Here is a 56,560-nt window from a genome sequence, read left to right as displayed (position 1 = left end):
GACGAGCTCCGGGCCGATCTGCTCGATGACGGCGAGAACGGCCTTCTCCACGCCCTTGCCCTGGTAACGGTTGGGGTCACCGTCGCGGAGCTCGAGGGCCTCGAACGCACCGGTGGAGGCACCGGACGGGACGGCAGCACGGCCGGTGCTGCCGTCGTCGAGGCCGACCTCGACCTCGACCGTGGGGTTGCCTCGGGAGTCCAGGATTTCCCGGGCTACGACGACGTCGATGGACGGCACGAGCATCTCCTTCTGGGATGTGACGCTGGTTGTGACGCATGCGGCAAGGACTCGTACGCCTTGCGACACGAGCCTAACCGGCTCGGGGGCTCCGGCCAGCCGGGCGCCCGCCCCCTGGGACGAAAAAGGACCCAAGGGCATGCATCTGTGGGCGAAAGACCTCTTACCTACTCACGAGTAGGGTGCGGGGCAGAGGAAACCCCGGCCCGGAGCGCACGGGGGAAGGGCACTCCGGACCGGGGTGGTCACTCACCGCGGGAGGGTCGGCAGGCTCACTTGAGGTGGAGCTGCTGGCCCGGGTAGATCAGGTCGGCGTCCTCGACGACGTCCTTGTTCAGCTCGAAGAGCCTGGCCCAGCCGCCCTTGACGCCGTGCGCCTGGGCGATCTTGCTGAGGGTGTCGCCGGCGACGACCTTGTACTCGCCGTCACCCTTCTTGACCTTCTTGCCGGTCGGCGTGGTGACGGTCTTCTTGGCGTCGGCCTTCCTCGGAGCGGTCTGCTTGGGGGCGGACTGCTTCGGGGCCTGGCGCTGCTCGCTGCGGGTCGTCGGCTGCTCGGTGGAGCGCTGCGGAGCGGTGGTGGTGCTCTCGGCGGAACCGCCGGTGTACGTGGCGCCGGAGAGGCCCACGCCACAGCTCGGCCAGGCACCCTTGCCCTGGCCCGCGAGGACCTTCTCGGCGATGGCGATCTGCTGCGACTTGGAGGCCTGGTCGGCGGTGGAGGCGTAGGCGGTGCCGCCGTACGCGGCCCAGGTGGAGGCCGAGAACTGCAGGCCGCCGTAGTAGCCGTTGCCGGTGTTGATGGACCAGTTGCCGCCGGACTCGCACTGGGCGACGGCGTCCCACTCGGAGGCCGTGGCGGCCGAGGCGGTGCCGGCGGCCATCAGCGGGGCCGCGACGGCGACGCCGGCGGCACCGGCGAGCGCGATGGCGCGGGTGGCCTTGGAGGAACGGCGGTGTTTGCCCTTGCCGGAAAGCAGCATGGAAGTTCTCCTCACCGACGCCTGCGAGGTGAGCTGTCGGGTTCGGGCGAGTGAGTTGCCCGGCCGCGTGTCCTAGCACGCGGCTTCACCCCAAGCCGGTCGTCGGCCGTCTGTCTCAACGGCCGGGGCCGGCACTTACCTTGGGTCCCCCGCTCCTGCCTTCGGCGCTTGCGCGACGACTGTTCCCTCCGTCCGGCGGCAGGATTCGGCGTACCGGTCGGCGGGGCCCGCGGTGGCGAGCGGTCACGACCGTAGACACACACCCGGGAGAAGTTCAAAGGGCATCAACCCGGGAAAATCGCCCCTACTTGCACCCCGTCAGGAGGTGTTTACGCAGGTGAGGGGCGACGCCGGCAAACTTTGCGGTCGCGACACGCCAGTTCGAGAAGAGAGACCCATGTCTCACTTACGCAGAACGGACATTAAGCCGCGAACTACCCCTTGCCCACGAGCTCGTCGAGCTCCAACTCAAGGCTCTGACCAGGAATGATGAGGTCGGGGTCGGATCCGACCGTCTGCTTGTTGGCGTCGTAGAGGGCGGCCCAGCCGCCGTCGAGGCCGTTCTCCTGCGCAATGCCCGACAGGCTGTCACCCGGCTTGACGGTGTATTCGTCCGCCTTGTCCGTCTTGTCGGCATCTACCGAACCCTCGGCGCTCTCACCGGCCTTGTCGGCCGCGGTCGGATCCGGGGCCGCGTGACGTCCGGATTCAGGCGTGGTGTCCGTCATGCCCGGTTCTTCTGTCGCGGCGTCACCCCGGTGCTTGCCGGTGCCGGGAGCGGTGGTCGCGTCCGGCGTTCCCGAGGTACCCGGCGTAACCGACGGGTCGGACGTTCCCGGCGTTACGGGCGTACCGGGCGTCGCGGGAGTCGCGGGCGTGGTGCCGGTCGAGGGAGTGCCGGACGCCGGGCTCGTCGGGGTGGCGGGCGTCGCCGGAGCGGTGGTCGAGGCCGAGGGCTCCGGAGTGGTCCCGGCGGAGCCGGCGGGCAGGCCGTCGGTGCGGTTCGACTCGGGGCGGGGGCCCGTGGACTCCTCGACGGGCGTGCCGGGACCCGGGTCGACGCCGGGCGCCTTGCCGTCGTTGGTCAGTCCGGCGATCGGGGCGCAGGTGGCCCACTGGTTGTCGCCGGCCGCGAGCGCCTTGTCCGCGACGGCGATCTGCTGGGCGCGGCTCGCGAGGTCCGCGCTCGGCGCGTAGGCGAGGCCGCCGTGGCGCTCCCAGCTCTCCTGGGTGAACTGGAGCCCGCCGTAGAGCCCGTTGCCGAAGTTGGCGCTCCAGGCCCCGCCCGACTCGCACTCGGCGACGCGGTCCCACGTGGCGGCGTCGGCGGCGGATGCGGAACCCGTGGCGAGCAGCGGCAACGCCAGGGCCGAGCCGGTCACACCCGCGGCGACGACGATGGCGGGGGCCTGGCGGGGTCTGCGGTGTCGTCCGTTTCCGGAGCGCATGCGGAATGCCCTTTCGCGTGACAGCTGAGACTGCGGGTGAAAGTAGCGGCATTCGAACGTGAGTCACAAGCTGATGCAGCGCAGATCACGTAAACATCACAGTATTGACGAGATGTCAGTCAGCGGGCGGGGGAGAATTCGACCGGAAGCGTGCGAAGTCCGCGCATGATGAGCCCGCCGCGCCAGCGCAGTTCCGCCGGATCGGCGCCAAGTCGCAGATCGGGCAGGCGGGTCAGGAGCGTCGCGAGCGCGGTCTGCCCCTCCAGGCGCGCCAACGGCGCTCCCAGGCAGTAGTGGATGCCGTGCCCGTACCCGAGGTGCTGGTTGTCCCGCCGCGCGAGGTCCAGGGTGTCCGGCCCGTCGAACCGCGCCGGATCCCGGTCCGCCGCGGCGAGCACCACGAGCACCGGATCGCCGGCCGGGATCTCCTGCCCGCCGACGGTCAGCGCCTCGGTCGCGAAGCGCCAGGTCGCGAGCTCCACCGGCCCGTCGTACCGCAGCAGCTCCTCGACGCCGGTCTCCAGGAGCCCGGTCTCCCCGGCCGCCAGCGAGTCCTGGAGCCGGGCCCGCTCCCCGGGGTTGCGCAGCAGCGCGTACACCCCGTTGCCGATGAGGTTGACGGTGGTCTCGAACCCGGCGAAGAGGAGGATGAACGCCATGGCGGCGGCCTCGTTCTCGGTGAGGTGCTCGCCGTGGTCGGAGGCGCGGATCAGCCCGGAGATCAGGTCGTCGCCGGGCTCTTCCCGCTTCTTGTGGATGAGCTCGGCGAGATAGCCCCGCATCTTCTTCACCGAGCGCGCCACGCCGCCGCGCGGCCCGCCGCCGTGCCGGATCATCATCCCGGCCCAGTCCCGGAAGTCGTCCTGGTCCTCGCGCGGCACGCCGAGCAGGTCGCAGATCGCGTAGATGGGCAGCGGGAAGGCGAACTCGTGGATGAGGTCCGCGCTCCCCCGCGCGGCGAAGCCGTCGATGAGGTGGTCCGTCAGCTCCTGCACGCGCGGCGCGAACTCCGCCACCCGGCGCGGCGTGAAGGCCTTCGAGACCAGCCGCCGCAGCCGGGTGTGGTCCGGCGGGTCGATGTTGAGCAGATGCGTCATCAGCTCGGCCTTGCGCTCGCCGGGAATGCCCGTCTTGCCCTTGGCGTGCGCGGGCTCGTCGTGATGCGCCGGGTTCTTCGAGAGCCGCTGGTCGGCCAGCGCCTGCCGGGCGTCCCCGTACCGCGTCACCAGCCACGCCTCGACCCCGCTGGGCAGGGTGGCCTTGTGCACGGGCGCGTGCTCGCGCAGCCAGGCGTAGGCCGGGTACGGGTCGGTGGCGAACTCCCAGGTGAAGAGCTCGGGGGCGGGCGGTACGGAGGGGGTGCCGGGGGTGCTGCTCACCTTCCGACCGTACAAGGCGACCGGGCGGACCCGCTCAGCGGTAGGCGGCGAGGAAGACGCGGACGCCCTCGGTGGCGTAGCGCTCCAGCTCGGTGTCGTCGTGCTGGGCGCTGCCGTGGAACATCGCCTTGTTCACCGGGATCCACAGCAGCAGACCGGCGAAGTGGTGGGCGGCGAGGAGCGGGTCGCCGATCCTGAGCAGCCCCGCGTCGGCGAGCCGCCGGAAGGTGTCCGCGAGGTTGGCGAGGACCCGCTCGAAGCCCCGCTCGTACCAGGTGGCGCCGAGCTCGGGGAACTGGTCGGCGTTGGCGATGATCAGCCGCCGCAGCTGGAGCACGTGGGTCTGGGTGAGGGTGACCGTGAACCGCCGGGCCAGCCGGAGCAGGCCGTCCTCCAGGCCCGCCGCGTCGACGGGGATGTCCGCCACGGCGTCGATCATGCCGTCGATGCCGTCGGTGGTGGCCAGGACGATCTCGGCGAACAGCTTCTCCTTGTCGGCGAAGTGCTTGTAGACCGTCTGCTTCGACACCGCCGCCAGCCGGGCGATGTCGTCCATGCTCGTCCCCGCGTATCCCTTGGACAGGAACACCTCGGTCGCGGCTTCCAGGATCGACTGGTGCTTGCGCGCCGATCGGGCGTCCATCCCCGGCTCCCCTCTGTTTTCTTTCGTCGTCGTCCCCGCACCCGAAAGAGTACTGGACTGACCAGTACTCGTGTGGGTACTGTACTGTCCAGTTCCCAAGATCTCCGGGGGAAGGGATCCTCTATGTCCATCAGCACGCCTTTCGCGACCGTCACCTCCGCCGACGGCACCTCCATCGCCTACGAGCGCCGGGGCACCGGGCCCGCCGTCGTCCTCGTCGGCGGCGCCTTCATGACCCGCGGCGACTCCGCCGAGCTCGCGGAGCTGCTCGCCGAACGCTTCACCGTCATCACCTACGACCGCCGGGGCCGCGGCGACAGCGGCGACAGCGGGCCGTACGAGGTGGGGCGCGAGGTGGAGGACCTGGACGCGCTGATCCAGGGACCGGCCGGCGGCTCGGCCATGGTCTTCGGCATGTCCTCCGGCGCCGTCCTCGCCCTGGAGGCCACCGCCCGGGGCAGCGCCGTCTCCCGACTCGCCCTCTACGAGCCGCCGTTCGTCACCGACGACAGCCGCCCGCCGCTGCCCGCCGACTACGTCGAGCACCTGACGGAGCTGGTGGCGAAGGAGGCGTACGGGGACGCCGTCGCCCACTTCATGACGGCGGCGGTCGGACTCCCCGACGAGGTCGTCGCGGGCATGCGACAGGCCCCGTTCTGGGCGGCCATGGAGGCCGTCGCCCGCACCCTCCCCTACGACGGGCGGATCATGGGCGACACCATGTCCGGCCGGCCGCTGCCGGTCGAGCGCTGGGCCTCGGTGACCGTCCCCGTCCTCGTCGGCAGCGGCGACGCGGGAGCGCCCCACATGCTGACCGGCGCGCGGGAGCTCGCCGCCTCGGCCGGCAACTACACCCTGCGGGTCTTCCCCGGCGAGGAGCACGCGATAGCCCCGCAGGTCCTGGCCCCGGCCCTCGCCGACTTCTTCACCGCGTCGACGACGGCCGGCGAGGAGCACGCCGATCGGTGAAGGTGACACATGTGAGGTACCGCCGGCATACCGCGTCCGCAGGTGAAGTGCGAAGACTGCCCGCGCGGTGACGGTGCGTGGCTTAGATTCACCGCGTGGATGCCCATTTGCTCAGAAGTACGTTCGCGGTCGTCGAGAGACGGGCGGAGCACGCCGTCACCTTCTTCTACTCGCACCTCTTCTGGCACAACCCGGGCGTCCGCGAGCTGTTCCCGCAGGACCTGGCGCCGCAGCGGGACCGGCTGTTCGCCGCGCTGACCCATGTCGTGACGCACCTGGAGGACCCGGGTCTGGCGGGATACCTCGGGCAGCTGGGCCGCGACCACCGCAAGTTCCTGGCCACTCCCGCGCTCTACAGCGCGGTCGGCGCCAGCCTCCTCGCCGCCTTCGCGCACACCGCCGGCGCCGCCTGGACCGTCGACGCGGAGAAGGCGTGGACCGAGGCCTACGGGTTCGTCGCCGACCTGATGAAGGCCGGGGCCGACGAGTCCGTCGCGGACGGCGAACCCGCCTGGTGGGACGCCGACGTCGTGGGCCACGAGCGGTACGGGGCCGACCTCACGCTGCTCACCCTGCGGCCCCGCCGCCCCTACCCGTACGCCGCCGGGCAGTACGTGAGCGTCAGCACGCTCCACGTGCCGCGGGTCTGGCGCACCTACTCGCTCGCCAACGCGCCCCGCCCCGACGGCACGCTCGACCTGCACGTCAGCCGGATCCGGGGCGGGCTGATGAGCACCGCCCTCACCGAGCAGCTGCGGGTCGGCGAGACCCTGCGTCTGTCCGCGCCGGGCGGCGCGCTGACCGCCCGGACCCCGCCCGGCAAACCCCGCACCTACATAGCGGGCGGCACCGGATGGGCGCCGGTGCGGGCGCTGCTCGAAGAGGCGGCGGAGGACGAACCACGCCTGGAGGGACGGCTGTTCATGGTCGCCCGCGCCAAGGAGTACCTGTACGGGCGGGCCGACGTGGACCGTCTCACCGAGCGGATCCCCGGGCTCCACGTCACCTACATCACCGCCGCTCCCGGCCGGCCCCGCGACCAGGCCACCGACCGGCTCGTCCAGGCGCTGCGCGCCGCCGTGCACTGGCCCGCCCACGACGTCTACCTCGCCGGCCCGCCCGGTCTGCTCACCGAGGTCGCCGAGGAACTGACCGACCTCGGCACCGACCCGGACCGGATCTTCCACGACCGGCTGCCGGCCGTGGGCCGCTTCTCCACCCGCCCGGCCACCCGGGCCGAGTGGCTGCTCGAACCGCCCCAGCTCCACTGGCACAACCCCGAGGCCCGCGCCCCGCGCGAGCCGTACGCCTGACCGACTGTCCGCCGTGCGGCAGAGAGGGCGGCGTGTCCGGCCCTGATCCGCCGGACAAGCCCTACGCCCGGTCCACGCCCTCCGCCGCGCGGATGGCGTCGCGGTAGAGACGGCCCGCCGCGCGCAGGGCGGCTTCCGGGTCGACGCCCGCGGCCTCGGCGCGTACCGCGAGGGCGAGGAGTTCGTAGCCGATGCCCTCGCCGGCGGGCGGGGGGACGTCGAGGCCGGCCGTGCGGACGCGGCCCGCGAGCTTCGCCGCGAGGGCGAGGCCCGGCTGGCCGAGCGGCACGCCGTCGGTCACCGACTCCCGCTGCTTCTCCGCGGCCTTGGTGCGCTGCCAGTGCTCCTTGACGTCCTCCGGGGTCTCGGCGGTCGCGTCCCCGAAGACGTGCGGGTGGCGGTGGATCAGCTTCTCGACGATCGTCGCGGCCACGTCGTCGACCGAGAACGGCTCCTCCGCGGCCTCCTGCGCGATCCGGGCGTGGAAGACCACCTGGAGCAGCACGTCGCCGAGCTCCTCGCGCAGCGCCTCCCGGTCGCCGTCCTCGATGGCCTCGACCAGCTCGTAGGCCTCCTCGATGCCGTACTTCGCGAGGTCCTCGTGGGTCTGCCGCGAGGACCACGGGCACTCGCGGCGGATCCGGTCCATGACCTGCACGAGGTCGAGCAGCCGGGCGCCCGGAAGGTCGTACGAGCCGGGCAGCAGCTCCAGGTCCGGCATCGCGAAACGGCCGGACCCGGCCATCCGCGCGAGCCCGTCGGTGAGCGCCGCGTCGCCCTCGCCCGACGGCAGCACGACGACCGTGCGGCCTCCGGCGCACGCCTCGACCAGCTCCTGCGCGGAGGGCCGCAGCACCTCGACGGCGACCGCGGCCTCCCGCAGGTACGGCAGCTGCGGGTGGTCCGCGTCCGGGCACAGCACCCGGTCCGCCGTGCGCAGCGCCTGCCAGGCGGGCCAGGAGAGCAGTCCGGGCGCCACGCGGTGGCTGGCGGTGAGCAGGACGATGCGGCCGGTGCCGGAGGGCTCGGCGCTGCCGGAGGTGCCGGAGGCTTCGGAGTCGGAGGTGTCAGCGTTCACCTCTCGAACCTACCTCGGCTCAGGCACCGGCCTCCGGGGCGGTCTGGCTGATCTGCCGCACCCACGGCGCCGTGTACGTGGCCAGCTGGATCTTCTCGTCGTCCCAGCTGCCGTAGCGCGGGTTCACGTCGATCCTGAGCGCCTTGGAAGCCTGGCTGAAGGCCTCCGTGAGCTTCTTCTGGCCCTCGGGGGTGTTGCTGACGCCCAGCTTCGCGGCGATCTTGTTCATCAGGACGGCCCGGCGGGCCACGTCGTCGACCTGGTCGGGCGCCACGCCCCGCTGCTGGAGCAGGGCGGCGCGCAGCTGCTGCTCGCCGCCGCTCTGGCGGACGAACTCGCCGCGCGCCTGCTGGATCTCGCCGCGGCTCACGGTGATCCCGTGGTCCTCGGCGACCTTCGCGGCCACCCGGTCGAAGATCATGTCGTGCAGCTTCTGGCGGCTGAGGTCGCCGGTCTCCCGGATCAGCTGGGCCGCGTTCGGCGAGGCCTGCTGGGCCGACCGCACGTCCTCGACCTGGGCCTGGAGGCTGGAGACCTCGATCCGCTGCCCGCCGACGACGGCCGCCGCGCCCGGGTGGGCGTCACTGCCGCAGGCGGTGAGCAGCGGGGCCGCGGCGAGCAGGGCGGCGGCGGAGACGGAGAGCGCAGTGCGGCGGTGCAAAGGAGCCTCCCGGCGTGGGTCGTGCGTCAGTGGGACGACCGTGCGGTGATCGATGTTAGGCAGTCGCCGTGGCCCGGGCCACTACTTGGCGGCGACTGTTTCGGTCAACGACTCACGTGTTCGGGTGGTGTCGGGTCCCAGCATGATCGTCCGGGAGAGCAGAAACGTCACGGGGATCGCGGCCGCCGCGGCGATCAGCGGCGCGTAACGGCTGTCGACGCCCAGGAGGTCCACCAGGACGTAGACGCCGACGGTCGTGATGACGAAGTTCGCCGCGTTGGTGAGCGGGAAGAGCAGGAACTTCCGCCAGGTCGGGCGGGTGCGGTAGGTGAAGTAGGAGGTGAGGAAGAAGGAGCCGACCATGGAGAGCGCGAAGGCGAGGACGTGCGCGGCCAGGTACGGCAGCCACAGCCCGAGCAGGAGGTAGAGCCCGTAGTACGTACCGGTGTTGACCACGCCGACGAGGGCGAAGCGCAGCACCTGCCAGGCGGTCGTCATCGACGGATGAGCTCCTCGTCGCGGGGTCCGGGCGCGGTCGCGGCCGCGGGTCCGGCCGCGGACGCGGGTGCGGGAACCCGCGTGTTCGTCGCCTTCACCAGGTAGTGCGGGCGCCGCTTCACCTCGTAGTAGATACGGCCGACGTACTCGCCCACCAGTCCCAGCATCACCATCTGGACGCCGGCGAGCGCGGTGACCGTCACGAGCAGGGTGACGTAGCCGGGCGTCTCCACGCCGTTCACCAGGGCGACGCCGACGATCCAGGCGGCGTACGCGAATGCCACGGCGACCAGGACCATGCCGAGATAGACGGCGGCCCTGAGCGGCTTGTTGTTGAACGAGAGAAGGCCGTCGAGGCCGTAGTTGAGCAGTTTTCCGAACGTCCATTTCGAACGGCCCTGCTCACGGACCGCATTCTCGTACTCGAAGGTCGTCGTCCGGAATCCGACCCAGGCGAACAGGCCCTTGGAGAAACGGTTGTATTCGGTCAGCTCGAGAATCGAGTCGACCGTGCGGCGGGAAAGCAGCCGGAAGTCGCCGACGCCGTCGACCAGCTCGACGTCCACCAGGCGGTTGATCGCCCAGTAGTAGGCGCGGGCGGTCAGGGTGCGGGTGACCCGGTCGCCGGTGCGGGTGCGCCGGGCGATGACCTGGTCGTATCCCTCGGCGTGCAGCGTGAGCATGCGGTGCACCAGCTCCGGCGGGTGCTGGAGGTCGGCGTCCATGATGACGACGGCGTCGCCGGCCGCGTGCCGGAGACCGGCCAGCATGGCGGCCTCCTTGCCGAAGTTGCGGCTGAAGGAGACGTAGCGCGCCCGCGGATCGCCGGCGGCGATCTCCTCCAGGAGGGGCAGCGTTCGGTCACGGCTTCCGTCGTCCACGTAAACGATCTCGAATTCTCCGTCGAAACGGGAGAGTTCGGCCGTCACCTGGTCGTGGAAGCGACCGATGATCTCTTCTTCGTTGAAGCACGGGACCACGATCGAGAGCAGCACGCACGACACGACAACGGGTCCGGATGTCGCCGCCGGATTCCACCGGTGACGCCGAGGCGACCATTGAATGAACTGCCCGGCCGCGCGGACGGTTTCGCGCATTCGGGATGCGATATTCGGGAGACGATGAAGATCCCGAAACCGCGTGTCCCCGGGTGGGCCGCCGGGCGTACCGCCGCACGGGCCGCCGGCCGGGCTCCCCTGCTGGCGGCGCTGCTCACCGTCCTCGCCATGTGCGCGGGTGACGCCGTGGCGAGCACCTTCCCGTTCGGGCCGCACCGGCGCAGCGTCAACGACCTGGGCAACCAGTTCCTGCCGTTCCACGCCCGCCTGTGGGACCTGCTGCACGGCCGGGCCGACGGCGGGCTGCTCCTGAACTGGCAGTCCGGCTGGGGCACCAGCTTCCTGCCCGACCTCGGCACCTACCTGACCAGCCCCTTCGCCCCGCTGGTCGCGCTCGCGCCGCGCGCGGACCTCGCCTACGCGCTCTACGCGGTCACCGTCCTGAAGGCCGCGGCCGCGGCGGCCGCGATGGCGTTCACGCTGCCGCGGATGCGGCCGGCCGCCGATCCGCGCATGTGGTGGGGCGCGGGGCTGCTCGGCGCCGCGTACGGGCTGTGCGGCTGGGCGCTCCTGGAGGCCGTCTACAACCCCATGTGGATGGACGGCCTGATCGCCTTCCCGCTGCTCTGCCTGGTGGGCGTGTGGGTACGGGAGGGACGGCGCCCGCTGCTCGGGCCGCTGGTGGTCGCGCTCTGCTGGACCGCGAACTTCTACACCGCCTACATGGCGACCCTCGGCGCGGCCCTGGTGCTGGTCGTCACGGCGCCCCGGTGGCGCGTGGTCCTGCGGGGCGCGGTGACCGTGCTCCTGGGCGTGGGTCTCGCCGCGCCGGTGCTGGCGCCGGTGTTCCTCGGGACGCGGTACGCCTACCCGGGCGTCGTCCGCGACTTCGTGCCGGCGGACGGGGCGGACCTGGCGGCCCGGCTGATGCCCGCCACGTACGGCTTCTCGACGCCGGCGCTCTTCGTGTTCACGGCGGTGCCGGTGCTCGCCGCGTCGCTGCTGTTCCGACGGATGTGGCGGTGGCCGGCGGTGGTCGCCGGGGTCGCGCTGTCGCTGCAGTGGGGCCCGACGCACCTGGTGTGGCACGTCTTCGCGACGCCGAACGGCAGCCCGTACCGCCAGACTTTCGTCCTGACGGGCGTGCTGGTCCTGGCGGCGTGGGCCGCGCTCGCCGACGGACCGCCGGACCGGCGGTCGCTGCTCGGCGGCGTGGCCGTCGTGGGCGTGCCCGCCCTCGCTGCCCTCGGCAGCGACCAGGTGACGCCCTGGGGCCTCGGCCTGTTCGCGGCGGGCCTCGCCGTCGTCCTCGTACGGCACCGGCGGCTCGCGCTTCCGCTGCTCGCCGCGGCCCTCGTGGCGCAGGCCTCGGCGACGACGGCGTGGGGCGACAAGGAACGGCTCGCGCGGCTCGACGACTACCCGGCGTGGAGCGCGGCCGACTCCCGGCGGGCCGCCGCGCTCGCCGGGGCCGACGGCTGGCCCGCGTACCGCACCGACTCCGGCCGCCCGCAGACCACCGGCAACGAGCCGATGATGCTGGGCGGCCAGGGCGGCTCCTACTACAGCAGCCTCACGCCCGACGTCCTCACCCGCACGATGGCCGCGCTCGGCGTCGGCTGGACCTCCCGCGGCCGCAACCTGCAGAGCCTGGACAACCCGGTGACCGACGCGCTGTTCGCGGTCGGCGCGCGGCTGCGGGACGGCGAGGCGGTCCGCACCGGCCCGGCACTGCCGCTGGTGACGGTACGGCCGCCGGGACCGGCCCCGGTGTACGGCGCCTCGCCCTTCCGCAACCAGGAACTCCTGCTGGGCGCCCGGGTGTACGAGCCGCCGGCGGCGGACGGCGCCTGCCGGGTCGGCACCGAGGTGTTCTTCTGGTCGCCCGACGTCACGGGCACGGCACGCCTGGGCGACCGCACGGTCAGACTCCGCGGACAGCTCCTGAAGTGGCGGGCGTCTCTGGTGTCGCTGGGCATCCAGAAGGTCCCGGGCCTGCGCGCCGAGGTCCCGCCGAAGGGCGAGCTGGCCTGCCTCGACCACGCCCGCCTGCGCGCCGCCGTCAGCGCCCTGCGGGCCACCGCCCCGACCGCCGTCGACGTCACCGACACCGGCTTCCGCGCCACCCTCCGCCCCGGCACGGCCGGCACGGTCGTCCTCTCCGCCCCGAGGATCCCCGGCTGGCGCTGCGACGGGCGGACGGCGGACTCGTACGGCGGCCTGGTCGCCGTACCGGTGACACCGGACCGGCGCGAGGTGACGTGCGCCTTCCGCCCGCCGGGCCTGCGCCTGGGCCTGGCGACGGCGGTCGCGTCACTGCTCGCGCTGACAGGGTGGGTGCTGCTGGCCCGGCGGCTCCGACGGCCGTCCGGTGAGCCGGACGACTCGAACAGCCGTGTGGCGCAGGTCACATCCGGCCGTGTCACAGTCCCTCCGGCCGTCTCGTCATAGGGGTGTAGCGACGATGACAACGGCACACAAGGAGCCCCTCATGGAACCCCGCCTCAACCCCTTCGCCAGCGCGGTCTCCGGCAAGCTCGTCAAGCACCTCGCGGCGGCCGGCAACGCCCTGAACGAGACCGGCCTTCCGGTGTCGACGCAGGAGCTGGTGAAGATCCGCGCCAGCCAGATCAACGGCTGCGCCTTCTGCCTCGACATGCACACCAAGGAGGCGGAGGCGGCCGGCGAGACCACGCAGCGGCTGATCATGGTCGGCGCCTGGCGCGAGGCCAAGGTGTTCACCGAGGCCGAGCGCGCCGCCCTCGAACTGGCCGAGCTCGGCACCCGCATCGCCGACGGCAGCGGCATCCCGGACGACGTCTGGCAGAACGCGGCGAAGTACTACGACGAGGACCAGCTGCTCGCCCTCGTCGGACTCATCGCCATCATCAACGCGTTCAACCGCATGAACGTCATGCTCCAGATGCCCGGCGGCGACTACAAGGTCGGCCAGTTCGGCTGACCGGCGCCCCCGCCCCGTACCCCCTCGTGCCCCATCCCGCGCTCCTCCCCGTGCTCCCCCGCCAGTTGAGGGCGGAGGAGCACGTTCGCGTCCGCCTCCCCGCTGCCGTCGTAGCGCAGCCACGCCCGGCGCCGCCGGTCCGCCAGGCCGTCACACTCCGCACACCCCGGTACGGGCACGGGCGGCGCCGGCAGCTCCACGTCCAGGAACGCCACGGCCGCGGCCCGCGCCCGCTCGTTCACCGCGCGCACGCCCGCGCTGAGGCGTTCGTCCTGCGTCGCGGGCCGGAGGTGGGCGGGATCGGCCTGCCATTCCCGCCCGCCGCCGAGGGGGCGGAGCATCGCGTGGGGCCCGGTGTGGCCCCGGAACTCCCCTACTACACCAGCGACTTCGTCGTACACCAAAGCGCCACATTCCATGACAACAGCTCCCGTAACTGGATTACCCCCGTGATCGGCATGTCGAGGATGGACCCGGGGCAGGTTGGGGAGGCCGGTTTCGCGGCCGTAGTTCCAGTTGCCGCTCCAGTAATTCCACAAATTCCGGGGAGGATCGCGCGATGCCGCCGAGGAAGGTGATCACGGGCCGCAGTCAGGAGCCGCGCAAGCGCTTTTCGGAGGAGCTGCGCAGACTGCGGTTGGACCGCCGGCTGACGTTCAAGGCGCTGGGAACGGCCTTGGGCTGGGACCCCACGCTGTTCTCCAAGATGGAGAAGGGCAAGACGCTGGGCGGCCCTGAGGTCGTGAAGGCGCTGGACACGTTCTACGAGATGCCGGAACTACTGCTGGCGTTGTGGGAAGTTGCGGTCGGCGCTGAGAGGCAGTCTCGGTCGGAGTACCGCCAGTACTTCGACATGGAGGGGGAGGCGGTCAGCATCTGGGACTACTCGGTCTGCCTGCTGCCAGGCCTGCTCCAGACAGAGGCCTACGCAAGCACCCTGCTGGCGAAGGGCACTCTTGAGGGCGATGAACTCGCCCGCCAGATCAAGCATCGCCTAGCCCGGAAGGAGCTCCTGACAGGAGTGAACGCCATCACCTTCCGCGCGATCATGTTGGAGACCGTCCTGCGCACACCCTTGTCGAATCGGGCCGACTGGCAGGAGCAGCTGGAGCATCTCCTCACGATGGGCGATCGCCGGAATGTCACCCTCCAGGTGCTGCCGCACTCCACCGGGTTGCACGCGCTGAACAGCACCGACGTGACATTCCTGCGGCTTGCGAACGGCCGTGTGGCGGCCTGGCTGGAAAACGGCTTCTCGGGCAGCCAGATCGACGCATCGGCCGACGTGGACCTCTTGCAGCTCCGTTACGACCAGGTGCGTGATCTGGCTCTTTCCCCCACAGATTCACGGAAGTTCATCATGCGGATGTTGGAGGAAGCAGCGTGCGATCCGTCGGTCTGAGCCCCGTCACGTGGCGCAAGAGCTCCTACAGCAACAACGAAGCCGGCGCCTGCCTGGAGGTCGCCGACAACCTCCCCCTCGTCCCCGTCCGTGACAGCAAGGACCCCGCCGGCCCCGCCCTCGTCTTCCCGGCCGCCGCCTGGTCCGTCTTCGTCGCCGGGGTGAAGGGCGCGGCGTAGCATCGAAGAGAGAGACAGCGGTCCTCCCGCGGAGGAGGTGGCAGCTCCATGCCTGAGATCGCTGGGATCGGGCACGTCACGCTGACCGTGAGCGACGTGAAGCGCAGTGCCGAGTTCTACAACCGCCTGCTCGATACGCAGACGGTCCTCGACATCGAGGACGAGTTCGGCCCGTTCGTGGCCGTCGCCTCCCCCGTCATGGTCATCGGGTTCCGTACGCACGAGGCGACGAACCCGTCGGACGCCTTCGATCCGACCCGGGTCGGCCTCGACCACCTGGCCTTCCACGTGGCGGACAGGGCGGTGATCGAAGCGTGGGAGTCCCGGCTGGACGAGCAGGAGATCGCGCACTCGGACGTCTTCGAGGACCCCGCCGGGGGAATTCATCTCAACTTCAAGGATCCGGACACCATCGCCCTGGAGTTCTACCTTCCGGCGCCGCAGGGCTAGGGGTGCTTCGAGATGGAAAATTTCAACCTTCTGGAGCCGTACAAGATCGCCGACGAGACGTTCGTGATCCCCTGGGCCCTCGAGGCACCGCCGGTCGGTCACTTCCCGATGAACTCGATGGTGATACGGGGAGCCGAGCCGGTCCTGGTGGACACCGGTGCGCCCGCGGTGCGCTCCCAGTGGCTGGAGGCGGCCTGGTCGGTCGTGGATCCTCTGGACGTGCGGTGGATCTTCCTCACCCACGACGACCGCGACCACGCCGGCAACCTGCTTGCGGTCCTGGCCGAGTGCCCGAACGCGACCCTGCTGACGACGTGGTTCTCCATCGGCCGTATGGCCGAGGAGTGGGAGACGCCCGTCAACCGGTGCCGCTTCATGACGGACGGCGACACGATCGACGCGGGCGACCGCACCTTGGTCGCCAAGCGACCGCCGCTGTTCGACAACCCCACGACCCGCGCCCTCTTCGACCGGAAGACCGGCGTCCTGTGGTCCGTGGACACCTTCGCCACGAACGTGCCGGCCCCCATGCCCGAGACGGCGGCGCTGTCGCCGGACGAGTTCCGCGACGGCCAGCTGTTCGGCGGGCGCCTGGTCTCCCCGTGGGTCGCCCTGCTGGACGCGGAGAAGTTCGGGGCGGTCGTCAGCGGCTTCCAGGACATGGACGCCCAGGTCGTCGCCGGCTGCCACTGCCCGGTCCTCCGCGGGCCCCACATCCCCGAGGCCTACGACCTCCTCCGCCGGCTCCCCGAGGTCCCGCCGTGGACGGAGTTCACCCAGGACGACCTGGACCAGTGGATGGCGGCCGCCGAGAGCTCGGTTCCGCCGGAGCAGCCGCGGCCGTCGGGGACGTGAGCGGCGCCGCCGCGGGCGCGCGGCGTGCGCGTGTGACGCGGGTACGCGGAAGGGGCCGGTCCCGACGGTGTCCCGACGGGCCGGCCCCTTCTGCGTACGGCTGCTTACTTGGCCGCGACGTCTTCGAGGCAGAGGACGAACTTGTCCGAGCCGAGCTGCTGGGCGAGCGCCGAGTACTTGGTCTGGTCGCACTTGTTCAGGTCGAACGTGTCCTCGTGCACGGCGGCGACCTTGTACAGGTCGGCCTTGCCCGAGTCGCAGCCCTGGGTCTCGACCTCGGGGGCGTTCTCCGGGCCGGTCACGATCACGCACTCGCCGACCTTGGCGTGCACCGGGGCGTCACCGGTCAGGTACGGGACACCGAACTTCCAGGCGACGGCGACGATCACCAGGACGACGAAACCGCCGACCTTCTTCAGCAGGCCGCCGCCCTTCTTCTGCGGGGCGGGCTCGGGCGCGGGCTGCCCGGGCGCGGCGGCGAACGGGTCGGACGGCGGAGGCGTGGTCATGAAGGATCCTTGGAAGGCGTGGACATGATCGAACGCGCACGTTACACCGCGCAAAATGACCAAATCGGACCAATGCTTTCCGTTAGCGAATCCGGTACGGAGTCGTGATGCTGCCGACCCGTCAGAAGCCGCGCCCCATCTGCTGCTGACGCTCCAACACCCGCCGCAAATCGGTCGCAAGCGGGTGATAGGGGCCGTGGGCGCGCTCCACGTCGTACAGGAGCGCACCCAACTGGGACGCCGCGCCCGCGTGGTCGCCCGTCGCGAGCAGCAACAGCCCGATCCGGTGCCGGATGTCGAAGGCCCGGGCGTCCTGCTCGTGGTACGGCAGGAGCGCGCGGAACTCCGCGAGCGCGGCGGCCGGGTCGCCCAGCTGCTCCAGGCACAGGGCCGCGTCGTAGCGGTACTGGAGGGTCTGCGGGTCCGCCGGGCCGGCCTCCGCCGCGCGGTCCTCGGCGAGCCGGCGCAGCTCCGGCAGGGCACGGCGGTACTGGCCGTCGTCCATCAGCGTCGACGCGTACTGCTTGCGCAGGATCCGCACCACCGGCGACCGCTCGCCGTGCTCCGCGGCGGCGGCCGGGAGGATCCCGCCGAGGATGTCCACGGCCTGGGTGAGGGAGCCCTCGCCGAGCAGCCGCTTCACCTCGTCCACGGCCGCGGCCACGTCCGGCCGCGCGGCCGCCGGGGCCACCGGAGGCGGCGGCGCCGCCGCGACCCGGGCCGAACGGTCGGGCCAGGGCGCGTGCGGGCGGCGGAACGGACGGGTCGGGTCGAGCGGCCCCGACGGCCCGGCGCCGCGCGCGGGCAGCAGTGGCAGCAGCTCCTCGTACACCTCCTGCGCCCCGGACGGCCGCGCCTGCGGGTCCTTCGCGAGGAGGCGCAGGACGAGCGCTTCGAGGGCCTCGGGCACCTCGGGGCGCAGCCGGCGGACCGGCACCGGCGCCTCGTGGAGGTGCCGGTGCAGCACGCCGAGGGCGGTGGAGCCGGCGAAGGGCACGTTGCCGCTGAGGAGTTCGTGGAGGAGCACGCCCAGGGCGTACAGGTCGGTGTACGGGCCGACGACGCCGCCCATGGCCTGCTCGGGCGCCATGTAGGCGGGGCTGCCGATGGGCGAGCCGGTGTGGGTGAGGCGGGTGGTGTCGGAGTCGAGGACGGACGCCACGCCCAGGTCGAGCACGGTGACCGTGCCGTCCGGGCGGACCATCACGTTCCGCGGCTTGAGGTCGCGGTGCACGATGGGCACCGCGTGCACGGCCTCCAGGACCGCGCACAACTGGGCGGCGACGGACACCGCCCACGGCCACGGATAGGGATCGTGCTCGGCGAGGTGGTCGGCGAGGTCGGCGCCTTCCACGTACTGCATGACCAGATACAGGTCGTCGCCGTCGCTGCCCGCGTCGTGCACGGTGACGAGTCCGGGGTGGTCGACCTGGGCGGTGACCCGGCACTCGCGCACGAAGCGGCGCCGCAGCTCGTCGGCGGCCGTCGCGGGGCCGCTGATGGCGGCGGGGCTGAGCAGCTTCACGGCGACCCGGCGGTCGAGGCGGCCGTCGTACGCCGTCCAGACCTGGCCCATGCCGCCCTGGCCGATCAGGGTGGCCAGCTCGTACCGCCCGCCGACGACCCGCCCGTTCACTTCCGCTCGTCCTTGCGGAGCAGGTCGCTCAGCTCGTCGAGCTCGGCGCGCACCTGGTGGATGCGCGGGCTCGGCGGGGTGAGGGGCTGCGGCTGGGGCTGGGGCTGCCGGACGGGCTGGGGCGGGGCCACGGGCGGGGCGGCCGCGGACCGAGGCTGGGGGTGGGGCTGGGGCTGGGGATAGCCGTAGGCCTGGTGGTGCTGCGGCACGGTCGCCGCGTACGGGTTGTACGGCGGCGGGACCGGCGCCGGCCCGTACGCGCGGGGGCGCGTGTGGTCGTGCTGGATGTCGACGACCAGGTAGTACGCCGCGAACGCGATCGCGCTCAGCAGCACCATCCCGATGACCAGGTCGCCCCGCAGCGACGTGTCGTTCTCGTCGTTCGGCAGCAGGACGAAGGTGGCGATGATCACCGCCACCGACACCCCGAGCAGGACCCAGTCCACCACCCGGCGGGTCAGGAGGCCGATCCGCAGTGCCGTCACCCACGTCAGCATGCCGAGGCTGAGGAGCGGCAGCACGGCGAACAGCACCCGCAGCACGATGACCGACGCCGGAACGCGCTGCTGCGGCGACGCGGGCGGCGCCGGATAGCCCTGGCCGTACATTCCTGCTCCTGGTCATCTGATCAGCCGACTGTCGGAGACGAGCGTATACACCGACTCCGGCATCGGCTCCAGGGTTGTACGGAACGGACGACCAGGGTCCGGTCAGGGCGCGACCGTGCCGTCCGCGAGCCCGTCGTACATGCCCTGCACCAGTTGCTCGCCGAGCCGGCCCGCGAGCCGCAGCGCCTCCTCGAACTCCGCCAGTGCCCTGAACCGGTCTCCGTAGCGCCGCTGTTCGCGCAGCGGCAGCCGGGGCAGCTGGAGGCGGCGGACGTCGAGCCGGGTCGCGGTCGAGGCGTACGAGCTTGCCTGGCGGCTGTTGGCTGTGGCGCGCAGGAAGCCGGCCAGGAACCACGGGTCGAGGGCGGCCGGGTCGGGGCGCAGCAGGTGGACGTTGCGGCCGAGGGCGGCGCCCGCGGTGGCGGCGTCGACGACCCGGGCGACCGAGCCGCCGCCGAGCACCGGCACGACGACGTCGCCCGCGGCGAGCAGCACGGGCTCCTCGGCGGGTCCCTCGGGCGGGGCCTCGGGGAGGGTGCCGGAGGGCGCGTGGCCGGCCAGGACGTCGGTGTCCGTGAGGACCCGGACGGGCGCCTGGGCGGCGGGCCCGGCGGGTGCCGTGCCCGTGCCTCCGGCACGCAGGGTCAGGGCGCCCGCGCGGGCGAGCTCGCCGACCGTCGTCGCCGTCATGCGGACGCCGGGCGCCGCACCGGGCTCGGCGGCGGGAGGCGGCGTCAGCTCGCGGGTGCGGCGCAGGGTCTCCGTCAGCCGCTCGCGCACCCCGGCCAGCTGCGCCGCGCCCTCGGCGGCGGCGGGCGGCGGCAGATGACGGGCGGGCGCCAGGTCGACGTCGTCGTCGAGGAGTTCGACGACCGCCACGGAGCGGCTTTCGCCGGGCGTCTCGGGAAGGGTGCCGTCACGGTCGAAGGGCCGCCACGCGCCCAGGACGGCGCTCTCGACGGCGGGCCAGTCCAGCCGGTCGCGGCCGCTGCCGGAGCCGGGGACGCCGGCGCCCGCGGCGGTCTCGTGCGCGGTGTCGACGAGCAGCAGCTCGCCGGGCGGGCGCTCGCCGGGGACGGGCTTGCGCAGCACCCACAGGTGCAGCGGGATGCCGTACGGCGGGGCCGCGCCGGCCGGCAGGGCGACGACGGCCCGCAGCGCGCCGCGGCGCAGCAGGTCGGCGCGGACGCGGCGGCCGGAGCGGCGGGAGGCGGCGGCGGGCGGCATGAGGAGGACGGCGGTGCCGCCGGGGCGCAGCCGGGCCAGGGCGTGCTGGACCCAGGCCAGCTCGGACTCGGTGCGGGCCGGGAAGCCGTACTCCCAGCGCGGGTCGTAGGCGAGCTCGTCGTGGCCCCAGTTGCGCTCGTTGAACGGCGGGTGGCAGAGCACGGCGTCGACGGTGAGCGCGGGGAAGGCGTCGGCGCGCAGGGTGTCGCCGGAGAGGACCCGGACGTCGACGCGACGGGGGCCGGTGGCGTCGGTGGCGAGCGCGAGGCGCAGGGCGGTCAGCGCGGCCAGGTCGGGGTCGGCGTCCTGGCCGTGGAGGGCGGTGGCTCCGGGGCCCGCGGCGGGGGCGGATCCGGCCGCGGCGGCTGCTGCAACGGTGGGTCCGGCCGCGGCGGCTGCGGCCGTGCCGAGGAGGGCGCCGGTGCCGCAGGCGGGGTCGAGGACGGTCGCGGCGGGGCCGGCGAGCGCCGCCATGAGGGCGGCGGGGCCGGGCGGGGTGAGCGTGTACTGCCGGGGGTTGGCGTCCAGGTGGCGGCCGAGCAGGAACTCGAAGGCGTCGCGGGGGCCGGTCTCGGCCGCGAGTTCGGCCACCCCGCGCACGAGCGGGACGGAGCCGGCGAGCTCGCGTGCGCTGGGCGTGCGGACGGCCCGCTCGACGCCGAACCGCTCGGTCAGCGCCTCCTCCAGCGGCACCGGGAGCAGCTCGCCGAGCCGGTCGTCGGGTGCGGCGGCGAGCGCGGGCCAGGCCGCCGCCCGGTCGTGGACGAGGAGGAGCACGCAGCCCGCGTGGACCAGGCCGGTGACGGCGCCGGAGGGGTGGCCCGCGACCTGCTGCCAGACGCGCTCGCGGAGCGGGACCTCGGCGAGCTTGCCCTGGGCGCGCAACCAGTCCTCGACGTCGGCGAGGGCGAAGGACGGGCTGGTCTCGGTGCCGCCGACCGGTTTGGGGAAGTCGGCGTGCCGGCGGCGCCAGTTGCTCACGGCCGCCCGGCCGACTCCCGCGAGGCGGGCGATGCCCGCGGCGGTCACCTCTGCTGCGCTCTCCGGCACCTGCCACTCCTTCTCGTCCCGCCTGGCGTGTGTCCCCGATCTTACTGGCGAACGCAAGAGCCCTCCCTTCACAGCGTGAGCGGACCCACCTTCCGTGAACCGTGTTGACTCGGTTCACAGCTTCTGCTGTCATTGATGCATCGCGCCAGACGAACTCTCTGTCCGGGAGGACACACTCATGTCGCACGACACGCAGCTCCCGCACGCCCCGGCTCCGGCGGCCATGCGGAACGGACTCGGGACCGCGGCCCTGATCCTCGGCATCATCGGCACGCTCTCCGGCGTCATCCCGCTCTTCTTCTGGCTGGCCGGCATCCTCGGCCTGATCGCCCTGGTCCTCGGCCTGGTCGGAAAGGGCCGGGTGAAGCGGGGCGAGGCCAACAACAAGGGAGTCACGCTGACCGGCGCGATCCTGGGCCTCGCGGCCCTGATCCTCTCGGTGGTCGGCGCGGTCATCACCTTCACCGCCGTCAGCGGCGCGGTGGACGAGCTCGAGAAGCTCGACAAGTCGCTCAAGGACTCGGCCCCGAAGAACCCCGGCGGCAAGGCCGCTCAGGACAAGGCCCTGGAGGCCGGCGACACCGTCGAGTACGAGGACGGCCTGAAGGTCACGGTCTCGGAGCCCAAGGCCTTCACCCCGGACGAGTTCGCCGTCGGCCACACCGAGGGCAACAAGGCGTACCAGGTCACCGTCACCATCGAGAACTCCGGCAAGAAGGCCTGGGACACCGCGGGCACGGCGCCGACGGCCCGCACCGGCAAGGACGGCGTCGAGGCCGAGCAGATCCTCGGCGACAAGTTCGGCGTGGTCTTCGACGGCTCGGTCCTGCCCGGCAAGAAGGCCACCCGGACCTTCGCCTTCGACACGCCCGCCGCCGCGAAGAGCCTGACCGTCGAGGTCGAGCCGGGCCTGGACCACGACGCCACGCAGTGGGACCTGAAGCTCGGCTGACGGCCCCCGCGCCATCCCGCGCCCTCTGCCCTGACCCTCCCCCCGCCCTCTCCCTCTCCCTCGTACCACCCCGATCCCTCGGAGCACCCCCATGTCTGCCACCACCCGTCGCCCCCGCCGCCCCCGCCGTACCGCTCTCGCCGTCGCGCTGTGTGCCGCCGTCGCGCTCGGCGCGACCGCCTGCGGACCCTTCTCCGACGACAAGCCGAAGGCCACCGGCCCGTTCGGGGACATGAGCGCGGCCCAGATCCTGGACAAGGCCGTGGCCACGACGAAGGCCGCCCGCTCCCTGACCGTGGACCTCGACACGAAGACGACGGACGGGCCGCTGAAGGGATACCTGTCGACCGACGTCCAGGGCCGCTGCACGGGCACGATGACGGTCGGCACGACGGGTACGGCCGAGCTGATCCGCCCCTCCGAGCCCGCCGACAAGGCCGTCTACCTCCGCTTCGACGAGGCCTTCCTGAAGGAGCAGTCGAAGGGCGAGCCGGCGGACGTCCAGGCCGCGGTGATCAAGCAGCTGAAGGGCCGCTGGGTCAAGACCGACGCCAAGGACCCGGACGCCAGGGACATGCTCGACATGTGCGACCTCAAGAAGCTGATGGCCGACTTCGAGCAGGACAGCGCCGGTGCGGTGGAGGGCGCGGAGACCACGGTCGACGGCAGGAAGGCGCTCGTCCTGACGCTGGACTACAAGGGCGGCGAGAAGGACACGTTCTACGTGGCCACGGAGGGCAAGCCGTACCTGCTGCGGATCGTGACGGCCGGCGGTGACGAGCCGGGCACGGTCTCCTTCTCCGACTTCGACAAGCCGGTCACGGCGAAGGCGCCCGCGAAGAAGGACGTCATCGACGAGAAGAGCCTCGGCTGACGGTCCGCCCCCGGACCGGCAGCCGGAGACGCGAAAGGCGTGAAGGCCCCTGGAGGGGGGCGGCCTTCACGCCTTCTCGCTGTCCGGTTCTCGCTGTCCGGTCAGATGCGGTGGCGGACCCAGACGTTCGGCTCGACGTACACGCCGTAGCCGCGGGAGGCCTCGCAGTGCACCGGCACCAGCGCGCCGTCGACCTCGACCGGGCCGTCGGTGTCGAACGGCTTGCCGGTCCACGCGCGCCACTGCTCGACGGATCCGCTGACCGTCATCGACGCGGGCGCGACCTTCTCGATCGTGGCGCCCGCCCGCACGTGGACGCGCAGCCACGGGTCGTGCGGCAGTCCGTCCGACGCGCGGGTACGGAAGGCGTATTCGTGGATGGAGGCCTCCGGCTCCAGGTGCTTGGCGTTGGGGCGCACCGGTGCGACCACCTCGGAGAAGCCGAGACGGGCGGCGTTGTCGCGCATCGCGGCCAGCATGCGGCCCGAGAGGCCCTTGCCGAGCGCGCTCGTGTCGACGGTGATCTCGATCGCGCTGACGGTGTCGGGCTTGCGGCCGTGCCGCAGGTCGGAGAACGCCCAGAGCAGGATCTGGTCCCAGCCGGTGTCCGGCAGCTCGCCGCGGCCTTCGGCCTGGAGCGCGAAGGGCACGCTGAGCGCCCGGGCGACGACCTTCCCGTGCGGATGGACGTCGTCCGTTGCGGGCTCGGTGGGCCCGTCCGTGGCGACGAGCACGTACTCGGGGAAGTCGGCCACGATCCGGCCCACGTTGGCCCAGCCGACCGGGTCGTACATCATGAACTCCGGCCAGAGGTCCTTCATGCCCCAGAGCGGGCCGGCGAGTTCGGGCCGCTCGGCGAGGGTCGTGATGTGCAGGTCCAGGTCGTCCATGGCGGCGAGACTACGGCGCCGCACGATCACTGCGGAATCGATTTTCCTGCACCCTGCCCCACGTCCGCGCAGCCCCTTGGCCGGACCCTAGGGAAGCCGCTGGCCGGGGCAGCCGGCCAGGACCCGCTTCATCGCGTCCCGTTCACCGGCCGTGACCCACACGCCGTACTTCTTCTTCACGGCGACCTGACGGGCGACGTAGGCGCAGCGGTAGGCCTTGTTCGGCGGCAGCCAGGTCGCGGCGTCGCCGTCGGACTTGCGGCGGTTGGCCGTGGAGTCCACGGCGAGCAGGTTGAGCGGATCGTTGGCGAAGCGCAGCCGGGTGCCGGGGTCCCACTTCTGCGCGCCCTTCTGCCAGGCGTCGGACAGCGCCACGACGTGGTCGATGTCGACCTTGCTGCGGCCCCGGACGTAGTCGACGGAGCGGCCCGTGTACGGGTCGTCGGCGAGCGTGCCGGAGGCGACCTTGCAGCGGCCGCCGGTGAACCGGACGCCGGTCAGGTCGCGGGCCAGTATGTCGTCGCGGGTGCCGCAGCCGTTGCGGTCGACGTCCGACCACGCCCGGCCGAACTTCTCCCGCTCGTAACCGGTCTTCGGCGCCCGTCCCTTGACCGTCAGGGTGTCCACGGCGGCCAGCGCGCTGCCGCCGGCGGCGGGCTTCGGCGGCGCGCCGCCGCCGGTTCCGGACGCGCCCGGCTCGGGCGAGCAGGCGGTCGCGAGGAGGAGGGCGAGGACGGCGGAGGCGGAGGCGGAGGCGCTGAGGGCTTTCTGATACGTCGACACCCGAGGATCGTAGGACGGGCCCCGCTCGGCCGTTCGCGCCCTTTGGTCCCGAAACGGGCGGGGCGAGGGACCTCACACCGCCTCACACCGCCCACCTCACAGCGGTAGCCCGCCCGGTCACGTCCGGGTCCGCCCGGGTCCCGCCGGGGTCCTCCCGGTCACGCCCGGGTCCGCCCGGGGTCCCGCCGGGGTCCTCCCGGTCACGCCCGGGTCCGCCCGGGTCCCGCGGGGGTCCTCCCGGTCACGTCGGGTCCGCCCGAGTCACGTCCGGGTCCCGCCCGGTTGCGGGCTCACACCTTGCCGATGCCCAGCGTGTTCTCGGACGGCAGCAGGCCGGAGCCGACGACGGCGAGCCAGGGGCCGCCGAGCAGTTCGGCGAGCCGGTCGGTGGCCTCGGGGCCGAGCGCGGCCCAGGGCGCGGCGGCGAGTTCGTCCGTACGGCGCTCGACCTCGGCGCGCAGGGCACGCCCGGCGTCCGTGGCGGTGCCGGCTTCGGCGTCCGCGGCGCCGTCGGGGTGGACCAGGCCGCGGGCGGCGAGGCGTTCGCGGGCGGCGGCCCACTCCGCCGCGCTCCAGCCGCGGCTCGCGAAGGTCGCCTCGGCGGCGGCGCCCACGGCGGCGAAGGAGACCAGCGACTCGACCGGGTCGAGGCCGGCGGCGGCGAGGGCGACGAGATGCCCGTCGCCGCGCTGCTCGCGCAGGATCGTCGCGGCCTGCCACAGCACCAGGTGCGGGGCATCGGGCCAGGGCAGCTCGGCGTGGGCGGCGGCCAGGGCCCGTCCGGCGAGCGGCGCGGCTTCCGCGGCGCGGCGCGCGAGGGCGGCGGCCTCGGCGAGCTCGGGGCTCGTGAGGACGTCGTCGCCCAGGAGCGTGCGGTACGTGCGGTCGACGGCACGCAGCCGGGCGGCGAGCACGTCGGCGGGAGCGGCGACGTCCCAGGCGGCGGGGACGTACCGGGCGACCGTCGCGGGGCTGAAGCTGTAGAAGGCCGAGGTGACCCGCTCGGCACCGACCGGGCCGAGGGCGGCGGCGCGCCAGGCGAAGTAGGAGGGCCAGCGCTCGGAGACGTCGTACCCGAGGGCGGCGGCCTCGTCGAAGGTCTCGGGCGCGTAGTAGAGCACGGCGTGCAGGGGTTCGAGCAGGTGCCACATCTGGCGGACCCGGGCGGGCTCCGGGGCTCCGGCGCCCCCGGCCGGGCCTCCGGCGGTCACTGTCTCCACGATCGAGGTCTCCACGGTCGAGGTCTCACCCATCACGGCGTCCATGACGTCTCCCTCAGCTCCTCCCCTCATCTTGTCACTGACTAGATTCCTCCGGCCCGCCGAACTTGTCAATGCCTAGATCCTGCGTACGCTGCTGCCATGACCACCGAACCCACCGGGAGCGCCGGCGACGCCGGAACGGGCCGGCGCGCCTACCACCACGGCGATCTGCGCCAGGCCGTCCTCACCGCCGCGCTCGACGTCATCGCGGGCGAGGGCCCCGGTGCGCTCAGCCTGCGTGACCTCGCGCGCCGCGCCGGCGTCTCGCACGCCGCTCCCGCGCACCACTTCAAGGACCGCACCGGCCTGCTGACCGCGATCGCCACCGAGGGCTACGACCTCCTCGCGCGCGCCCTCGCCGACGCCCCCGACCTCCGGGAACGCGGAGTCCGCTACGTACGCTTCGCCGCCGCGCACCCCGCGCACTTCCAGGTGATGTTCCAGCCGGGCCTCCACCGCGCCGACGACGCCGAGCTCCTCGCCGCCAAGGAGCGGGCCTCCGCGGAGCTCCGCGCGGGCGTCACCGACCTCGCGGGCACCACTACCGGCCCCGGCGCCACCACCGACCCCCGCACCACCGGCATCGCCGCCTGGTCCCTGGCGCACGGCTTCGCGACGCTGCTGCTCACCCACAACCTGGACGAGCCGCTGGCCGACCGCGACCCGGGCGAGGTCTTCCGTACACTCGCGGGCCTGACGTTCGACGCGGGCGGCGCGGACGGCGGCGCTCCCCTTCCCCCGATCTGACTCTCCGCCAACTTTCTTTCCCTGAACGGGAATAGTTGAAGGTGATACGAACTTGACCCCTGTCGTACGCACTGACGACAACGGGGAAGCGACCAGCACATGACCACCGGCACCCACACCAGCACCGGCACCCTCCGGCGAGCGGGCATCGCCCTGCTCGCCACCCTGACCCTCACCACCGTCCCGGCCACCGCCGCCACGGCCGACACCGTGACCACCACGAGCGCCGCGGGCGCCAGTGCCGCCGCGGGCGCCTGGCACGGCGCGTGGGCCGCGTCCCCGCAGGCGCCGGCCGCACCCTTCGGCGCGAACTGGTCGCTCCAGGGCTTCGACGACCAGACCGTCCGGCAGACGGTGCGGATCACCGCGGGCGGCAGCAAGGCCCGGATCGAGCTGACGAACCGTTACGGCACGACGCCGCTGCGCGTGACCGGCGCGACGGTCGCCCGTACCGCCGAGGGCGGGGCGGTCGTGCCCGGCTCCGTCCGGGCCCTCACCTTCGGAGGCCGCGGATCCGTGACCGTGCCGGCCGGCGGCACCCTGCTCAGTGACGGCGTGCCTTTCCGCACGAGGGCGCTCGAGTCGGTCACCGTGACCCTCTACCTGGCCGGCCCGACGGGCCCGGCCACGTTCCACCACATGGCGTCCGCGACCAGCTACCGCGCGGCCGGCGACCACCGGGCCGACACCTCGGGCGCGGCGTTCACCGAGACCAGCTCGTCCTGGTACTACCTCTCCGGCGTCGAGGTGTCCGGCGGCCCCCGTGCCGCCGCCCGCCGCGACGGCATCGTCGCCTTCGGCGACTCCATCACCGACGGCGTGGGCTCCACCGCCGACGCCGACAACCGCTACCCCGACGAGCTCGCCGAACGCCTCGCCGCCGGCGGCCGCCCGCGCGCCGTCCTCAACCACGGCATCGGCGGCAACGAGGTCACCAACGACACGACCTGGGCGGGCGAGAAGGCCGTGACCCGCTTCCGCAAGGACGTGCTCACCGAGAAGGGCGTGAGCACGGTGATCCTGCTGGAGGGCATCAACGACTTCGGCGGCAGCGGCCCGGCCTTCCCGGGCGGCCCCACGCCCGAGGTCTCCGTGAACCAGCTCATCGAGGGCCACCGCACCCTCATCCGCCAGGCCCGCGCCCACGGCCTGAAGGTCGTCGGCGCGACCCTCACCCCGATCAAGGGCTCGTTCTACGACACCCCGGAGAACGAGGCCAAGCGGGACGCCTTCAACGAGTGGGTCCGCACCTCCGGCGCGTACGACGCCGTCGTCGACTTCGACCGCGCCGTCGCCGACCCGTCCGACCCGGACCGCATCCTCCCGGCCTACGACTCCGGCGACCACCTCCACCCGGGCGACGCGGGCTACACCGCGATGGCCGAGGCGCTGGACCTCGACGAGCTGTAGACCCGCGCCGGTGCGGCACCCCGCAGCCCCTCACGGCTCGGGGTGCCGCACCGCACTCACGACCCCAGGATCTCCGCCAGGAACTCCCCGGTCCACGCCAGCAGTTCACGGCCCACCACCGGCTTTCCGCCGATCTTGCCCGTCGTCGGGCGCGGCACCAGGATCTGGTGGACGGCCGGCTTGATGACCGTGCGCGGGTAGAGGCGCTTCAGGCGCAGCTCCTGCGACTCGCGCAGCTCGACCGGGGCGAAACGGATGTTGGGGCCCTGGAGGACGATCTCGCCGACGCCGCAGGCGCGGGCCAGCATGCGGAGGCCGGCGACGAGGAGGAGGTTCTCGACCGGCTCGGGCAGCTTGCCGTAACGGTCGGTGAGTTCCTCCCGTACGGCCTTGATGTCGTCCTCCGAGTTGGCGGAGGCGATGGCGCGGTAGGCCTGGAGGCGCAGCCGCTCGCCCGGCGCGTAGTCGTGGGGGACGTGCGCGTCGACCGGCAGCTCGATCTTGACCTCCAGCGGCGGCTCCTCCTCCACACCGCCGGACTCCAGGGACTTGCGGTAGTCGGCGACGGCCTCGCCGACCATCCGTACGTACAGGTCGAAGCCGACGCCCGCGATGTGGCCGGACTGCTCTCCGCCGAGCAGGTTGCCCGCGCCGCGGATCTCCAGGTCCTTCATCGCCACGTACATACCGGCGCCCATCTCGGTGTGCTGGGCGATGGTGGCGAGCCGCTCGTGGGCCGTCTCCGTGAGCGGCTTCTCCGGCGGGTACAGGAAGTACGCGTAGCCGCGCTCGCGGCCACGGCCGACGCGGCCGCGCAGCTGGTGCAGCTGCGACAGGCCGAAGTTATCGCCGCGCTCGACGATCAGGGTGTTCGCGTTGGAGATGTCGATGCCGGACTCGACGATCGTCGTCGAGACGAGGACGTCGAACTTCTTCTCCCAGAAGTCGACGACGACCTGCTCCAGGGCCTGCTCGGACATCTGGCCGTGCGCCGTCGCGATCCGCGCCTCAGGGACGATCTCGCGGAGGCGGGCCGCGGCGCGGTCGATCGACTCCACCCGGTTGTGGATGTAGAAGACCTGGCCCTCACGCAGCAGCTCACGGCGGATCGCCGCGCCGATCTGCTTCTCCTCGTACGGGCCGACGAAGGTGAGCACCGGGTGCCGCTCCTCCGGCGGCGTGGTGATCGTCGACATCTCGCGGATGCCGGTGACCGCCATCTCCAGCGTGCGGGGAATGGGCGTGGCCGACATGGTGAGGACGTCGACGTTGGCCCGGAGCTTCTTCAGCTGCTCCTTGTGCTCGACGCCGAACCGCTGCTCCTCGTCGACGATGACCAGGCCCAGGTCCTTGAACTTGGTCTCGGACGAGAACAGGCGGTGGGTGCCGATGACGACGTCGACGGAGCCCTCCTTCAGGCCCTCCATCGTCGCCTTCGCCTCGGTGTCCGTCTGGAAGCGGGACAGGGCGCGGACGTTGACCGGGAACTGGCCGTAGCGCTCGCTGAACGTGCCGAAGTGCTGCTGGACGAGCAGGGTCGTGGGGACGAGGACGGCGACCTGCTTGCCGTCCTGGACCGCCTTGAAGGCGGCCCTGACCGCGATCTCCGTCTTGCCGTAGCCGACGTCGCCGCAGATCAGCCGGTCCATCGGGACCGACTTCTCCATGTCCTCCTTCACCTCGGCGATCGTCGACAGCTGGTCGGGCGTCTCCGCGTACGGGAAGGCGTCCTCCAGCTCGCGCTGCCACGGCGTGTCGGGGCCGAAGGCGTGGCCGGGCGCGGCCATGCGCGCGCTGTACAGCTTGATCAGGTCCGCGGCGATCTCCTTGACCGCCTTCTTCGCGCGGGCCTTCGTCTTCGTCCAGTCGGCGCCGCCGAGCCGGTGCAGCGTCGGTGCCTCGCCGCCGACGTACTTGGTGACCTGCTCCAGCTGGTCGGTCGGGATGTAGAGGCGGTCGCCGGGCTGGCCGCGCTTGGCGGGGGCGTACTCGACGAGCAGGTACTCGCGGGTGGCGCCCTGCACGGTCCGCTGCACCATCTCGATGTAGCGGCCGACGCCGTGCTGCTCGTGGACGATGTAGTCGCCGGCCTCCAGGGTCAGCGGGTCGATCGTCTTGCGGCGCTTGGCCGGCATCCGCTGGCCGTCCTTGCCGGCGGCCTTCTGCCCCGACAGGTCGGTCTCGGTGAGGACGGCGATCCTGAGGTTCTCGTCGACGAAGCCGTGGTCGATCGCGCCGCACGCGACGTGGACCAGGGACGGGGAGATGTCGGCCAGATCGGCGTCGAGCCGGGCGGCGATGCCCTCGCCGCCCAGGACCTCGACGGTGCGGGCCGCCGGGCCGTGCGCCTCCGTCACGAACACCGTGCGCCAGCCGTCGGCCAGCCAGCCCTTGGTGTCCGCGAGCGCGCGGGCGGTGTCGCCGCGGTACGACTCGGGGGCGTGCATGCCGAGCCTGAGTGCGTCCGCGTCGTCGACGGACGCGCCGGTCTCGTCGGCGGCGAACGGCGACACCGTCCACCACATCATGCCGAGCTCGCGCGCCCGGTCCCGTACGTCCGCGATGCCCCACAGCGAGGCGGCGCCGACGTCGATCGGGGCCTCGCCGCCGCCGGCCGTCGCCGCCCAGGACGCCTGCAGGAACTCCTGGCTGGTCGCCACCAGGTCGGCGGCGCGGGTACGGACCCGCTCCGGGTCGCAGACGACGGCCATGGAGCCGGCGGGCAGGACGTCGAGGAGCAGCTCCATGTCGTCCACGAGCACGGGGGCGAGGGATTCCATGCCCTCGACGGCGATGCCCTCGGCGATCTTGTCGAGGAGCTCGCCCAGCTCGGGGTGGGCCTCGGCGAGCGCCCGCGCGCGGGCGCGCACGTCGTCGGTGAGCAGCAGCTCGCGGCAGGGCGGCGCCCACAGGCCGTGCTCGGCGACTTCGAGGGAGCGCTGGTCGGCGACCTTGAAGTAACGGATCTCCTCGACGTCGTCGCCCCAGAACTCGATGCGGAGCGGGTGCTCCTCGGTGGGCGGGAAGACGTCCAGGATGCCGCCGCGGACGGCGAACTCGCCGCGCTTCTCGACGAGCTCGACGCGGGAGTACGCGGCGGCGGCGAGCCCGGCGACGATCTCCTCCAGGTCGGCGGTCTGACCGCTCCTGAGGGCCACGGGCTCCAGGTCGCCGAGGCCCTTGACCTGCGGCTGGAGCACGGAGCGGATGGGCGCGACGACGACGCTGACGGGGCCGGCGGCCGGGTCGTCGGCGGACGGGTGGGCGAGGCGCCGGAGCACGGCGAGGCGGCGGCCGACGGTGTCGGAGCGGGGCGACAGCCGCTCGTGCGGCAGGGTCTCCCAGGACGGGTAGTCGACGACCGTGTCCGGGTCGAGGAGCGAGCGCAGCGCCGCCGCCAGGTCCTCGGCCTCCCGCCCCGTCGCGGTCACCGCGAGCACGGGCCGCCCGGCCTCACGGGCGAGCGCGGCGACGGCGAAGGGCCGGGCGGCGGGCGGGCCGACCAGGTCGACGTGGGTGCGGTTGCCGTCTCGGGCGGCCTTCACCGCTTCGGTGAGTGCGGCGTCCTTGACGACGGCGTCCAGCAGACCGTGCAGGCTCATGAAGGTCCATCCCGGCGGAGGTGGGCAACGCGAACGACCCGACACGTCTCACGGGCCGGGGTCTCCAGCCTACGACGACGCGGTGACGGTCACCCGTCCGTGGGATCGTCGCGGCACGACCTCGACCGTACAGTTGGGTACATGAGTGCCACGTTCCCTATTACCGAGGCCCGCGCCCAGTTCGGCTCTCTCGTCCGCCGGACGGCGCACGCTCGCGAACGCATCACCATCACGGACCACGGCCAGGCCGCGGCCGTCTTCATAAACCCGACGGAGCTGGCTGAGCTGGAGCAGCGACTGGCAGACCTGGAGGACGATCTGGCGCTGGCCCGGTATCGCGCTCGCCAGGCCGAAGGCACGGTCGTCGGCATCCCTCAGGACGAGGCCCGTGCCCGTCTGGGTCTGAAGCGGTCTTGACCTACACCGTCTTATGGGACGAGCCGGCCCTCGACACCGCTGCCAAATACCTGGTGGACGACCCTGACGGGTTGCGTCAGGTGTTCGTGGCGACGGACCTCCTCGCCGACAACCCCCGCCCCGCAGGTACCTCCGAGTACGGCTCGCCCGACCTCCGGCGGATGCACGTCGGCCGATACCGCGTCATGTACGAGATCACCGAGGCGACCGTCACGGTCATGGTGCTCCACCTCGGTCGCACACCATGACCACGGGCCGGGCCCGGCGGATCGCTCCGCCGGGCCCGGCCCGTCCCCCTGGCGGGCGCCCACCCCCGTTCCGGCGCCCGCCGGCCTGCCGCCCGCGGCCCTACTCGCTCGCGATCGCGTTCAGGACGTTCATCCGGCCCGCCCTGAAGGCCGGGACCAGGGCCGCGAAGAGGCCGACGAAGGCCGAGCCGACGAAGACCGCCGTGATCGTCGGCCAGGGGATCTCCAGGACGCCCAGGCCCTCCAGGGCCAGGAGCTTCTGGGCGGCCGTGCCCCAGCCCAGGCCCAGGCCGAGACCGAGGAGCGCGCCGAAGAGGGCGATGACGACCGACTCCAGGCGGATCATGCGGCGCAGCTGGCGGCGGGAGAGGCCGATGGCGCGCATCAGGCCGATCTCCCTGGTTCGCTCGACGACCGACAGGGCCAGGGTGTTCACGACGCCCAGGACCGCGACGACGATCGCGAGGGCCAGCAGGCCGTAGACCATGTTCAGGAGCTGGCCGACCTGGTCCTGGAGGTCCTTCTTGTAGTCGGCCTGGTCGGCGACCTTGTACTGCGGGTACGGCTTCAGGGCGTCCTTGAGGGACTGGTACGCGGCCGCCTCCTGCCCGTCCTTCGCCGTGGCGAAGACGATCATGCTCTTGGGCATCTTCTCCGCCGGCACGTACCGCTCGGCCGTCGCGAGGCTCGTGTACTTCACGCCCTTGTCGATGTTGTTGGCGTCGGACGTGATCGCCGCGACCCGCAGCACCGCCCGCCCGCCGCCCGCGAAGGCCACGGTGAGCCGGTCGCCGACCTTCACGCCGTGCTCGGCCGCGTAGTCGCTGCCGACGGACATGGCGCCCGGCCCGTACGCCTCGGAGAGCGTGCCGCCGGTGGTGTCGCGGCGGACGTCCTGCGCGTACGTCGGGTCGGCGGCGACCAGACCGGTCTTCTCGGCCTTGCCGCGCGGATCGGTGACGGTCGCCTCGACCCATCGGTACTCGGTGACGTGGTCGAGGCCGGACGCCTTCTCGACCGCGGCCTGCGCCTGCGGCACGACCGGCTGGCCGTTGGCGGACTGCACGATGAAGTCGGCGCCGACGGACCGGTCGAGCTCCTCGGTCGCCGAGGCGACCATCGAGGAGCCCACCACCGACAGGGCGGCGACCAGCGCGAGTCCGATCATCAGCGCGGCGCCGGTGGCTCCGGTACGGCGCGGGTTGCGCAGCGCGTTGCGTTCGGCCATGCGGCCGACGGGCCCGAAGACCCGGAGCACGAGCAGTCCGAGGACGCGGACGACCGCGCCGGACAGCAGCGGGCCGACGACCACGAAGCCGAGCAGGGACAGGACCACGCCGAGGCCCAGCCACAGGGAGCCCGCGCCGGCCTTCTCGGCCTGCGTCGCGGCCCACAGCGCGGCGGCGCCGGCGCCGGTCAGGACGAGACCGAGGACGCCGCGCACCACGCCGGCCCTGCCGTCGGCGGGCGTGCCCGCGTCGCGCAGTGCGGCCATCGGGGAGACCTTGGAGGCCCGGCGGGCCGGGACGAACGCGGCGAGGACGGTGACGACGACGCCGAGGACGATGCCGACGACCGGGGTCGTCCAGCGGACGGTGAGGTCCTGCGTGGACAGCTCCATGCCCATCGACGACATGATCTTCATCAGTCCCACGGCGAGGCCGACGCCGCTCGCGACACCGGCGGCCGAGCCGACGACGCCGAGCAGCAGGGCCTCGACGAGGACGGAGCGGTTGATCTGGCGGCGGCTCGACCCGATGGCCCGCATGAGGCCGATCTCGCGGGTGCGCTGAGCGACCAGCATGGAGAAGGTGTTGACGATGAGGAAGATGCCGACGAGGAAGGCGATCCCGGCGAAGCCGAGCATCGCGTACTTCATGACGTCGAGGAAGCCCGCGATGTCCTCGCGGCCGGCGTCGGTGGCCTCGGCGGCGGTCTGCAGCTTGTAGCCGGGGCCGATCTCGGCCGCGACGGCCGCCTTCAGCTTCGCGTCGCTGACGCCGGGCCCGGCATCGGCCGTGACCTGGGTGAACAGGCCCTCCTTGCCGAGGAGTTCACGCTGGGCGGTGGCGGTGTCGAACCAGACGACGGTGGCGCCGGGGTTGGTGACCTTGAACTCGGCGAGGCCGGAGATCTTCGCGGTGAAGTCGCCGGTGACGGCGATGGTGCGCAGCTCGTCGCCGATCTTCAGGTGGTGCTTCTCGGCGGTGCCGGCGTCGAGGAGGACCTCGGTGGGGCCGCGGGGCTCGTGGCCGGAGGCGATCTCGACCGAACGCAGCTCGTTCTTCGTCCAGTTGCCGGCGATGGTCGGGGCGCCGGAGGTCGGGCCGACGTTCTCGTCGCGGGAGTCGACGACGGTGACGGACATCGAGACGACGCCGCCCTGGACGTTACGGGCACCCTCGACCGCCCGTACCCGCTCGACGAGGGCGGCGGGCAGGGTCGCGGGGCGGCCGGTCTGCGGCACCTCGTCGTTCTCGGCGGCGTCCTTCGGGCTGATGGTGACGTCGGAGGCGGTGGTGGCGAAGAGCTTGTCGAAGGTGGTGTTCATGGTGTCGCTGAACACCAGGGTGCCGGACACGAACGCGACCGACAGCAGCACCGCGACGGCGGAGAGCGCCATGCGGCCCTTGTGGGCGAGGAAGTTGCGCAGGGAGGTCTTGAGCACGGTCACGAGGTCCGCCCCCGCGCGTCGAAGTCGGGGGTCTGGGGGTGTCCCCCAGAAAAGAGGAGCATGCGGTCGAGGACGGCGTCGGCCGTCGGGCGGTGCATCTCGTCGACGATCCGGCCGTCGGCGAGGTAGAGCACGCGGTCGGCGTAGGAGGCGGCGACGGGGTCGTGGGTGACCATGACGATGGTCTGGCCCAGCTCGTCGACCGACTGCCGGAGGAATCCGAGGACTTCGGCCCCGGCCCGCGAGTCGAGGTTTCCGGTCGGCTCGTCGCCGAAGATGATCTCGGGCCGGGCGGCGAGCGCGCGGGCCACGGCGACGCGCTGCTGCTGCCCGCCGGAGAGCTGGTTCGGCCGGTGCCCGAGGCGCCCGCCGAGGCCGACGGTCTCGACGACCCGCCGCAGCCACTCCTGGTCGGGCTTGCGGCCCGCTATGTCCATGGGAAGCGTGATGTTCTCGAGCGCGTTGAGCGTGGGCAGCAGGTTGAAGGCCTGGAAGATGAAGCCGATCCGGTCGCGCCGGAGCCGGGTGAGCTTCTTGTCCTTCAGCGCGGTGATCTCGGTCTCGTCGAGGAAGATCTGACCGGCGGTCACGGTGTCGAGCCCGGCGAGGCAGTGCATCAGCGTGGACTTGCCGGAGCCGGACGGCCCCATGATGGCGGTGAACTGCCCGCGTGCGATGTCCACGTCGACGTGGTCGAGCGCGACCACCCGCGTCTCGCCGGATCCGTAGGCCTTGACGACCTGCCGTGCCCGCGCGGCGACGGCCGTCCGCTCTCCAGTACCCCCGTGCCTGGGGATGGTCACAGCCGAAGTCACGGTATGTCTCCTATGTCGTCGTACGCGTCTGGTGGCGCGTTCGAGTCTGGTCGCCGGGCGGGGCCGTGGCACTGGTGCCAGGCGCACTCTTCGCCCTGGGGTTATCCGCAGGGCCGAGCCCGTAAGAACAAGCTAAGGACGTGACGGGCCCCGTCTCGTCCTCCGCCGGGACGAAGCACCCCTGGGCTGAATGGGGGAGAAGCCCCTAGGGGTTCCTCCGACCCTGGTACGGGTGAGAGGCTGACCCGGGCGCACTTAGATGTACGAAGCATCCGTCAGGGTGGGGAGAGGGGTCAGGCGTGTCCGAGGCGACCACGAGAGCGACGGCACCGCCGAAGACGGACACCACACGGCGCGGACCCGTCGTCGCCGCGCTGATGCTGGGCATGGCGCTCGCCGCGCTCGACGGCACGATCGTGTCCACGGCCGTCCCGCAGATCGTCGGCGACCTCGGCGGCCTGTCCGTCTTCTCCTGGCTGTTCTCCGGCTACCTCCTCGCCGTGACCGTGACCCTGCCGGTGTACGGCAAGCTCAGCGACACCTTCGGCCGCAAGCCCGTCCTGATCGCGGGCATCGTGCTCTTCCTCGTCGGCTCGGTGCTGTGCGCGTCCGCGTGGAACATGGGCTCGCTCATCGCCTTCCGCGTGGTCCAGGGCCTCGGCGGCGGCGCGCTCCAGGGCACCGTCCAGACGATCGCCGCCGACCTCTATCCCCTGAAGGAACGTCCCCGCATCCAGGCCAGGCTCTCCTCGGTCTGGGCCACCTCGGCCGTGGCCGGCCCGGCGGCCGGCGGCCTGCTCGCCGGCTACGCGGACTGGCGCTGGATCTTCCTGGTCAACCTGCCGGTCGGAGCGGCGGCGCTGTGGCTGATAGCCCGCTACCTGGTGGAACCGGCCGCGGCCGGCGCGGGGACGAATCCGGGCGTACGCGGCGCTCGCGCCGGACGAGGCGCACCCGGCTTGCGTGGCGAACGCAGCGCCCGCGGCGCAGACGGCGCGCGCGCCGCCGGAGGCGTACGCGGCGCGCGCGGCGAACGCGCCGTACGGGACAAGAGGCCCCGGGTCTCCGTCGACTGGGCCGGAGCCCTGGGCGTCTTCGCCTCCGGGACGCTCCTCCTCACCGCGCTGGTCCAGGGCGGCGTCGCCTGGCCCTGGCTCTCGGCGCCGTCCCTCGGCCTGTTCGGCGGGGCGGCGCTGCTCGCCGCCGTCACGGTCGTCGTCGAACGGCGAGCCGCCGAACCGATCATCCCGGGCTGGGTCTGGCGCCGCCGCACCATCGCCGCCGTCAACCTGGCGCTCGGCGCGCTCGGCCTGCTCATGGTCGCGCCGACCGTCTTCCTGCCGACGTACGCCCAGGCCGTCCTCGGCCTCGGCCCGATCGCGGCCGGCTTCGTGCTCTCCGCGATGACCCTGAGCTGGCCGGTCACGGCCGCGCTCTCCAACCGGGTCTACAACCGCATCGGCTTCCGGCAGACCGCCCTGCTCGGCATGGGCCTCGCCCTCCTGGTCCTGCTCGCCTTCCCGCTGCTGCCGTTCCCCGGCGAGCCCTGGCAGCCCGCGCTGCTGATGCTGCTGCTCGGCGGGGCCCTGGGCTTCTTCCAGCTGCCGCTGATCGTCGGCGTCCAGTCGACCGTCCCGTACGAGGAGCGGGGCACGACCACCGCCTCGGTGCTCTTCGTCCGCCAGGTCGGCCAGAGCGTCGGCGCCGCCCTGTTCGGCGCCGTCGCCAACGGCGTGCTCGCCGCGAGGATCGGCGGGGGCACGGGTGACGGCGCCGGCGAGGGCACGGCCGACCTGGACGGCCTGGTCCGCGCCCTGGAGACGCCCGGCGCGCTCACCGGCCCGGCAGCCGACCACCTGCGGCGCGCGGTCGACGCGGCCGTCGACTACGTCTACCTGGGCGCGGCCGGCGCCGCCGCCCTCGCCCTGCTCGTCCTGCTCACGATCGCCCCGCGCCGCTTCCCGGTCCTGAAGGAACACGAGCCCAAGGAGCACGAACCGGAAGCATCGGCCTAGGCCGTCTCTTCCGGATCTTGGCCGGGTCCGCGGCGTATCCGGCCCTGATCCGGAAGAAACGGCCTAGTCGCCGTCCTCCGCCGGGGACTCCCCGTCCCCCGCCGCGTCCTCCGCGTCCTCCGCTTCCTCGGGATCCTTCGGGGCCGGGCCGGTGACGCGGCCCGTCAGGGCGGCCAGGGAGGAGCGGATGTGCTCCATGTGGGAGTGGATCTCGTCGCGGGCCTCGTCGTGTTCGCGCAGCACCCGCTCGGTCTCGCGCTCGATCCGCTCCTGGCGCAGCCGCGCCGCGGCGAGCAGTTCGGCGGCCTCCGCCTCGGCGTCCTCCTGGCCGTGCCGGGCGGCCTCCTCCGTCTCGGCGAGCTCCCGCTCGGCCTCGGCGAGCGCCGCCTCCGCCCGTTCGACGAGCTCGTCGTGCCGGGCCCGCTGCTCGGCCAGCAGCGCCGCCGCCGCGCGCTCGGCCTCGTCCCGTACCGCCGACTGCTCCTCGTGCTGCCGCGCGAGCATCGCCGCGGCCTCGCGTTCGGCGGATTCGAAGGCGCTACGGGCCGCGGCGCGCTGCTCCTCGGCGTCGCGGCGGGCCGCGGTGAGGATCGCTTCGGCCCGCTCGGCGGCCTCCTTCAGGGTCGCCTTCGCCGCCGCCTCGGCCGCCGCGGTCACGCCCCGCGCGTACGCCTCCGCCGCCTCGGCCGTCTCCTTGCCGGCCGCTTCCGCCGCCTCGGCGAGGGACTGCGCGTCGGCCTCGGCGGCCCGTACCAGCGCCTCGTCCTCCGCCTCCGCCAGCTCCAGGATCCGGCGGGCCCGCTCGCCCAGGGACTCGTAGCGCTGCGGGGCGAGCGAGGCGACGACCTCGCGCAGCCGGGCGGCCTCCGCCTCCATCTCCTTCGCCAGGACGGTCAGTCGGGCCGCCCGCTCCCACGCGCCGTCCCGCTCGGCGGAGAGCGCGGCCAGGTGGCGGTCGACCTGCTCGGGGCGGTAGCCGCGCCCGCGTCGTCCGGAGAATCCGACGGAGAAACTCATCCCTGACGCCCCTTCGACTCCTTATGTCCTCAAACATCAAGGATGCGGCATCAGAACGGACAAAAGGCGCCCGACGTGAACACACGTCGCGCGCCTTTCGTCACATCGCGTCTCCGGCCGTTACAGCAGACCGTCCCACATCTGCTCCAGCAGCACCGACCACCAGTTCTCCGGCGACGCCAGCGCCGCCGGGTCCAGCATCGCCAACTGCGTCTGGAAATCGACCGTCCAGCGGCCCGCCTGCTCCGGGTTCAGCCCGAACCGCAGCCGCCACATCCGGCCGAGCAGCGCGAGGCAGCGCACGAACTCCGGCAGCCCGGTGTTCACGAACTGCGGCGGCACCGACTGCCCGCCCGGACCGGCCTCCACCGGCACGGCCACGATGTTCGCCGTCCCGTACTGGACACAGATCGCCCGGCCGAAGTCCGAACCGAGCACCAGGTACGAACCCGCGTCCGCCGCCGGCTGCACCTGCCGCTGCGCCGCCAGCTCCGCCAGCGTCGGCACCACCGGCATCGCCGGCTGCGCCCAGAAGAACGGCCCGAAGTCGGCGGGCAGACCCGCCCACACGAGCGTCACCGCCACCAGCTCCGGCACGCCCTGCCGCGACACCGCGCGCTGGTCGAAGCGCAGGATGCCCGGACCGAACGCGCCGGCCAACTCCTGCGCCACCCCGTCCGGCGGCAGCGGCGGCGCCGGCTGCACCTGCGGCAGCGGCGCCCGCACCGGCGCCGGCCGCGCCGGACCGTCCGCGACCTGGTGCAACTCGCCCTGGTGGGTGAGCAGTTGCCGCATGCCCTGCTGCCGGCCCGCGTGATCACGGCCGTACGGCGCGATGTTGGTGATCCGCGCCTGCGGCCAGGTCTCACGGATCATCCGCGCGCAGTAACCGCCCGGCAGCTCGCACGACTCCAACTCCGTGTGCAGCTCCAGCACTTGCTGCGGCGGCACGTTCATGGCACGCAGCTCGTGCAGGATCTGCCACTCGGGGTGCGGGGTGCCCGGTGCGGAGCGGCGGATGATCTGCTGCTCCGAACCGTCGGGCGCGCGGTAGCGCAGCACGGCCTGGTAGCCCGGACCCACCGTCGGAAGCCCCGACGGCTGCGGCTGCGGGTAGCCGTACGCGGGAGGCTGCGGCGCGCCCGGCGCCTGCGCGGGCGCGGGCACCGGTCCCGGCGGCGGAGGCGGCCCGGCGGGACCACCCATCTGGCTCGGCTGCGCCAGCATCGTCGCGGCGTGCTCGATGCCGCCCGCGGGCGTGCCGCCACCGGGCACACCCGGCGGCGGAGGCGGAGGCGGCGGAGTACCGGGACCACTCGGACCCATCTGGTCCGGGCGCGCCAGCATCGTCGCGGCGTACGCGACACCGCCCGCGGGCGTACCGCCACCGGGCACACCCGGCGGCGGAGGCGGAGGCGGCACACCGGGACCACCGGTGGCACCCGGGGCCCCCGGGCCGGCCGGCCCCATCTGGTCCGGCCGGGCGAGCATCGTCGCCGCCTGGTGCACGGCCGGCGGAGGCGTCGCCCCGGGCGGCCCCGGAGGCCCGGGCGGGCCGGGCGGACCGGGCGGCGTCTGCGGACCGGGCGCGGCCGGAGCCGGCGGCGGCGCCGGGAAACCGTCGGGCAGCTGCGACACCAGCTGGGTCCGCACGTAACCGCCGGGCGGCGGCGTCGGCGCCTTGCTCGTCGCGGCGTCGGCGATGTCGGCCGCGCCGGGAGCAGGAGCTGCGGCGGGAGCCGTCGTCGGAGCCGGGGCCGGGTTCGCCGGGGCGGGCGCCGCCGGCGGGACGGCGGGGGCGGCCGGGGCGTTCGGCGGCTGGGGCGGGAGCGCCGGGCCGCCGCCCTGGCCGAACGTGCCGTCCGTGTTCAGCCGCGGGGCGATGGCGGTCGCCGGCAGCGCGCTGCCGCCCTTCATCAGCGCCGTGGGCGCGTCCGCACCCACCACCGGCGGCGGCGCGTCCTCGTCGTCCGCACCCGAAAGCGGCGGCGCGAACACCGTCGCCGGCAGCGGTACGGCACCGTCGGCACCGCCCGAACTCGCGTTGGCGTCCGCCCACGGACTCGACGGGACGGGCCCAGGCACACCGTCGTTCTCGGTCGGCTCCTGGTCACCGGGCGCACCCGGGACCGCCGCAGCCGGCGCCGCCTCGGGCGCCTCGGCCGCACCAGGCGCCTCGGGCTCGGCAGCGGACGGAGCCGACCACGGCGCGGCGGACGCGTCCACCGACGGCGCCCCGGCCGGAACCGGCTCAGGAACCGGCACCGACGCCGCCGACGACGCCGGAACGTCATCCGAACCCGGCACCGCAGCCACACCCGCACCGGCACCGGCACCGGGCGCCGAACCGGCACCCGGCACGGCAGCCGCACCCGACACGGAAGCCCCACCCGCATCGGACACCGACGCCGAACCCGAAGCCGAATCCGCACCGGACACCGAAGCCGCACCAGACGCCGCCGACGCCGCACCAGACGCCGCCGACGACACCGGAGCCGCATCAGACGCCGAAGCCGCGCCAGACGACACCGACGACGACGCCGCCGGCACCGACGCCGACGCCGAAGCCGTGGGAATCCCGCCCACCGGCGTCGACGACGCACCCTCCGGCGAAGCGTCCGCGCTCGCCTGCGACGCGTTCGACTCCACCGGCGGCAGGCCGATCTTGTCCGCCGCCTCCTGCAGCCACTCCGGCGGGCTCAGCAGGAACGACGTCTGGTTCAGGTCGACCCGGGCCGACTGCGCCGGAACCGGAGCCGCCGCCTCGGCCGCCGCGCCGTACTCCTCCTCGTACCGGCGGATCACCTCACCCACGGGCAGCCCCGGCCACAGCGTGGCCTCACCGCTGTCCCGCGCGATGACCAGACGCTGCCGGCCCCCGTCCGGGGTCGGCGCCTCCTCACGGTCCTCCGCCCACACCACGAAACCCAGCGCGAACTCCCGCACCCGCACCTCACGGTGCAGATACGCGGGCACGTCACCGTTGATCCACTCCTCGGCGCGCTCCTGCGCCTGCGCGAACGTCACCACAGCCAGCTCACTCCCCCACCGGGACCACGGGCACGGCACGCGCGAAGCCACCGTCCACCATCAGGTTCGCCACCGTCTCCAGCTCCGGCGGACTGCCCGCAAGACGCTGCAGGAACTCGTCGAAGTCCGCACCACAGGGCAGCAGCAGCCGCTCCACCCGCTCGTTCACCGTCCAGCCGGCCGCGGCCTCACCGGCGTCCCGCGCGTCGTCGTACGGGCAGAACCACACCGACCCGACCGCCTCGCCCCGCACCTTCAGCGCGAGCAGACCACCCTGCACGAACGCGACACCCAGGTAATCCTTCGTCAGATGGTCACGCAGACACTTGTTGACATAGACGAGGTCGTTGACACCCGCCTCCTCGCGCAGCGTGAAGAACGGCTGGTCCACCAGCAGCCCCAGCTCCGCGTCGAGCGCCGTACCCACCGGAGCAGCGCCGCCCGCCGCCTTCAGGAACGAGCGGTACGCCCCCGGCAGCCGGTAGCCCAGGTCCTCCTCCACGCCCTGCACCTGCTGCTCCGACACCGACACCACACGCTTCGGCAGCCCGAAGTGCACCGGCCGGGTCTCCTGCAGCGGCCGCGTACCACGCTTGAACTGGTCCACGCCCGACGCCGTCGCCACGCCACCGTGATGCCGCAGCAACGCCTTCACCTCGACCGGCACCAGCTCCAGACGACGCGAGTGCGCCACGTGGTGCCACGTCCACCCGTGCGGCGTCGCCACCGCCGGAATCGTGTCCCACAGCTCGTGCCCCGTCGCGGCGAGCGCCGCGTTCGCCGACACGTAGTCCGTCAGGCGCAGTTCGTCGACGCCGAAACCCTCCGGCGGATCGGCGATCTCCGCCGCCGCCCGCGCGTACGGAGAGAAGTCCGGATAGCCGCGCTCGTCCACCCGCACCCCTCGCGGATGACGGGAGGCCCGGACCGGGTCCGGGAAGTGCACGACCTGCCCGGCGTACGCCGCGTTCGGCGGCGGCGCGGTGTCCTGGCCGAGCCGACCTGTCGTCATGGCGGTTGCCCCCTGAGTGGCTGTGCCTGCTAGTGCGTGGCTGCTTCTACTTCTACCGATCGTTCTACCGACTGGTCCGCACAGCCTAAGCGCTGCCCGGAACTCCCGACCCGGCCCGCCCCGCGCCCGCCACCCACACCCCCGCCATCGTGACCAACTGTCACGACGGCATGACAGCACCGCCATGGTTCCGACACACCGAAAGCACGTTTCCGCGCCCCAGCTTCCCCATCGGGCAGCGCGTTTGGCAGGCTGTTCACGCAACTCGGGGGATTGCAGGAGGGGAAGAACAGCACCATGCACGCAAGCGCCACACCAGCACCGACGCCCACGCAGGGTGACCCACGCCTCAGCTGGGGCAACGAGGCCGACACCCACCGGGCCCCCTTACTGCGTCACCGCCGCGACGGCATCCTGCCCACCGTCGGCGCGGCCCTCTCCGTCCGCGGCGAAACCCTCACCTGCACCGCCGCCCGCGGCGACCTGCCGCCCACCCTCCACCCGCTCGTCCAGGACTTCCTCGACACCCTCACCAGCGGGCAGCGCGAACGGTTCACCGGACGCTGCCCCGAGGCCATCCTGCTGTCCCGGCACCTCAACGCCACCGAGAGCACCCGCTCCAAGCGCGCCCAGCGCAAGCCGCTCACCCACAGCGAAGCCCGCCGCTCCCTCAAGCACGCCAAGCTCACGGCGCGCCGCATCCGCGAGGACGGCGACCCGCTGCACGGCAGCTACGCCGCACCCTGCCGCTCCTGTACGGCCATGCTGGCGCACTTCGGAGTCCGTACGGTCGACCCGACCACCACCCAGAACAGCTGACCGACACCCATGCCCGATCTCAACAGCACCCGCTTCCCGGTCAACGTCGACGCCGCACTGCGCGAGGCCGGCTGGCAGCCCGGCCGCTGGGACATCAAGCTCGCCGAACAATGGGCCGACACCCTGCGCGGCCACGTCTCCGCCGGCGGACACCGGCACAGCGTCTTCCCCGCCGTCGTCGAAGCCTGGGCCGAATTCGGCGGCCTCCGCGTCAGCGCACCCGGCCACGGCCGGCAGATCGCCCCCGCGACCGTCCGCTTCGACCCGCTCGCCGGCCTCCACCTGGCCCGCACCCTCGGCGACCTCGGCCGCGCCCTCGACACCGAGCTCGCACCACTCGGCGAGGAAGGCGAGGACGGCGGCCAGCGAGCGGTCCTCGCGATGGACATCGAAGGCCGGGTGTACAGCATCGACCACACCGGCGACTGGTACCTGGGCCGCGACCTCGACACGGCCCTGGCCACCCTGATCACGGGCACCCAGCCGACCCGCCTCGTGGCGGGACCGTAGACCCGAAGAACCGGGAACCCGCCCCCGGAAACCACGAACCCGGCCTCCGAGGCACCCGGCCGGGGGCTCGGACACCCCGGGGGCGCCGTGACTCAGGAAACCTCCGCCTCGGCCGCCGCGTCCGGCGCCGACGCCGCCCCCGCCACAGCCACCGGCAGCACCGCGCTCACCCGGAAACCACCCGCGTCCGTCGGACCCGACACGAAGACACCGCCCAGCCGGGTCACCCGCTCCCGCATGCCCACCAGACCGTTGCCACCACTCGGCAGATGCGCGTCGGCCGCCGCCGCGTCCGACGGACCGTTCTCCACCTGCATCGCGACCTCCGCCTCGCGATGCGCGACCCGGACGACCACCTCGGCACCCGCCGCATGCTTGTGGACGTTCGTCAACGCCTCCTGCACCACCCGGTACGCCGTCTGCTCCACCTCGGCCCCGTACGGCCGAGCCGCCCCCATCACCAGCAGCTCCACGACCACACCCGCCTGACGCGACTGCTCCACCAGCGCCTCAAGGGAATCCAGACAGGGCCCGTCACCACCGACTCCCCCGTCCTCCGCCGCCGCCTCGGCAGCCGCGGCGGCCGCCCGCCCCACCGCCGCCAACGGCAGCGCCGCAGGCCCCGCCGAAACCGCCGCCGGCGCCTCCTCCCGGAGCACCCCCAGCATCTCCCGCAGCTCCGTCAGGGCCTGCCGCCCCATGTCACCCACCAGCGCCGCGTTCTTCACCGCCTTCTGCGGATCCTTCAACGCCACCGCCTGCAGCGCCGCCGCATGCACCACCATCAACGACACCCGGTGCGCCACCACGTCGTGCATCTCCCGCGCGATCCGCGTCCGCTCCTCCTGCCGCGCCCACTGCGCACGCTGCTCCGCCCGGTCGGCGAGGAGCGACAGCTCCTGCTCCAGACTGTCGGCGCGCTCCCTCAGCGACTCCATGAGCCGGCGCCGGGCACCTATGTAGAGACCGAAAAGCACCGGCGGCGCGTTGAGCCCGAGCGTCATGAACAACGACACCACCGGCACGTACCAGCCGCTCGGATCGAAGTCCTGCTGGTCGACATCGGCCTGCGCGACGTCCTGACGCAGCCGGACCATCGTCACGATGTACACCGCCACCGTCGACATACCGGCCAGCGCGGCGGTGAACCGCCGCGGCACCTCCGACGCGGCCAGCGAATAGAGACCGACGATCCCCATCAGATAGCCCATCTCCGCCGGCGTCACCGCGATCGAGACGAGCACCACGGTGATGGGCCACTTCCGCCGCACCAGCAGCACGGACCCCACGACCAGCCCGAACAGCACCCCCACCGGCACCGGCAACGACGTCTGCTGCGCGAACCCGATCCCCTCGAGCCCGCACTCCAGCGCCGACACCACGGCCAGCGAGACGTCCAGCACGACACTGCGCCGTCTCCCCCACCACCACCAGCTCCGCGCGACACGCTCCGTGCCCGCCGCGTCCCGGTCTGCCCCCGTTGTGGTCATGCCCTCCACCCTACGGGCGAGGGCCACCGATTTTCCCGCCTCCCGACGCCCCCGGGGCGCCGCCTCCGACATGATCCGGCTCTTCCTGGAGTGGTTGCGCCTCCTGGGCATCGCGGAAGATCGACTGCGCTTCTTCGTCCGGATTCACGAGTCGGCGGATGTCGCAGAGAACGTCGGCGACGGATACCGCGGCTGCCTGTCCGTCCGAGTGCTGCAAGGCGCCGAGCTATACCGTCGCATCCAGGCCTGGTGGTGCGGCATAGTAGGTGCCGTCGACTCGATCAGCAGGGATGAATGTCCGATTTGGTCGACTTCACCATCCCCTGTGGTGTAATCGGCAGCACTGGGACCTTTGGAGTCCTATGTCCGGGTTCGAGTCCTGGCAGGGGAGCTAGTCGTCTGCGGGTCCCGACCTCCACGGTCGGGACCCTTACTCGTTACCGCCCCGGTACCCCCCGGTATCCTTCGGAAGTCCACCACCCGAAAGCCGAAGGGCATTCCCGTGAGCGCCAACCGCCCGGCAGCCGTCGTCGTCCTCGCAGCGGGTGAGGGCACCCGCATGAAGTCGAAGACCCCCAAGGTCCTCCACGAGATCGCCGGGCGCTCGCTCGTCGGGCATGTCGTGGCCGCCGCTCGTGAGCTGGAGCCCGAGGACCTGGTCGTGGTCGTGGGGCACGCGCGGGAGCTGGTGAAGGGGCATCTGGACGAGCACTACGCGGGGACGCGGACGGCCGTGCAGGAGGAGCAGAACGGGACCGGGCACGCGGTGCGGATGGCGCTCGGGGAGCTCGGGCGGGCGCCCGAGGGGACCGTCGTCGTGGTGTGCGGTGACACGCCGCTGCTGTCCGGGGAGACGCTGCGCGCCCTGGCGGCGACGCACGCGGCCGACGGGAACGCCGTGACGGTGCTGACCGCCGAGGTGCCGGACGCCACGGGCTACGGGCGGATCGTGCGTGACGGGGTGACCGGTGCGGTGACCGCGATCGTGGAGCACAAGGACGCCTCGGACGAGCAGCGGGCGATCAGGGAGATCAATTCCGGGGTCTTCGCGTTCGACGGTGCGCTGCTGGCGGATGCGCTGGGCAAGGTGCGGACGGACAACAGTCAGGGTGAGGAGTACCTCACGGACGTGTTGTCGATCCTGCGTGAGGCGGGGCATCGGGTGGGTGCGTCGGTGGCGGTGGATCACCGGGAGATCCTGGGGATCAACAACCGGGTGCAGCTTGCCGAGGCTCGCGCGCTGCTCAATGGGCGTCTGCTGGAGCGGGCGATGCTGGCGGGTGTGACGGTGGTGGATCCGGCGTCGACGTTCGTGGACGTGACGGTGACGTTCGAGCCGGATGCGACGGTGCTGCCGAACACGCTGCTGCTCGGTGCGACGCACATCGCGGAGGACGCCGTGGTGGGGCCGAACACGCGGCTGAAGGACACCACCGTCGGCCGCGGGGCCCGGGTGGACAACACGGTGGCGGACTCCGCCGCGGTGGGCGAGGGCGCTTCCGTGGGCCCGTACGCGTACCTGCGGCCGGGGACGGTTCTGGGTGCGAAGGCCAAGGCGGGTACGTACGTCGAGATGAAGGCGGCCGTCATCGGTGAGGGTACGAAGGTCCCCCATCTGTCGTATGTGGGTGATGCGACGATCGGCGAGTACACCAATATCGGTGCGGCGAGTGTCTTCGTGAACTACGACGGCGAGGCGAAGCACCACACGACGATCGGTTCCCACTGCAAGACGGGCTCGGACAACATGTTTGTGGCTCCTGTCACGGTCGGGGACGGCGCTTACACGGCTGCCGGGTCCGTCATCACCAAGGATGTGCCGGCCGGCGCGCTGGCCGTCGCCCGTGGCCAGCAGCGGAATATCGAGGGCTGGGTGGCCCGTAAGCGTCCGGGGAGTGCGGCCGCGCAGGCTGCCTCTGCCGCCACTGAGAAGTCCGCAGGCGAAAGCTGACCGGAAACGAGTACGCCGAACTCGGCGTACCGTGATACGTGCACACAAATTCGGCTGGCTCGCACACGCGCACGGGAGCGCGGGGATTCGCGGCCAGAGACCCGTCGAGGAGACAGTGCTGTGACCGGGATCAAGACGACCGGCGAGAAGAAGCTGATGCTCTTCTCCGGCCGCGCCCACCCCGAGCTGGCCGAGGAGGTCGCACACCAGCTGGGTGTCGGCATCGTGCCGACCAAGGCGTTCGACTTCGCGAATGGCGAGATCTACGTCCGTTTCCAGGAGTCCGCGCGTGGCGCGGACTGCTTCCTGATCCAGAGCCACACGGCTCCGATCAACAAGTGGATCATGGAGCAGCTGATCATGATCGATGCTCTGAAGCGGGCTTCGGCCCGGAGCATCACCGTGATCATCCCGTCGTACGGCTATGCCCGTCAGGACAAGAAGCACCGTGGTCGTGAGCCGATCTCGGCCCGTCTGGTCGCGGATCTGCTGAAGACGGCGGGTGCGGACCGGATTCTGACCGTGGACCTGCACACGGACCAGATCCAGGGCTTCTTCGACGGTCCGGTGGACCACCTGTCGGCGCTGCCGGTGCTGGCGGACTACGTGGGTGCGAAGGTCGACCGCACGAAGCTGACGATCGTGTCGCCGGACGCGGGTCGTGTGCGGGTGGCGGACCGTTGGTGTGACCGTCTGGACGCGCCGCTGGCGATCGTGCACAAGCGTCGTGACAAGGACGTCGCCAACCAGGTGACGGTGCACGAGGTCGTCGGTGACGTGAAGGGCCGTGTGTGTGTCCTGGTGGACGACATGGTCGACACGGCGGGCACGATCTGTGCCGCGGCGGACGCGCTGTTCGCGCACGGCGCGGAGGACGTGATCGTGACGGCGACGCACGGCATCCTGTCCGGTCCGGCCGCGGACCGGCTGAAGAACTCGAAGGTGAGCGAGTTCGTGTTCACGGACACGCTGCCGGACCCGAGTGCGCTGGAGCTGGACAAGATCACGGTGCTGTCGATCGCGCCGACGATCGCGCGTGCGGTGCGTGAGGTGTTCGAGGACGGTTCGGTGACGAGCCTGTTCGAGGAGCACTGAGCACTCTCTTAGCCGTACGAGTAAGGGCCGCTTCCCTTGGGGGGCGGCCCTTACCCGTGCGCTCGTGGGGCGGCTCCTGGGGCGGCTCGTGATCCATTTGGGTGCCTCGGTGGCCTGCGGCTAGACTGTCGTGGTTGCTCGGCGAGGGAGGCCGTGCCCGTGCGTGTGTCGCGCGTGGTGCCGGCGGTCCGTTATCGACGCGCTCTTCGTAGCAGGCCCACGCCAGTCGTGGCCGGGTGACAGTCGTATCAGTCACCACATCTACGAGGAGTGCACATGTCCGAGGTGAAGCTCGCCGCGTCCGTCCGCACCGAGTTCGGCAAGGGCGCCGCCCGCAAGATCCGCCGTAACGCCCAGGTTCCCGCCGTGCTGTACGGCCACGGCTCGGACCCGATCCACCTGACCCTCCCGGGCCACGACACCGTCATGGCGCTGCGTACGCCGAACGTCCTGCTGTCCCTGGACATCGAGGGCAAGGGCACCGAGCTCGCGATCCCGAAGGCCGCCCAGCGTGACCCGCTGAAGGGCTTCCTGGAGCACGTCGACCTGCTTCTCGTGAAGCGCGGCGAGAAGGTCACCGTCGAGGTTCCGGTCGTCGCCGAGGGCGAGCTGGCCGCCGGCGGCAACCTGCTCGAGCACGTCCTGAACACCCTTTCGGTCGAGGCCGAGGCCACCCACCTGCCGGAGTCCGTGACGGTCTCCGTCGAGGGCCTGGAGGCCGGTGCCTCCGTCCTGGCGCAGGACATCACCCTGCCGAAGGGCGTCACCCTGGTGACCGAGGCCGACGCCGTCGTCCTGCAGGTCCTGGCCGCGCAGGCCGAGGAGCCGGCGGAGGCCGCCGAGGGCGAGGCCGCCGAGGGCGCCGAGGCCTGAGCCGTAGGCTCTGTCTGACGTGACGGGGTGACGGGCCCACGGGCCCGTCACCCCGTTTCTTTCTGTCCACCACGCTTTCCGGACACCGCACTTTCTGTCCACCACGCTTTCCGGCCACCACCCCTTCCGGCCGCCAGGCATACGGGTACGAGGAGACGAGACGCAGATGACGGATGACGCGAACGCGCCCTGGCTGATCGTCGGCCTCGGCAATCCGGGCCCCGAGTACGCCGGCAACCGGCACAACGTGGGCTTCATGGTGGTGGACCTGCTGGCCGAGCGGATCGGCGGCAGGTTCAAGCGCGCGCAGAAGGCGCAGGCGCAGGTGGTGGAGGGCCGTATGGGCCCGCCCGGTCCCGCGAACCGCCGGGTGGTGCTCGCCAAGCCGATGTCGTACATGAACCTGTCGGGCGGGCCCGTGACGGCGCTGCGCGACTTCTACAAGGTGCCGACGGCGCACGTCGTGGCGGTCCATGACGAGCTGGACATCGACTACGCCACGCTGCGTCTGAAGCTGGGTGGTGGCGACAACGGGCACAACGGGCTGAAGTCGATGACGAAGTCGATGGGGCCGGACTACCACCGGGTGCGGTGCGGGATCGGGCGTCCGCCCGGCCGGATGCAGGTCGCCGACTTCGTGCTGAAGGACTTCTCCTCCACGGAGCGCAAGGAGCTGGACTGGTTCGTGGACCGGGCGGCGGACGCGGTGGAGTGCCTGGTGGCGGAGGGTCTGGAGCGGGCGCAGTCCGCGTACAACGCGTAGGGCCTGCGGGCGGGCACGGGTACGACTGTACGATCGCGGGTCATGACGCACGTCCGTAACGCCGCCATGGCCCTCGTCGTCCTGCTCCTGCTCGTCGCGGGCGCCTGGTCCTCCTGGGACACGGCTCAGCACGTGCTGTTGTCGAAGGGGCGCGAGCACGGGACGCTGACGGTGACGGGCTGCAACGAGGAGACGTGCAGCGGGCGTTACGCGTCGGATGATCCCGGTTCCCCGCATCACACGCTGACGATCGAGCATTCGGTGGCGGCGGAGAAGGGGCAGACGCTGCCGGTGGTGGTGAAGCCGGGTACGGCGGAGGCGGTCCGTACGGGCTGGGGCGGGGGTCTGCACGCGTGGCTTCCGCTGGGCGGTGCGCTGCTGTTGGCGGCGCCGCTGATCGGTGGGGGGCTGCGGATGACGCGTACGGGGTGGTCGGTGGCGGGTGCGGGTGCGGCCCTGTTGCTGGGCGCGTTCTTCGCACTCTGATGGTTTTCGGACACGTTGGCGCGTTCCCGCCAGAATCGTTATGCCCGTTGGCTTAAGGGTGACTTAAAGCAACGGATAGGCTGCCCCCGCCACCTCCCACGGCATCCCTCATCCCACAGTTGGACGACAATGCGACGTTCTCTTATCTCCGCCGGCGCGCTCGTCGCGGCCGTCGCGGGCTCGCTCGTTCTGGCGCCGGCGGCGTCCGCCGCCGAGGTTCCCTTCCACCACGAGAAGGACCTGCCCATCACCGCCTCCTCCTTCGAGAACACCGAGGCGGAGTGCAAGGGCATCCCGTCCACGCAGGACGGCTGGCACTTCGTGCTGACCGGCAACAAGGCCGAGTTCACCAAGCTGACGGTCACGTTCGACAACGGCACCCCGATCGTCATCACGGACTTCAGCGCCTTCGGCAACCCGGAGGGCAAGCACGCGTACGTGGGTTCGCCCGTGGGTGCGAAGCTGACCTCGGCCACCGCCGAGATCGACGGCGAGGCGAAGTTCTTCAACCTCTCGCACACCTGCCCGGGCACCGCCCCCACCCCCACGGGCACCCCGTCCGGCACCCCGTCGGGCACGCCGAGCAGCTCCACGTCCCCGAGCAGCTCCACGTCCCCGAGCAGCTCCACCTCCCCGAGCTCGTCGGTCTCCCCGACCGCGTCCTCCTCGGAGAGCTCCGCCGCGGGCCAGCCCACGCCGAGCGCCTCCTCGTCCGCCGGCTCCGAGGGTGACCTCGCCGAGACCGGTTCCAGCGCCCCGGTCGGCATCCTCGCCGCCGTCGCCGTCGCCCTCGCGGGTGCCGGTGCGTTCCTGGTGACGCGCCGCAAGAAGGCGCAGCAGCACTGACGTAACACGCCGTCATGAGAGTGCCCCCGCGGGAAGAACTCCCGCGGGGGCACTCTTGTTGGTGCGAGGGCGTCAGCCGGTGTTGCGCAGGCCCGCCGCCACGCCGTTCACCGTGAGCAGGAGCGCGCGGGAGAGCAGCGGGTCGGGTTCCTCGCCGCGCTCGGCGGCGGAGCGCTGGCGGGCGAGCAGGGCGACCTGGAGGTAGGAGATCGGGTCCAGGTAGGCGTCGCGGATGGCGAAGGTCTGCTGGAGCACCGGGTTGGAGTCGAGGAGCTGCTCGCCGCCGGTGACCTTCAGGACCTCGGCGACGGTGAGGGCGTGTTCGGCCTCGATGGTCTCGAAGACGTGCTTGAGCTCGTCCGGCACGAGGGTGTCGACGTAGTGGCGGGCGATCCGCAGGTCCGTCTTGGCCAGCGTCATCTCGACGTTGGAGAGGAAGTTGCGGAAGAAGTGCCAGCGCTCGTACATCTCGCCGAGCACCGCGTCGAGGCCGGCCTCGCGCAGGGCCTTGAGGCCGGAGCCGACGCCGAACCAGCCGGGGACGATCTGCCGGGACTGGGTCCAGCCGAACACCCAGGGGATGGCCCGGAGTCCGTCGAGGCCGGCGCCCGAGTCGGGGCGGCGGGAGGGCCGCGAGCCGAGGTGGAGGTCGGCGAGCTGGTCGACGGGGGTGGAGGCGAAGAAGTAGGCGGGCAGGTCGGGGTCCTCGACGAGCCGCCGGTAGGCGGAGTGGGCGGCGTCGGAGACGGTGTCCATGGCGGCGTCCCAGCGGGCCAGGGCGTCGTCGGACTGGCGGGGCGCGGTGTGCAGGGCGGAGGCCTGCAGGGTGGCCGCGACGGTCAGTTCGAGGTTCTCCCGGGCCAGGGACGGGATGAGGTACTTGTCGGAGATGACCTCGCCCTGCTCGGTGACCTTGATCTCGCCCTCCAGGGTGCCCCAGGGCTGGGCGAGGATCGCGTCGTGGGAGGGGCCGCCGCCGCGGCCGACGGTGCCGCCGCGGCCGTGGAAGAGGCGCAGGCGGACGCCGTAGCGGTGGGCGACGTCGCGGAGCCGGCGCTGGGCGCGGTGGATCTCCCACTGGGAGGTGGTGATGCCGCCGAACTTGGAGGAGTCGGAGTAGCCGAGCATGACCTCCTGGACGTCGCCGCGCAGGGAGACGAGGCGCCGGTAGGAGGGGTCGGCGAGCATGTCGTTGAGGATGACGTCGGCGGCGCGCAGCTCGTCGGTGGTCTCCAGGAGCGGCACGATGCCGATCTTGGCCCAGCCGGCGTGGAGGTCGAGGAGGCCGGCCTCGCGGGCGAGGACGGTGGCGGCGAAGACGTCGTCGGCGCCCTGGCACATCGAGATGATGTACGACTCGATGACCTCGGGGCCGAAGACCTCCAGGGCCCGCTTGACGGTCTGGAAGACGCCGAGGGTCTTCTCGCCGGCGGCGTCCAGCGGCGCGGGGGTGGGGGCGAGCGGGCGGCGGGAGCGGAGCTCCTTGGCGAGCAGCTTCTGCCGGTAGTCGCGCGGCATGTCGGCGTAGCGCCAGGATTCCTCGCCGAGCCGGTCGAAGAGCTGGCCGAGGGCGTGGTGGTGGGCGTCGGCGTGCTCGCGGACGTCCATGGTGGCGAGCTGGAGGCCGAAGGCGGCGAGGGTGCGGATGGTGCGGTCCATGCGGCCGTCGGCGAAGAGGCCGCCGCGGTGCTCGCGCAGGGAGGTCTGGATGAGGGTGAGGTCGCGGAGGAGTTCGGCGGTGCCGAGGTAGTCGCGGCCGTCCTGGTGGGGGGTGCCCTTGGCGAGGCGTTCGCGGGTGTTGAGGAGCTTCTGGCGGACGCAGGTGACCTTGAGCCGGTAGGGCTCCTCGGCGTTGAGCCGCTTGTAGCGGGGGCTGATCTCGGGCAGGCGCTCGAGGTCGGCCTGGAGGGATTCCAGGAGCTCTTCGGTGGCGCCGGCGTAGCGGATCGAGTTGGAGAGCAGTCCGCGGAGGTAGTCGACGAGTTCGAGGGCGTCGGTGATGCCGTGCTCGTGCTGGAGGATCAGCACGTCCCAGGTGACCTGGGGCGTGACGTTGGGGTTGCCGTCGCGGTCGCCGCCGATCCAGGTGCCGAAGGTGAGCGGGCGGGTGCCGGAGGGCAGGTCGAAGCCGACCCGCTCGAGCTCGGCGGCGAGGTCTTCCAGGACGTCGCCGACGGCGCCCGCGTGCAGCTCGTCGAGGTAGTAGATGGCGTTGCGGGCCTCGTCGGCGGGCTCGGGCCGGACGACGCGGAGTTCGTCGGTCTGCCAGATGAGGTCGATGTTCTCGGCGAGCCGCAGGTCGTGGCGGCGGCGGTCGGCCTCGATGACCGGGGTCTCGAGGAGGGCGCCGATGCGGCGCAGCTTGTTCAGGACGGAGCGCCGGGCCGCCTCGGTGGGGTGGGCGGTGAAGACGGGCCGTACGTTGAGGTTCTTGATCGTCTCGCGTACGTGCGCGGGGTCGCCGTCCTTGAGCATGTCGGCGGTGCGGGCGAGGAGGCCGCCTTCGGCGGCGCGGCGCTCGCGCATCTCGCGGCCGCGGTGGACCTGCTCGGTGACGTTGGCGAGGTGGAAGTACGTCGAGAACGCGCGGACCAGCCGGCCGGCGGTCTCGAGTTCGACGCCGCGCAGCAGCTCGGCGGCGGCCTCGCCGTCCTCGCGGGTGAGGCGGCGGACCTTCTCGACGAGCTCCAGGAGCTCCGGGCCTTCCTGGCGGACGAGCGTCTCGCCGAGGAGATCGCCCAGTCGGCGGATGTCGGAGCGCAGCTCGGCGCTGGCGGTGGGAGTCTGGTCGGCACTGCTCACAGGTGCGGCTCCTTGCAGTGTTTGAGCACGTCTGGAGGGGTACTGGAGGCTTGCGGACCGCGCTGTCCGACGCACCCAGGATAGGTGTCCGTGTCCGCGGCACGGAGCATGCCCCGGCTTTGGCGCTCTTGCCGCGCGCCGCGGCGCTGCCATACTTACGTCGCCGTAGGTTACGGAACCGTAGCCAAGGCGTCCTTTCCCTACCCTCACCCCCCAGGGGACACCCATGACCACAAGCCCCGAGCTGACCTCGGAGTCCTCGGCGTCCGAGGCGGTCGACACCGCTCAGGCCCTGCCCTCCGCCACCCTCGGCGGGGACAACAAGCGTTCGATCGAGCAGATCACGCTGCTGCTGTTCATCACGGTGCCCTTCCTGGCCCTGGTCGCGGCGGTGCCGCTGGCCTGGGGGTGGGGAGTGAGCTGGCTCGACCTGGGCCTCATGACGGCGATGTACTTCATCGGCTGTCACGGCATCACGATCGGCTTCCACCGCTACTTCACGCACGGCTCGTTCAAGGCGAAGCGTCCGCTGCGGATCGGGCTCGCGATCATGGGCTCGCTGGCGGTCGAGGGGCCGCTGGTGCGGTGGGTGGCGGACCACCGCAAGCACCACAAGTACTCGGACGCGGACGGCGACCCGCACTCGCCGTGGCGGTTCGGCGAGACGGTCCCGGCGCTGATGAAGGGGCTGTGGTGGGCGCACATCGGCTGGATGTTCGACGAGGAGCAGACTCCGCAGCACAAGTACGCGCCCGATCTGATCAAGGATCCGGCGATCCGTGCGATCTCTCGCCAGTTCGTCCTGTGGACGGTCGTCTCGCTCGCGATTCCGCCGCTGGTCGGGGGACTGGTGACGATGTCGTGGTGGGGCGCGTTCACGGCGTTCTTCTGGGGTTCGCTGGTCCGGGTCGCGCTCCTGCACCACGTGACCTGGTCGATCAACTCGATCTGTCACGCGGTGGGCAAGCGTCCGTTCAAGTCGCGTGACCGTTCCGGCAACGTGTGGTGGCTGGCGGTGCTGTCGTGCGGCGAGTCCTGGCACAACCTGCACCACGCGGACCCGACCTCGGCCCGGCACGGCGTGCTCAGGGGCCAGGTGGACTCCAGCGCGCGTCTGATCCGCTGGTTCGAGCAGCTGGGCTGGGCGTACGACGTGCGCTGGCCGGCCAAGTCGCGGATCGACGCCCGGCGCCGGGGTGCGGCCGCCGACGCGGCATGATGGAAGACGTGGCGATCGACGGCGGTACCAGCAGCACGAGCGAGCAGAAGCCCCGGCGCGGGCGCCGGGTGAGGATGACGGGCGCGGAGCGCCGTGAGCAGCTCCTCGACATCGGTCGCACGCTGTTCGCGGAGAAGGGCTTCGAGGGCACGTCCGTGGAGGAGATCGCGGCGAAGGCCGGGGTCTCCAAGCCGGTGGTGTACGAGCACTTCGGCGGCAAGGAGGGCCTGTACGCGGTCGTGGTGGACCGGGAGATGCGCCAGCTCCTGGACATGGTGACGGGGGCCCTGACCGCGGGCCATCCGCGGGAGCTCCTGGAGCAGGCCGCGTTCGCGCTGCTCGACTACATCGAGCGCTACACGGACGGCTTCCGCATCCTGGTGCGCGATTCCCCGGTGGCCCAGTCGACGGGCACCTTCGCCTCTCTCATCAGCGACATCGCCACGCAGGTGGAGGACATCCTGGGCCTGGAGTTCAAGGCCCGCGGCTTCGACCCGAAGCTGGCGCCCCTGTACGCCCAGGCCCTGGTGGGCAGCGTCGCCCTGACGGGCCAGTGGTGGCTGGACGTCCGCAAGCCGAAGAAGGCGGAGGTGGCCGCCCACCTGGTGAACCTGGCCTGGCACGGCCTCGACGGCCTGGAACAGAAGCCCCGCCTGATAGGTCACCGCAAGAGCTGATCCCGCACGAGCCGGTCGACGGGGGCGGGGGGCGGGGGGGGGGCCCCCCCCCCGCGGAACGGGCCGGCCCGCCCCGCTCCCCGGGGGCCCGGGGGCGCGGTGGGCCGATCAGAGCCGCGGTGGGTTCCCCGGC

General features: G+C 72.3%; 50 protein-coding genes, 1 tRNA gene, 1 pseudogene and 1 riboswitch (1 of these 53 cut by a window edge). Of the genes and pseudogenes, 27 read left to right on the top strand and 25 right to left on the bottom strand.

All coding sequences use genetic code 11. From position 1 onward, the window contains the following. The 5 genes from eno to ACFVGS_RS08050 all read right to left on the bottom strand — a co-directional run. Window positions 1–246: the start of a phosphopyruvate hydratase gene (gene eno / locus ACFVGS_RS08070; protein WP_384421286.1), read on the bottom strand. 1,041 nt of this gene lie to the left of the window's left edge; 246 of the gene's 1,287 nt are visible here — the first part of the coding sequence; the start codon lies at window positions 244–246; its stop codon lies off the left edge, out of view. A gap of 266 nt (window positions 247–512) precedes the next feature. After that, window positions 513–1,223, bottom strand: coding sequence for a transglycosylase family protein (locus ACFVGS_RS08065; protein ID WP_385691493.1), 711 nt, complete (start codon window positions 1,221–1,223; stop codon window positions 513–515). 3 nt (window positions 1,224–1,226) lie between these two features. Continuing rightward, window positions 1,227–1,400: riboswitch (cyclic di-AMP (ydaO/yuaA leader) on the bottom strand. A 257-nt stretch (window positions 1,401–1,657) separates the two neighbouring features. Continuing rightward, window positions 1,658–2,671: a transglycosylase family protein gene (locus tag ACFVGS_RS08060; protein ID WP_385691490.1), complete on the bottom strand. Its 1,014-nt coding sequence runs from the start codon at window positions 2,669–2,671 to the stop codon at window positions 1,658–1,660. A gap of 119 nt (window positions 2,672–2,790) precedes the next feature. After that, window positions 2,791–4,050 carry a cytochrome P450 gene (locus ACFVGS_RS08055; RefSeq protein ID WP_384421280.1) on the bottom strand — a complete coding sequence of 420 codons (1,260 nt, stop codon included), beginning with the start codon at window positions 4,048–4,050 and terminating at the stop codon, window positions 2,791–2,793. Window positions 4,051–4,084: 34 nt separating this feature from the next. Then, complete coding sequence (locus ACFVGS_RS08050; RefSeq protein WP_384421278.1) at window positions 4,085–4,693, bottom strand: TetR/AcrR family transcriptional regulator; 609 nt, start codon at window positions 4,691–4,693, stop codon at window positions 4,085–4,087. Window positions 4,694–4,816: 123 nt separating this feature from the next. Here ACFVGS_RS08050 and ACFVGS_RS08045 point away from each other — a divergent pair, with 123 nt between their 5' ends. Together ACFVGS_RS08045 and ACFVGS_RS08040 are read left to right on the top strand one after the other, a co-directional pair. Then, window positions 4,817–5,662, top strand: coding sequence for an alpha/beta fold hydrolase (locus tag ACFVGS_RS08045; protein WP_384421276.1), 846 nt, complete (start codon window positions 4,817–4,819; stop codon window positions 5,660–5,662). Between the two features lie 95 nt (window positions 5,663–5,757). Then, the gene (locus tag ACFVGS_RS08040; protein WP_384421274.1) at window positions 5,758–6,975 is read left to right on the top strand and encodes a globin domain-containing protein; all 1,218 of its coding nucleotides are present in this window, start codon (window positions 5,758–5,760) and stop codon (window positions 6,973–6,975) included. A 61-nt stretch (window positions 6,976–7,036) separates the two neighbouring features. On the opposite strand, the gene ACFVGS_RS08035 is transcribed toward ACFVGS_RS08040, so the two are convergent. From ACFVGS_RS08035 to ACFVGS_RS08020, 4 genes are all read right to left on the bottom strand, one after another. Next, window positions 7,037–8,053 carry a nucleoside triphosphate pyrophosphohydrolase gene (locus ACFVGS_RS08035; protein ID WP_384421272.1) on the bottom strand — a complete coding sequence of 339 codons (1,017 nt, stop codon included), beginning with the start codon at window positions 8,051–8,053 and terminating at the stop codon, window positions 7,037–7,039. 19 nt (window positions 8,054–8,072) lie between these two features. Then, window positions 8,073–8,714, bottom strand: a complete 642-nt coding sequence (locus ACFVGS_RS08030) for a SurA N-terminal domain-containing protein (RefSeq protein WP_384421270.1) — start codon at window positions 8,712–8,714, stop codon at window positions 8,073–8,075. Window positions 8,715–8,795: 81 nt separating this feature from the next. Beyond that, window positions 8,796–9,212: a GtrA family protein gene (locus ACFVGS_RS08025; RefSeq protein WP_384421268.1), complete on the bottom strand. Its 417-nt coding sequence runs from the start codon at window positions 9,210–9,212 to the stop codon at window positions 8,796–8,798. After that, window positions 9,209–10,207 carry a glycosyltransferase family 2 protein gene (locus ACFVGS_RS08020; RefSeq protein WP_385691484.1) on the bottom strand — a complete coding sequence of 333 codons (999 nt, stop codon included), beginning with the start codon at window positions 10,205–10,207 and terminating at the stop codon, window positions 9,209–9,211. Before ACFVGS_RS08020 ends, ACFVGS_RS08025 begins: the two co-directional genes overlap by 4 nt. 126 nt (window positions 10,208–10,333) lie before the next feature. Between ACFVGS_RS08020 and ACFVGS_RS08015 the strand changes: the two genes are divergently transcribed. Then, complete coding sequence (locus ACFVGS_RS08015; protein ID WP_385691481.1) at window positions 10,334–12,721, top strand: YfhO family protein; 2,388 nt, start codon at window positions 10,334–10,336, stop codon at window positions 12,719–12,721. Window positions 12,722–12,761: 40 nt separating this feature from the next. After that, window positions 12,762–13,232 (top strand): carboxymuconolactone decarboxylase family protein, encoded by a 471-nt coding sequence (locus ACFVGS_RS08010; RefSeq protein ID WP_384421262.1) that lies wholly within the window; start codon window positions 12,762–12,764, stop codon window positions 13,230–13,232. Here the strand turns inward: ACFVGS_RS08010 and ACFVGS_RS08005 are convergent. Continuing rightward, the gene (locus tag ACFVGS_RS08005) at window positions 13,208–13,573 is read right to left on the bottom strand and encodes a hypothetical protein (RefSeq protein WP_385691478.1); all 366 of its coding nucleotides are present in this window, start codon (window positions 13,571–13,573) and stop codon (window positions 13,208–13,210) included. The two genes, ACFVGS_RS08010 and ACFVGS_RS08005, sit on opposite strands and share 25 nt — an antisense overlap. A 218-nt stretch (window positions 13,574–13,791) precedes the next feature. Between ACFVGS_RS08005 and ACFVGS_RS08000 the strand changes: the two genes are divergently transcribed. Genes ACFVGS_RS08000 through ACFVGS_RS07985 form a run of 4 tightly spaced genes read left to right on the top strand, consistent with a single transcriptional unit; the run spans window position 13,792 to window position 16,118 of the window. Continuing rightward, a complete protein-coding gene (locus tag ACFVGS_RS08000; RefSeq protein WP_385691475.1) occupies window positions 13,792–14,634 on the top strand; it encodes a DUF5753 domain-containing protein in 843 nt (280 codons plus the stop codon). Continuing rightward, window positions 14,616–14,813, top strand: a complete 198-nt coding sequence (locus ACFVGS_RS07995) for a DUF397 domain-containing protein (RefSeq protein WP_384421256.1) — start codon at window positions 14,616–14,618, stop codon at window positions 14,811–14,813. The genes ACFVGS_RS08000 and ACFVGS_RS07995 overlap by 19 nt, the downstream gene beginning before the upstream one ends. Before the next feature lie 48 nt (window positions 14,814–14,861). After that, entirely contained in the window at window positions 14,862–15,263 is a 402-nt protein-coding gene (locus ACFVGS_RS07990) for a VOC family protein (RefSeq protein ID WP_384421254.1), read from the top strand. Between the two features lie 12 nt (window positions 15,264–15,275). Further along, entirely contained in the window at window positions 15,276–16,118 is an 843-nt protein-coding gene (locus ACFVGS_RS07985) for an MBL fold metallo-hydrolase (RefSeq protein ID WP_384421252.1), read from the top strand. Between the two features lie 104 nt (window positions 16,119–16,222). On the opposite strand, the gene ACFVGS_RS07980 is transcribed toward ACFVGS_RS07985, so the two are convergent. The 4 genes from ACFVGS_RS07980 to ACFVGS_RS07965 form a co-directional block, all read right to left on the bottom strand. After that, a complete protein-coding gene (locus ACFVGS_RS07980) occupies window positions 16,223–16,627 on the bottom strand; it encodes a hypothetical protein (RefSeq protein WP_384421249.1) in 405 nt (134 codons plus the stop codon). A gap of 121 nt (window positions 16,628–16,748) precedes the next feature. Further along, on the bottom strand, window positions 16,749–18,263 hold the full coding sequence (locus ACFVGS_RS07975) for a protein kinase (protein WP_385691471.1): 1,515 nt from the start codon (window positions 18,261–18,263) through the stop codon (window positions 16,749–16,751). After that, window positions 18,260–18,871 carry a hypothetical protein gene (locus tag ACFVGS_RS07970; protein ID WP_385691468.1) on the bottom strand — a complete coding sequence of 204 codons (612 nt, stop codon included), beginning with the start codon at window positions 18,869–18,871 and terminating at the stop codon, window positions 18,260–18,262. The genes ACFVGS_RS07975 and ACFVGS_RS07970 overlap by 4 nt, the downstream gene beginning before the upstream one ends. A gap of 102 nt (window positions 18,872–18,973) precedes the next feature. Beyond that, window positions 18,974–21,148 carry an N-6 DNA methylase gene (locus tag ACFVGS_RS07965; RefSeq protein ID WP_385691465.1) on the bottom strand — a complete coding sequence of 725 codons (2,175 nt, stop codon included), beginning with the start codon at window positions 21,146–21,148 and terminating at the stop codon, window positions 18,974–18,976. 178 nt (window positions 21,149–21,326) lie between these two features. Between ACFVGS_RS07965 and ACFVGS_RS07960 the strand changes: the two genes are divergently transcribed. Together ACFVGS_RS07960 and ACFVGS_RS07955 are read left to right on the top strand one after the other, a co-directional pair. Continuing rightward, window positions 21,327–22,100, top strand: coding sequence for a DUF4190 domain-containing protein (locus tag ACFVGS_RS07960; RefSeq protein WP_384421242.1), 774 nt, complete (start codon window positions 21,327–21,329; stop codon window positions 22,098–22,100). Window positions 22,101–22,191: 91 nt separating this feature from the next. Next, entirely contained in the window at window positions 22,192–22,974 is a 783-nt protein-coding gene (locus tag ACFVGS_RS07955) for a hypothetical protein (RefSeq protein ID WP_384421240.1), read from the top strand. 101 nt (window positions 22,975–23,075) lie between these two features. Here ACFVGS_RS07955 and ACFVGS_RS07950 read toward each other — a convergent pair whose 3' ends face one another. From ACFVGS_RS07950 to ACFVGS_RS07940, 3 genes are all read right to left on the bottom strand, one after another. After that, entirely contained in the window at window positions 23,076–23,855 is a 780-nt protein-coding gene (locus tag ACFVGS_RS07950) for an N-acetyltransferase (protein WP_385691538.1), read from the bottom strand. Between the two features lie 96 nt (window positions 23,856–23,951). Continuing rightward, window positions 23,952–24,647: an HNH endonuclease family protein gene (locus ACFVGS_RS07945; protein ID WP_385691462.1), complete on the bottom strand. Its 696-nt coding sequence runs from the start codon at window positions 24,645–24,647 to the stop codon at window positions 23,952–23,954. A gap of 290 nt (window positions 24,648–24,937) precedes the next feature. Further along, window positions 24,938–25,798, bottom strand: a complete 861-nt coding sequence (locus ACFVGS_RS07940) for a hypothetical protein (protein ID WP_385691536.1) — start codon at window positions 25,796–25,798, stop codon at window positions 24,938–24,940. A gap of 210 nt (window positions 25,799–26,008) precedes the next feature. Here ACFVGS_RS07940 and ACFVGS_RS07935 point away from each other — a divergent pair, with 210 nt between their 5' ends. Both ACFVGS_RS07935 and ACFVGS_RS07930 read left to right on the top strand, forming a co-directional pair. After that, entirely contained in the window at window positions 26,009–26,656 is a 648-nt protein-coding gene (locus ACFVGS_RS07935) for a TetR/AcrR family transcriptional regulator (protein WP_385691459.1), read from the top strand. Between the two features lie 99 nt (window positions 26,657–26,755). Further along, window positions 26,756–28,066, top strand: a complete 1,311-nt coding sequence (locus tag ACFVGS_RS07930; protein WP_385691456.1) for an SGNH/GDSL hydrolase family protein — start codon at window positions 26,756–26,758, stop codon at window positions 28,064–28,066. Window positions 28,067–28,122: 56 nt separating this feature from the next. Here ACFVGS_RS07930 and mfd read toward each other — a convergent pair whose 3' ends face one another. After that, on the bottom strand, window positions 28,123–31,668 hold the full coding sequence (mfd, locus tag ACFVGS_RS07925) for a transcription-repair coupling factor (protein WP_384421233.1): 3,546 nt from the start codon (window positions 31,666–31,668) through the stop codon (window positions 28,123–28,125). 141 nt (window positions 31,669–31,809) lie between these two features. On the opposite strand from mfd, the gene ACFVGS_RS07920 reads away from it, so the two are divergent. Together ACFVGS_RS07920 and ACFVGS_RS07915 are read left to right on the top strand one after the other, a co-directional pair. After that, entirely contained in the window at window positions 31,810–32,085 is a 276-nt protein-coding gene (locus ACFVGS_RS07920) for a type II toxin-antitoxin system Phd/YefM family antitoxin (RefSeq protein WP_385691453.1), read from the top strand. Beyond that, the gene (locus tag ACFVGS_RS07915) at window positions 32,082–32,333 is read left to right on the top strand and encodes a type II toxin-antitoxin system RelE/ParE family toxin (RefSeq protein ID WP_384421229.1); all 252 of its coding nucleotides are present in this window, start codon (window positions 32,082–32,084) and stop codon (window positions 32,331–32,333) included. The genes ACFVGS_RS07920 and ACFVGS_RS07915 overlap by 4 nt, the downstream gene beginning before the upstream one ends. 100 nt (window positions 32,334–32,433) lie before the next feature. Here ACFVGS_RS07915 and ACFVGS_RS07910 read toward each other — a convergent pair whose 3' ends face one another. Next, on the bottom strand, window positions 32,434–35,007 hold the full coding sequence (locus ACFVGS_RS07910; protein WP_385691450.1) for an ABC transporter permease: 2,574 nt from the start codon (window positions 35,005–35,007) through the stop codon (window positions 32,434–32,436). Further along, the gene (locus ACFVGS_RS07905) at window positions 35,004–35,822 is read right to left on the bottom strand and encodes an ABC transporter ATP-binding protein (protein ID WP_384423064.1); all 819 of its coding nucleotides are present in this window, start codon (window positions 35,820–35,822) and stop codon (window positions 35,004–35,006) included. Before ACFVGS_RS07905 ends, ACFVGS_RS07910 begins: the two co-directional genes overlap by 4 nt. 299 nt (window positions 35,823–36,121) lie before the next feature. Here ACFVGS_RS07905 and ACFVGS_RS07900 point away from each other — a divergent pair, with 299 nt between their 5' ends. Beyond that, window positions 36,122–37,837 carry an MFS transporter gene (locus tag ACFVGS_RS07900; protein WP_385691447.1) on the top strand — a complete coding sequence of 572 codons (1,716 nt, stop codon included), beginning with the start codon at window positions 36,122–36,124 and terminating at the stop codon, window positions 37,835–37,837. Window positions 37,838–37,900: 63 nt separating this feature from the next. On the opposite strand, the gene ACFVGS_RS07895 is transcribed toward ACFVGS_RS07900, so the two are convergent. The 3 genes from ACFVGS_RS07895 to ACFVGS_RS07885 form a co-directional block, all read right to left on the bottom strand. Beyond that, entirely contained in the window at window positions 37,901–38,854 is a 954-nt protein-coding gene (locus tag ACFVGS_RS07895; RefSeq protein ID WP_385691444.1) for a cellulose-binding protein, read from the bottom strand. A gap of 120 nt (window positions 38,855–38,974) precedes the next feature. After that, entirely contained in the window at window positions 38,975–41,884 is a 2,910-nt protein-coding gene (locus tag ACFVGS_RS07890) for an SUKH-4 family immunity protein (protein ID WP_385691441.1), read from the bottom strand. Window positions 41,885–41,891: 7 nt separating this feature from the next. Beyond that, the gene (locus ACFVGS_RS07885) at window positions 41,892–42,896 is read right to left on the bottom strand and encodes an SMI1/KNR4 family protein (RefSeq protein WP_384423070.1); all 1,005 of its coding nucleotides are present in this window, start codon (window positions 42,894–42,896) and stop codon (window positions 41,892–41,894) included. Window positions 42,897–43,193: 297 nt separating this feature from the next. Between ACFVGS_RS07885 and ACFVGS_RS07880 the strand changes: the two genes are divergently transcribed. Both ACFVGS_RS07880 and ACFVGS_RS07875 read left to right on the top strand, forming a co-directional pair. After that, entirely contained in the window at window positions 43,194–43,715 is a 522-nt protein-coding gene (locus ACFVGS_RS07880) for a YwqJ-related putative deaminase (RefSeq protein WP_384423072.1), read from the top strand. A 9-nt stretch (window positions 43,716–43,724) separates the two neighbouring features. Continuing rightward, a complete protein-coding gene (locus ACFVGS_RS07875) occupies window positions 43,725–44,225 on the top strand; it encodes an SUKH-3 domain-containing protein (RefSeq protein ID WP_384423074.1) in 501 nt (166 codons plus the stop codon). A 92-nt stretch (window positions 44,226–44,317) separates the two neighbouring features. Here the strand turns inward: ACFVGS_RS07875 and ACFVGS_RS07870 are convergent, their stop codons facing one another. Beyond that, on the bottom strand, window positions 44,318–45,715 hold the full coding sequence (locus ACFVGS_RS07870; protein WP_384423076.1) for a sensor histidine kinase: 1,398 nt from the start codon (window positions 45,713–45,715) through the stop codon (window positions 44,318–44,320). A gap of 67 nt (window positions 45,716–45,782) precedes the next feature. Here ACFVGS_RS07870 and ACFVGS_RS07865 point away from each other — a divergent pair. The 8 genes and pseudogenes from ACFVGS_RS07865 to ACFVGS_RS07830 form a co-directional block, all read left to right on the top strand. Beyond that, window positions 45,783–46,049, top strand: a pseudogene (locus ACFVGS_RS07865) (hypothetical protein); the annotation flags it as partial. Beyond that, window positions 46,035–46,106 (top strand) — tRNA-Gln (locus ACFVGS_RS07860). The pseudogene ACFVGS_RS07865 and the gene ACFVGS_RS07860, both read left to right, overlap by 15 nt. Before the next feature lie 111 nt (window positions 46,107–46,217). After that, the gene (gene glmU, locus ACFVGS_RS07855; RefSeq protein ID WP_384423078.1) at window positions 46,218–47,666 is read left to right on the top strand and encodes a bifunctional UDP-N-acetylglucosamine diphosphorylase/glucosamine-1-phosphate N-acetyltransferase GlmU; all 1,449 of its coding nucleotides are present in this window, start codon (window positions 46,218–46,220) and stop codon (window positions 47,664–47,666) included. Window positions 47,667–47,786: 120 nt separating this feature from the next. Then, window positions 47,787–48,761 (top strand): ribose-phosphate diphosphokinase, encoded by a 975-nt coding sequence (locus ACFVGS_RS07850; RefSeq protein WP_365345360.1) that lies wholly within the window; start codon window positions 47,787–47,789, stop codon window positions 48,759–48,761. A 276-nt stretch (window positions 48,762–49,037) separates the two neighbouring features. Next, window positions 49,038–49,634: a 50S ribosomal protein L25/general stress protein Ctc gene (locus ACFVGS_RS07845; protein ID WP_385435715.1), complete on the top strand. Its 597-nt coding sequence runs from the start codon at window positions 49,038–49,040 to the stop codon at window positions 49,632–49,634. A gap of 166 nt (window positions 49,635–49,800) precedes the next feature. Beyond that, window positions 49,801–50,397 carry an aminoacyl-tRNA hydrolase gene (pth, locus tag ACFVGS_RS07840; RefSeq protein WP_384423518.1) on the top strand — a complete coding sequence of 199 codons (597 nt, stop codon included), beginning with the start codon at window positions 49,801–49,803 and terminating at the stop codon, window positions 50,395–50,397. Between the two features lie 42 nt (window positions 50,398–50,439). Then, a complete protein-coding gene (locus tag ACFVGS_RS07835) occupies window positions 50,440–50,883 on the top strand; it encodes a hypothetical protein (protein WP_385691435.1) in 444 nt (147 codons plus the stop codon). Between the two features lie 129 nt (window positions 50,884–51,012). Next, a complete protein-coding gene (locus ACFVGS_RS07830) occupies window positions 51,013–51,729 on the top strand; it encodes an LPXTG cell wall anchor domain-containing protein (RefSeq protein ID WP_384423522.1) in 717 nt (238 codons plus the stop codon). A 72-nt stretch (window positions 51,730–51,801) separates the two neighbouring features. On the opposite strand, the gene ppc is transcribed toward ACFVGS_RS07830, so the two are convergent. Beyond that, the gene (ppc, locus tag ACFVGS_RS07825; RefSeq protein WP_384423524.1) at window positions 51,802–54,531 is read right to left on the bottom strand and encodes a phosphoenolpyruvate carboxylase; all 2,730 of its coding nucleotides are present in this window, start codon (window positions 54,529–54,531) and stop codon (window positions 51,802–51,804) included. A gap of 226 nt (window positions 54,532–54,757) precedes the next feature. Here ppc and ACFVGS_RS07820 point away from each other — a divergent pair, with 226 nt between their 5' ends. Next, window positions 54,758–55,750 (top strand): acyl-CoA desaturase, encoded by a 993-nt coding sequence (locus tag ACFVGS_RS07820; protein ID WP_384423526.1) that lies wholly within the window; start codon window positions 54,758–54,760, stop codon window positions 55,748–55,750. Continuing rightward, entirely contained in the window at window positions 55,747–56,427 is a 681-nt protein-coding gene (locus ACFVGS_RS07815; RefSeq protein ID WP_384423528.1) for a TetR/AcrR family transcriptional regulator, read from the top strand. Before ACFVGS_RS07820 ends, ACFVGS_RS07815 begins: the two co-directional genes overlap by 4 nt. Window positions 56,428–56,560: the final 133 nt, after the last annotated feature.

The organism is Streptomyces sp. NPDC127114 (assembly GCF_042677525.1).
In the GTDB taxonomy this organism is placed as follows: Bacteria; Actinomycetota; Actinomycetes; order Streptomycetales; family Streptomycetaceae; genus Streptomyces.
The sequence above is the reverse complement of the archived record's forward strand: the minus strand, read 5'-3'. Positions and strand labels throughout refer to the sequence as shown.

Excerpts from the sequence above, each read along its gene's own strand:
- ACFVGS_RS08065 (WP_385691493.1), bottom strand. The coding sequence starts at position 1,223 with ATGCTGCTTTCCGGCAAGGGCAAACACCGCCGTTCCTCCAAGGCCACC.
- ACFVGS_RS08060 (WP_385691490.1), bottom strand. The coding sequence starts at position 2,671 with ATGCGCTCCGGAAACGGACGACACCGCAGACCCCGCCAGGCCCCCGCC.
- ACFVGS_RS08050 (WP_384421278.1), bottom strand. The coding sequence starts at position 4,693 with ATGGACGCCCGATCGGCGCGCAAGCACCAGTCGATCCTGGAAGCCGCG.
- ACFVGS_RS08045 (WP_384421276.1), top strand. The coding sequence starts at position 4,817 with ATGTCCATCAGCACGCCTTTCGCGACCGTCACCTCCGCCGACGGCACC.
- ACFVGS_RS08025 (WP_384421268.1), bottom strand. The coding sequence starts at position 9,212 with ATGACGACCGCCTGGCAGGTGCTGCGCTTCGCCCTCGTCGGCGTGGTC.
- ACFVGS_RS08015 (WP_385691481.1), top strand. The coding sequence starts at position 10,334 with ATGAAGATCCCGAAACCGCGTGTCCCCGGGTGGGCCGCCGGGCGTACC.
- ACFVGS_RS08010 (WP_384421262.1), top strand. The coding sequence starts at position 12,762 with ATGGAACCCCGCCTCAACCCCTTCGCCAGCGCGGTCTCCGGCAAGCTC.
- ACFVGS_RS08005 (WP_385691478.1), bottom strand. The coding sequence starts at position 13,573 with ATGCTCCGCCCCCTCGGCGGCGGGCGGGAATGGCAGGCCGATCCCGCC.
- ACFVGS_RS08000 (WP_385691475.1), top strand. The coding sequence starts at position 13,792 with ATGCCGCCGAGGAAGGTGATCACGGGCCGCAGTCAGGAGCCGCGCAAG.
- ACFVGS_RS07990 (WP_384421254.1), top strand. The coding sequence starts at position 14,862 with ATGCCTGAGATCGCTGGGATCGGGCACGTCACGCTGACCGTGAGCGAC.
- ACFVGS_RS07985 (WP_384421252.1), top strand. The coding sequence starts at position 15,276 with ATGGAAAATTTCAACCTTCTGGAGCCGTACAAGATCGCCGACGAGACG.
- ACFVGS_RS07980 (WP_384421249.1), bottom strand. The coding sequence starts at position 16,627 with ATGACCACGCCTCCGCCGTCCGACCCGTTCGCCGCCGCGCCCGGGCAG.
- ACFVGS_RS07970 (WP_385691468.1), bottom strand. The coding sequence starts at position 18,871 with ATGTACGGCCAGGGCTATCCGGCGCCGCCCGCGTCGCCGCAGCAGCGC.
- ACFVGS_RS07960 (WP_384421242.1), top strand. The coding sequence starts at position 21,327 with ATGTCGCACGACACGCAGCTCCCGCACGCCCCGGCTCCGGCGGCCATG.
- ACFVGS_RS07955 (WP_384421240.1), top strand. The coding sequence starts at position 22,192 with ATGTCTGCCACCACCCGTCGCCCCCGCCGCCCCCGCCGTACCGCTCTC.
- ACFVGS_RS07940 (WP_385691536.1), bottom strand. The coding sequence starts at position 25,798 with ATGTGGCACCTGCTCGAACCCCTGCACGCCGTGCTCTACTACGCGCCC.
- ACFVGS_RS07935 (WP_385691459.1), top strand. The coding sequence starts at position 26,009 with ATGACCACCGAACCCACCGGGAGCGCCGGCGACGCCGGAACGGGCCGG.
- ACFVGS_RS07930 (WP_385691456.1), top strand. The coding sequence starts at position 26,756 with ATGACCACCGGCACCCACACCAGCACCGGCACCCTCCGGCGAGCGGGC.
- mfd (WP_384421233.1), bottom strand. The coding sequence starts at position 31,668 with ATGAGCCTGCACGGTCTGCTGGACGCCGTCGTCAAGGACGCCGCACTC.
- ACFVGS_RS07920 (WP_385691453.1), top strand. The coding sequence starts at position 31,810 with ATGAGTGCCACGTTCCCTATTACCGAGGCCCGCGCCCAGTTCGGCTCT.
- ACFVGS_RS07895 (WP_385691444.1), bottom strand. The coding sequence starts at position 38,854 with ATGAGTTTCTCCGTCGGATTCTCCGGACGACGCGGGCGCGGCTACCGC.
- ACFVGS_RS07885 (WP_384423070.1), bottom strand. The coding sequence starts at position 42,896 with ATGACGACAGGTCGGCTCGGCCAGGACACCGCGCCGCCGCCGAACGCG.
- ACFVGS_RS07880 (WP_384423072.1), top strand. The coding sequence starts at position 43,194 with ATGCACGCAAGCGCCACACCAGCACCGACGCCCACGCAGGGTGACCCA.
- ACFVGS_RS07875 (WP_384423074.1), top strand. The coding sequence starts at position 43,725 with ATGCCCGATCTCAACAGCACCCGCTTCCCGGTCAACGTCGACGCCGCA.
- ACFVGS_RS07870 (WP_384423076.1), bottom strand. The coding sequence starts at position 45,715 with ATGACCACAACGGGGGCAGACCGGGACGCGGCGGGCACGGAGCGTGTC.
- ACFVGS_RS07845 (WP_385435715.1), top strand. The coding sequence starts at position 49,038 with ATGTCCGAGGTGAAGCTCGCCGCGTCCGTCCGCACCGAGTTCGGCAAG.
- pth (WP_384423518.1), top strand. The coding sequence starts at position 49,801 with ATGACGGATGACGCGAACGCGCCCTGGCTGATCGTCGGCCTCGGCAAT.
- ACFVGS_RS07835 (WP_385691435.1), top strand. The coding sequence starts at position 50,440 with ATGACGCACGTCCGTAACGCCGCCATGGCCCTCGTCGTCCTGCTCCTG.
- ACFVGS_RS07830 (WP_384423522.1), top strand. The coding sequence starts at position 51,013 with ATGCGACGTTCTCTTATCTCCGCCGGCGCGCTCGTCGCGGCCGTCGCG.
- ACFVGS_RS07820 (WP_384423526.1), top strand. The coding sequence starts at position 54,758 with ATGACCACAAGCCCCGAGCTGACCTCGGAGTCCTCGGCGTCCGAGGCG.
- ACFVGS_RS07815 (WP_384423528.1), top strand. The coding sequence starts at position 55,747 with ATGATGGAAGACGTGGCGATCGACGGCGGTACCAGCAGCACGAGCGAG.